The sequence below is a fragment of the Niabella aquatica genome, from assembly GCF_054779315.1.
Window position 1 is genome coordinate 1 of record NZ_BAAGYM010000025.1, and the last position, 57671, is coordinate 57671.

Here is a 57671-nt window from a genome sequence, read left to right on the forward strand (position 1 = left end):
GTTTGATTTCCTGGAGCCGGGCAAATTATATGAGGCCACTATCTATGCCGATGCTAAAGATGCGGATTATAAAACCAACCCCCAGGCGTATACCATTCGAAAAGCTGTGGTGACCAACAAATCGAAACTTACTCAGACGTCAGCTCCCGGCGGTGGTTATGCCATAAGTATGGTTCCTGTTACAGATAAAACGCAAGCAAAAAGGTTGCAGAAACTATAAAGATCTAAGTTTAATACAAGAGTTATCAATTCCCGATATGCCTTATGTGTCGGGAATTTTTTTTGGAATTGTTATTCGTTAAAAAGAATGAAATAAATGCAGGACTTTGTAAAAAGCGCTTGCAGCCGTGAGTGTTTTACGAGCATTGACAAAGTAGAACAACAGAATTGGGCATATTTGAAGAATTTTCATATCGAAATCTGGGGTGACTTCAAATTCTGGGATGGCTAGCGGGACGGCATAAATAACTCAACAGATGAAGGCATACTTTGGATGATATTAAATATAGTTTCATCCTATATGTATGCAAATAGTACTATATCATGCAGTTGATTATTTCATTTATCTGCACATGCTCCAATAGAATGGTTTCGTTTTGTTGAAACCTTGCCCGCCTGATCTTAATGGTGTTTGAAATACTGGATTTCTTTTTCATGCTTCTTTGCCGCTTCCAGTGAATCAAAAGTTCCCAGATTTTTTCTTTTTTTTGTCTTTTTGTCAGGATGCCTGGAATAAATTCGGTATTTACCAGATTTAAGTTTACGTATCATAGTCTTGTACTTTAAAACATCATTGCCAATGGCAGGATTAATTTGAACAATAAGTATTAAGAAAAAACTATACCACTGATTTTTAAATAAAATGTGAAAACAGGATGGCTATAAAGGCTAAGCATGCCCGTAACAGTCCTGCAGGTTACAGTTTTTAAATTTTAATTCGGTTTTTATAGCACAGGGATTGGTCTGGCTATCTACTGTATAAATAAGGAGAACACAAGCTAATGTATTCAAAATAAGATCATTTCGGTACTAATAGTTCGAGTTACATAATTACTCAATTGGATATCAAAAATTTTCAAAAACGCGTGCCCAATATTACTCGATAAAAAAAATAATTTTAATTTTTCACCAAATGGTGATAAATTTGGTGCCAAATGGTATTTTTATCACCTGCAATATCTTTTTTTACTATTATCAGTTGTAATATGGAATAGGCGAAAGAGGTTATCGCAAGGAAAAAAATATGCCAGTAGATTTAGATACCCTATGATAAATTAGAACCTATGAAACGTATAGAAAACTTTCACGCAGCCGGATAGCTCCATGTGAAAGTTTTCTTTCTTTAAGTGATCATACATGTCTTTTCCATTGTTTTTTTGACGGAACTAATTGTATCAATGGGCGCATGTAGATATGTCGGAAAAAGTGATATTATACTTGACGGATTGAGGGTACTACAACTTATAAGAAACAAATATTCTTCAGGCTTTAAAAAGCAAAAATATTCGCATTGGTATAAGATCCGGCATAAAATTGTAGCAGAATTTGGGTGCGGGTCGCCGACCACTTGTATCAGGTTGATATAAGAAAGGTTTAGGAAGAAAGGAAATGTATCAACGCCGGATATAGATTTCTACATTCGGGGTTGCTTCTATAATTACTAGGTCAGGAATGTTCCTATTGATCTTTTGTCTAAACCAGCTACTTGTGTAAAGGCTTTATTAATTTGGTCAAACGAGTAATTGTGCTGTTGTAAGGCCTCTCTGAACTCCTCATCAAGTGCAGTAATCATGTTTTCTATCTGCTCGAAGGTCTGCAATACCGTAATAGTGAACCGAATACCCGAATGATTTTTTGATACGGCGGGGAATACGCCGAGGTTGACCAAAAAACCTCTTTTCATCATCCGTTCCATAATTTCATAGGCTAGCTCTTCTTTAGAGGTTCCTATAAAAAATATCGCAGAGTCATAATTTGATATAACCGGTAGTGAGGTTTGACTAAACAGTGAATTGGCATATTGGATGCGTTGCTTCAGTTCATCCTGCAATTGGTAAATTTCATCAGTAAGATGGATTTTGGCCGATGCCACTGCTGCGCCAAGCGTTGCAGGCTGAAGGGGGCCGGATGAGTTAAAGGGAGCCCCACAGGTTCTTACTTTTCCTGCCAGTTCTTTATCAGGGAATACTAAAATGCCACCACCTGTAGCAAATGCTTTTGCCATAGAGGATGCAATGATCATTCTTTCATGAATGGGCCTGTTACCAATTACATACCCCTTCCCATTTTTTCCCAAGACGCTCATACTATGCGCGTCGTCTATGTAAGCATGAAATGAAGCGTAAGTTTCTAAAAAACTAAAAATTTCTTCGGTCGGGCATCTGTCTCCAAACATCGAGTAAATACCATCAGCAAAATACCACACTTTATCATGGCTTGCCTGTAACGCTTTAATTCTCTCTTCAAGCAAATCCATCCGGTTATGTCTTAGCACCTCAAAATGAACAGGCCAGTTGCCCCGGAAAACATTGATACCGCTGAGTACAGAGTTATGCAACTGCTGATCTGCAATAACGGCGTCTCCCACTTCTAATAAGGTAGGTATGGCCGATAAATGCGCTAATGTAGTGGTGGGGGCAATGATTGCTGGTGCATCAAAAATTTCACACATTAATTCTTCCAGTTCCTCGTAGAGTTTTATAGAAACATAAGCCCGCGACTCTGAAAATTGAGCGCCATACTTTTGAACAGCATCTATTGCAGCTTCTTTCAGCCGTGCATCATGTTCTAAGCCCAAATAGCTGCAAGAGGTGAAATTGTATAGCTTAGAACCGTTAATACCGATTTTGTTATCGGTAGTTAATGTGCCATCCTGGATCAAATGCAGTAAGCCTCTTTTTACTCCTTTTGAAATAGTTTCATAAACGTTATTTATAAATTTTTGATGATTCATATTGCTGTTCATCGTTTTAGTTGAAGTAATAGCGATGTTAAGATACAAATATTTTCCACCAATCGGTGTTTTTCAATCAACTTCTTATAGATTAATTAGTTATTAGTAAAATTTATAATGAAATCAATAATACATGCAGCACTGAATAAAAAACATAGCTGAAACCCCGTTTTTGAAGCTTCAAAACGGGGTTTAATCGTGTTTTATGAAGTATTTTTATAAGGGCGTATCAGCGTATTTGTAAGTAAAACTCAGGTATCTTTCTAATGCCTTAAACATCCTTTCTTTACCCTCCTTTGTAGACATATCTATTCCGCACATGGTACTGCCATTTCCTTTAACATGCAGCACTATATAATAGATAGCTGAAACGAGAATGGCTATTGAAGCCCTGTAATCGACCTCGGTATCCTTAAAAATTTTATCAGCTTTCTGAAATACTTTCTCTCCAAGCTCTTCTCTTTCGTCTGTAAGGGCACGAATGGTTTTATTTTTTTCGCTTATGCCCCATAAAACCAATTTTTGCATTTCGGAGGATTGGGAAAAATATTGAAAGTCTGCTTTAAGCAACTCAAACATGAAATCTTTGGTGATTTCAGGTAGTTCTTTATTATTGTTGTTCTCCAATTTCTGCTTTTCAATTTGCCAAAAATCTACCTGTCGCAGATACGCCTTTATTAATCCATCTAACCCGCCAAAATACACATATATTGCTTTTTTGTCAACCCCGGCTATTTCAGCCACCTTGTTAATCCGAACATTCTGGAAGCCTTCCTTTTTAAGGATTTTGCCTATCGCTTTGATCAGTTTATCTTTTGTTCTTTCCTTATTATAGGTGGTTGGAACATTACGGGTCTTTTTTTTAGTTATTTTCAATGTATAATAGGTTTAATAGTTGCATTTTAATGGCTTGCCAAAGCTCTGTAGCCTGGCTTTCATCACTTATACTTAATTTTAGTTGGACACATTTATGAAAAAATACGTTCCAAATTTACTTAATCAATAAACAAAATGAAATAAAGCAGTATCATTTATATATAAACTAAGCAGAACTTTGGTTAAACTCATGGGTAGTATAAGTCTGGTATTTGCAGTATTTATAATTATTTTAATTAAAAATATTTTTTTATGGGTTAACAAGGATCTGACCAGTTTTCATAATGTTAAGTTTTTAATAGAGCAGGAATCACCCTTTGCATTTATTTTTCTTCATCCATTTTATTTCTTTTTTGCTTCAGCTAAGTATTTGCCTGAACCGCTGGCAGCAATTTGTTCTTTGGTCGGAAATTCTTTTTCATCACCATCAACAGTAATACGCGCATAAACGTGATTGATCTCCTTCTTAACGCTTATCGGTGGTCGCACATTCGAATCCATTTCGAATCCTCTCAAAAAGTGTAAAAAAAATGGCACGATTGCATGGATAACAACAGATCATGAGCAATTGGGCGAGTACAAATTACATACCCGGAACACCGCGTGGCATTTTTACTTTTCAGGCTATGCCAACATCAAAAATCTATTTTTCATATTAAGTACTTTCTATCTACAGTATTATCATTAAATTAGCAGAATCATAACTACATAAAAATCAATGAAATAAAAATATAGTCCAATATAAAAGTACATCATATGCGACAGTAATAACCTGTTGGACCAATTCATTTTTTGGAAATATAGTCGTTTTATTTAAACGCTTACAATCGACAACAAACGTTAAAAACGGTTATTTTTCGTCAATCGGCGCGTTGGCAGCAATGGTAAAAACGACCGCCCCGCAAAAGAAAGTGACAGATGACAGAAGAAGAAGCAGCAAACATTAACGAAACCTACTTTAGGTTGCTTGAACAGCAAAAATTTGAAAAGGACGACCTGGACTATTCAATACTTGAGAGGTATAAATACAGCTTGCAAAAATTGGCTAAAATAGGAAACTCAGTTATAACTGTTTTTGACTTTTGCCAAAAACGACACGTTTTTAATTCATTCAACATTGGAGAAATGTTAGGCTATAGCCTGCAGGAAGTTCAAACAACCGGGGAACATTTTTTGGATTCAAAAATTCACCCGACCGATTTTACAATGTTGATGAAAAACGGAATAAGTTTGCTGAAATTCTTCCAGAATATTCCAACCGATGAAAAGGCAAACTATAAACTCATTAGTGAGTTTCGTGTTTTAAATGCCGCCAACAATTATGTTCGTGTTATTGAGCAACAGCAGGTTTTGGAATTGGACAACAAAGGCAATCTTTGGTTGGCACTAAGTATTTTGGACATTTCACCCAATCAAAAGAACCTGGACGAATCCATTGTATGTGAATTATTAAATTTCAGAATAGGAAAAATCATCCCATTTATTGAATCGGAAAAAGGCATAGCCATTGCTCTTACCAAAAGAGAAACAGAAGTATTGAAATTAGTGAAAGAGGGTTTTTTAAGCAAGGAAATTTCGGATAAACTAGCCATCAGCTTACACACGGTAAATACCTACCGGCAAAGAGTTTTAGAAAAATTAGGCGTAAACAATTCTATGGAAGCGGTTATGTTGGCTTCAAAATTAGGGTTGGTATAGCTGCCGCATACTGATAAATCAGTATTGCCAGCGATTGAGATAAATAGAACTTTTGTAAAGTTTATTATATCAAATTTATGTGGCGAAGCATTTTTGTAATCATACTCTTATTTATAACGACACGCATATTTGCCCAACAACCCACGCAAACTATTCGGGGGACTATTATTGACGAAGCATCTAATGTACCATTGGCGTATGCTTCAATTGGTTTGGAAAATACCGCAACCGGAACTGTTACGGATAGTTTGGGAAATTTTACGCTTAAAAATGTTGCCGTTGGGCGATACAATATTATTGCATCGTTTATGGGTTACGAACCTGTTGTGCTGAAAGAAATTCAGGTAACATCAGCTAAAGAGGTAGTGTTGAATATTACAATGAAAGAAAGCACAGGCACATTGGGAGAAGTTGTGATTAAATCAAAAGTGAACAAGGAACAACCGCTTAACTCAATGGCTACCGTAAGTGCAAAAATGTTGAGTGTGGAAGAAGCTGAACGTTACGCAGGTGGTTTTGACGACCCTGCAAGATTGGTTTCCGCTTTTGCAGGTGTATCAAGCAATGTAGGCAACAATGCGATTGTGGTAAGGGGAAACAGCCCGCAATCTTTACAATGGAAATTAGAAGGCGTTGAAATTTCAAATCCCAATCACTTTGCCGATTTATCTGCTTTTGGCGGTGGCGGGCTTACCGCATTAAGCACACAGCTTTTAGCTAACTCCGATTTTTTTTCAGGAGCAATGCCTGCCGAATACAATAATGCCCTATCGGGTGTTTTTGATATTTTTATGAGAAACGGAAACAATCAAAAACACGAACATACTTTTCAATTGGGTGCAATAGGCATTGATGTCGCTTCGGAAGGTCCTATTTCAAAGAAAAGCAGATCTTCATATATTTTCAACTACCGCTACTCTACATTAGGTTTACTTGCACCTATCTTGCCTGAAAATGCGGCAGGAACAACCTATCAGGATTTGTCATTCAAACTAAATTTCCCCACAAAAAGGTCAGGAACGTTTTCTGTATGGGGAATGGGTTTGCTTGACCATTCTGACGCAAAGGCGAAGGATAATATCAGCAAATGGAAGTATGATTTGGACAGAGAAAATGAAGATGCAAAACAGTTTATGGGAGCAGCAGGAATCAGCCACAAAATTTTACTGAATGACAAACAATATCTGAAAACCACCTTCGCCACAACAGCAAACGGAATTGATAAGTACAGCGAAAGATTGGACAGTGCTTTTAATCCTTTTCCAAAAAACGAGATAAGCAACAAATACTATAATTTTGTTGCAACATCATTTCTCAACACCAAATTCAGTGCGAAGCACACCAACAAATCGGGTTTTGTAGTCACAAATATGAGCTACAATATGTCACTGAAAAATGTAACAACAGGCACAGCATTGCAGACCCTTGTTGACGAGAGAGGTAACAGCACATTAGGTTCGGCTTACAGCAATTCTTTGGTGCATATTAACGATAAAATAAGCATAAACGTTGGGCTGACAGGACAATGGTTTTCCTATAATAATGCTTGGTCAATAGAGCCGAGAGCGGGCATAAAATATAGATTTGCCACTACACAAACACTTAGTCTTGCGTATGGTTTGCACAGTCGTTTGGAACGATTAAACTATTACTTTATCAAAGACAATCTGAACCAATATATTAATAAAGATTTAGGGTTTACCAAAGCACATCATTTGGTGTTGGGCTACGACATCAGCACATCGGAATTTACCCACCTGAAAATTGAAGCGTATTACCAGCATTTATTTGACGTGCCTGTAATAGCAGGCAGTTCGTTTTCTTTAATCAATCAACAAAACGATTGGTTTTTTGACGGTAAACTTCAAAACTCAGGTAAAGGAAGAAATTACGGATTGGACATTACCTTTGAGAAATACCTGTCCAAAGGCTATTACTATATGGCAACAGTATCGTTGTTCAATTCTCAATATCAGGGAGGCGACAATGTATGGCGAGACACACGCTACAATCGCGATTTTGCTGCAAACTTTTTAATTGGTAAAGAGTGGTTGTTGGGTAAAAAGCAAAATCAAATTTTAAGTTTAAATACACGTTGTAGTTTTCAAGGAGGCGACCATTATTCGCCAATAAACACCACTCAATCACTTGCCGATCAAGACGTGGTTTTTGACGAAACAAAAGCCTTTTCACAACAATATCCGCCTGCATTTACAAGCCATTTTACGGCAAGCTACAAAATCAACAAAAAGAAAACAGCCCACGAATTTGCACTCAAAATCATCAACCTGACACAGTATAAGGAGTATTTAGGATTTCGCTACAACTACCAGGATCAAACGGTGGACACCAACCGTGAAGCGACTTTTATACCAAACATAAGCTATAAAATTGAGTTTTAGCATTTCCCGACAGACAGAACCACATGCTGCCAACAAGGGTTCGGCGTAATGAGGTCGGGCATTCTTCATATGAAAATTTGTGCTAAATTTGAACTGCGTGCTTTGTATCAAGTTGTGCTGAAAAGCCCCACTACGACAAGCCAAGAACCGTTGCCCTATTAAACAAACAGCCATCCTCAATGAACCAAACGGCAATTTCAATTATAGTAAATCGAAAAACAGACATTGAATGCATTAAAACTTCTTTAGTAAATTCTAAAATCGAGTTTCCAATATATTTCTTTGAGTATGAAAGCTATTTTCAAATAGAGTTCACAAGCGACTAAAGAATGGGAATTAGATACTAAAATACTTGACTGTTTTCCTGATTGTGAATTTGTAGCCGAACTTGAGAACGAACGAAAAAAAATTAGAGTACAAATAACAAGACGACAAGACGATTATCAAGATTATGTAGTGTAAGTGCCCCATATTTCAAACAGCTATTAATTGAGCTTTATGGATAACCTAGAAATGAGCAGCAAAGGTAATTGAGCTTCACATCTCCAATGCGGGTGCGGGTACCATCTGGTTGTCTCCGTTTCCGGACTAATAAAAAAGGTAGTCAGACGGTAAAATTGCTACCTATCTAACTACCTAATTTTACAAAATATTGATAATCAATATTAAAAGTCGGGGAGACAGGACGACAGCTATTCGCTAAAACCCGTGCCAGTATTAAGTTTCAGAAATCAGATTTAAAATACTCACTGATTTACTCACCTAACTTGTCCCTTTCTTTCAAAAAAACTTTAGTCGGGAAGACAGGATTCGAAACGCTTCCCTATTAATCTATTTTTCAATCACTTGTAAAATCTCAAATATCAATACTCACCGAATGACTCACACCACAGTGCAGAAAAAGAACTTATGCTAAGTTAAGAAAATTAATCAAAAGTTCCCGAGACTGGATTCTCAATCTACGGGCTATAAACCAGTTCTATGTAATATGCGTCAGGACTGCGTTTCAGCCGATTTTAATTACTTATTAGCGCTTATTTCCTGTCAATACAAATGTAAGTATTTTGTGCAACAAATTGAAAGAATGTGTCAGCCTATTTTAGACAAGACATGAATGAATTTCTGTTTTGAAAACACATCTGCAAATTCGCCCTCCTTTACCATTAAAGATAGTAGCGTTGTTTTGCCTGTTATTTTAATGAGCCGTTCTAATCAATCTTAGACAGGAAACAGTATAGAACAGGTACGACTAAGGCAACCAGACAGAGTTATTGTCAACCCATACGCTAATGTAGCAGATAATAATGTTTTGAGCGCGAATATCAATGCATCATTACGTTTGAAATTGTATACTTTTCTCTAAAACTACAATGCGGCACCTAGAGTTTAACAGTCAAAAATTTTGAGGTAAATATTTTTAATTTTACCCTTTAGTCATATCTTAGGACATCACTTTGATGTTAGAGATCATAAATTCTATTTACCTTAACAACTAAAACTATTATGGATATTATCGCTATTATCATGAACGCTGCAGCTCTTGCATATATGCTATTTTTACAAAGCTACGTTAAGGAAAAGGGTAAAAATATGGCAACAAAACAGGATATCGAAGTAATCACAACCAAAGTTGAAGCAGTCAAGTATGAATTTTCCTCGAAGAGTAAATTCGTCCTGAAGCAAAGAGAGGTTTACGAGAAAATCCTTTCAAGCATGGCAGCACTGAACACAGGCTCTAAAGTAACGATCGAAGAAAACGCTAAGTTTAAGCAAGCTTATTTTGTGGCCTGGGCATGGTTGGATGATGAAAGTTTGAGCTTGTTGAATAATTTTCTTAATACATTTTTGCGTATTTCTACACTCAGCGTTACCGACCCTACCTTTCAAACTGAGAAAGATACTTTGAATGAAATGTTTAAAACTGTATTTGCAGTGTTTCGTAAAAAGATATACCCTGATACTACAGTTTCGCATTCTGAGTTTGTTTCTTTCAATCTCATTTAAAAAAATCTTTAAACTATATTCTGTTAAGCCAATGCCGAGTCCGAGAATTTTTGTCTTGTATCCAAGATGATAAAGAGCCGTAGACTGTAATTGGGCAATAAGCACAAAGGCATACAAAGTGCGGAAGTCCAAGAAAATACTTATTCTACATTTTCTAGGCTATAAAATTTCTGAAAAGTTCCCGTTAATCTCAGTTTCTTGCAAAATCTATGGGCAAGACCGGATTCGACAAACCTGAATTTTAAATGATTTAAAAGTTTTGTTGGTCAACAATAAGTCATAACTATATTTAACTGGATGAAATAGCTAACAGAAAAGTCAATTCATTTGGAACAGTTCATTTATATTACTAAGTTGCCATTATTATGATAGAACAAACCACTATTCAAAAAGATTTATCTGGAGATTGGAGAACCATTTACCCAAAAATTGTGGAGGATACTTACGAACTATTTTGGGAAGTAAATGAAATAATTGAAACTCAACCCAGAAACCAACCGACCTACAGAGGGCAATGCATTAATATACAAAGCACATGTTATCTCTCTTGAAGCATTCCCCTTCGATTTTGACTTTAATAATGACGAACTACTTTGGGGATATCTTGACAACCGACCTGTGTTAAGAACATTTGCGGCAATTGGTATTGAATACATGAAAGAAAGACAATATCAAAAAGCAATTAATAAATTTGAACAGTTGATGAAACTCAATTCCAGGGACAATCAGGGCGTTCGTTATTTAATTCCTGAATGTTTCCTATTCCTCAAAAAGTATGATCAGCTTTTAAAGTTCCTGTTAACTTTGGAGGATGATAGTGCATTAGAGTATTTATTTGCAAAAGTAGTAGCTTATTATAAAGTTGAAGACTTCGAAAATGCAAAGCTGGCGCTTAAAGAAGCAAAGTTAAAACATCCTTTTGTGACCGAAGAGTTGATTAAAAATAAACATGAATTCCCTGCTGACGAGTTTGATCGGCCATTAAATGGTGTACCTATGGGTAGCAGACAAGAAGCATTCCTTTATTGGGAAAGGACGACGGAACTCTGGAGTAAAGATGAGGATTTGTTACAGTTTATCAGTAGGAACTAAAGTGACAGGGGCTATAATTAAATCAATAATCTAATGATTAAAAAAAGGTATACACTAAGTTCAAATGATGTCGACAGCCAAGGATGTCGAATGATGAAAAGCGCATTGGATAGTATGCCTCCACAGGTTAATGGTCATGGTAAGCCACGATTAGAGTTAGATTATGTCAGAACTTTTCCTCTTTTTGAGGTGATCATGAATGGAAAAGTACTTCAAGGATCGGACGAGCATTACTATCTTATGGCAGATATGATCTACTTTGATAAACAGGAAATAGTGGGTGCTTAATGATGGAACAAAGTTAGTAATAGGAAATACTGAAAAGCGTAAGGAATTTAAATACTCAACTAATAAAGATGATACGTATTTATTTGGATTGGGGTGTCATCAGTAATTTAAAGCGAGATGAATTTTCCGAAATAAGGAACTTTATCATTGAACACCGAGACCGACTGCAATTCCCCTATACTCCTGCCCATTTCAAAGATCTGATGAAAAGTTATAGTTTGGAGAACGATAGCTTTTATAAGGATTTAAATTTATTAGGGCAGATATCAGAACACCATCTGCTAAGATGGGGCACCGAAGGGATCGAAGTGTTTCGCGTAACACCAGAAGAGTATTTTCAGGACGAGAAGGATAATGAGGACGCCTTTATAAATATAGATCTCGAAAAAATACTGGATGAATTAAATGATGAAGAATTAGGTCTGGGAAATTTTGGAGGTTTAATTAAATCACTCTATAAACTTACTCCCTCAGGAATAAGAGTAAACGCCGAAAACGAGGATTTACTCCAGAAAATGTTTCCCGGGATCAATGACAATTCATCGATGTGGGATCTGATGAAGAAGGTAATGCCCTTTTCCAAAAATCTGCTTTCTGACAAGGATTATTATAAAGATTTCAGAAAAACGATCAGTGAGAAAGGATTTAAATTGGAATCAAACGCCGGCAATTGGGAGGTCGAAGAAGTCATTGGAAATATCAATCAATTTTTGACAGACCGTAAAACGAACCTAACCTTTAAGGAATTTGTAGATACCTGTTTTAAACATAAAAAAGAGCCCGCTTCAAGATACGAGTATTATACCACAGCTTATCTGTTGCTGGATATGATGGGTTATAAGTCTGATAAATTGCCTAAATCTACGGACAATATGATGAATATACAGACTGACGCCGATCATTCTTTTTATTCTGCATACTGCGACTACTTTGTTGTACTGGATAAGAAGCTCGATACTAAAAGTAAGGTCCTTTTTAAAGAGTTTAATATTCCAACGGTTATTCTATCACCTGATGAACTTATTCAAGTAATAAGCTCCAAAATGCACCTTACCTATAATATAAATAGCTTTATGGAAGATGCGTATCACTTAATAAAGAAGGAAAATCAGGTTGAAAAATATTTAAAAGATGATGGTGCAGCAGTGAACACCTATGCTTATCAATTACCTGTATTCTACTTTAACTTCTTTAATTATGCCGTTATTTATGACTACAGTGAACAAAATTCCATCATTCTCGAATTCAAAAAAGTATTTAAAAACTACTCATCATTCGTTTACTATTCGGAATCAGAAAGGTTACTTGATCGTATTTGTAATTTTTTCGGGTATGAAGATGATGAAGATTTTAAATTAAAAAAAGAGGATTTTGTATACGGGAAAGGTGAGGCCACCTTTGACTGGGAATTTGGTTATGGGGTTATTCAAGTTTCAAATGATCTTCAGACTCAAAGGCCCCTATTAAAGTATGTAATAAAAATCAGTGGTCAGTAAGCAAGATATTCCACGTAAACTATCATTAACGACCGTTCCTAAACTATCTCCTTAAACGAAGGGAATATGACTGAACATAGATTGAGCTCGAAAGTACTATAACCTTCAAAAATTTGATCGTCTTATTAAGCAGAGGTTATTCAGGTCCTCCCCCTTTCGGGTATTGAGAACAGCGTATATGATCTAAGAAATGTAGGGTGTAGCTCAATCTGTTTTAACGCTGCTACTTACTGAATCTCAAATTATCGAAACTTAGAAAAGCATTTGAGTCAGCAGATCCCTAAATCGTGAAACATAAGCTAAAGGATGTAATCAGAATATCTGTTTACTAGAAAAGCTCCACTGGCACCGTGTGTTCAGTAATAACATTTGTGAAAATATCACAAATAAGGTATCTTTGGTTATGTTTATAGAATTTCAGATAGGCAATTTCCGATCCTTCAGAGACCTTCAAAAATTCAGCCTCCAGGCCTCTCCTCTACGTTCCAATGATAATGGTCTTAACGAAGATCATGTCTTTGAAAGTGCAGGAATTAGGCTGCTTCGATCGAAGGCCGTAGTTGGCGCCAACGGAAGTGGAAAATCGAATCTGGCTAAGGCGATTGGCATATTCGTTAACATGATAAGTAATTCAGTTAGTCACGAAGGGATGGCGGGATTGATCTGGCAAAACCGTTACCAGTTAATTACTGACTGGGAAGAAGAACCTGTTTTCTTTGAGTTAACCTTTATTCATCAGGATAAGCCTTTCCGTTATGGATTTCAAATACTAAAAAATAAGGTAATCTATGAGTGGCTTTTTGAAGCCACATTGAACGGAGGCGAGTATTTCACCAGAGAAGGGCAAAACCTGACCGTCAGTGAGAGTCGCTTTATTGCCTCTAAACTGTTTTACAATCAGGTTGAAACCGATCCCAGCGAGCTATTCCGGGAAGATGCGCTTTTTCTTACCGCAGCAGCACTGAGTGGCAATAAATTTAGCAGTGGCATCAGGCAGACATTGCTTTCTATGATGATTATCGATGGTGTAAATGACCAAAAGGGTATCAATTACGCTTTACAAATTATTGAAGGTCGTTCGAGTTGGCAAAAAGAAGGCATCAAAGAACTATTAAGATCTGCAGATACGGGAGTCGAAGACCTGAAAATCCAGGAATTTAAAGTGTATTCGGGAAAGCATATAAAAGATATAGAAAACAAACCGGTCGATGACAAATCCATTGTAAGAGGTTTATTCTCCCGTCATTCCGTATACAATCATGACGGCCAAATCACTAATACCATCTTTGTCCCATTCGGTACCTGGGAGTCTGAAGGAACAGAGAAACTCTTTGGTCTTGGTGCGCTGATGCTGGAGTCACTTAACTCAGGCACGCCTGTGATCATTGATGAACTTGACGCCCGCATGCACCCGAACCTTACTTTAAAAATTGTGGAACTTTATAATAATGAAGAAACTAACCCACACAATAGTCAACTCATATTTATCACCCACGACACGGGCTTACTACGCAGAGGCAAGTTAAGGCGTGATCAGATTGCACTCGTAGATAAAGACAAATATGGCATGAGCACTATAAGGACACTGATTGAATACAAGGGTGTAAGAAAAGATGCTTCGTATGAGAAAGAGTACCTGCAAGGGAGTTATAATGCCGTTCCTTTCCTGGATGACTTCGATGATCTTATCACTCATAAACTTCATGAAGATGAGTGATTTTAGAAGACCGAGTAAAACTGAACGAAATCTACATTATCTCAGATCTATAGGACTGGGCATCCAGCAAAATCCCTACCTGGAAGACAGATTTCAGAAAGCCAAGTTATTCCTTATCATTTGTGAGGGATTAAATACAGAACCTGAGTACTTCCGAAGCTTCCGGGTACCAGGAAAAACGGTGATAATAGAAGGAGGGCGGGGATCTAAGTCAGCCCTTGTAGACTATGCCATTTTACTTCGATCCCATCCGGAGTATCAGGATCGGGAAATATGGTGTGTTTATGATTTCGATATCAAAGCAGATGAAGCCGCTACTCAAAGAGAAGACTTTAATCAATCCATTGTGAAGGCTAATCAATATGGCTTAAGGGTTGCCTGGTCCAATGATGCTTTTGAACTTTGGTTTCTGCTGCACTATCAAAAGATAGATACGGCACTGAACCGAAACAATATTTATGAAATACTAAAAGAAAAGTGGGGGCTTACCAGTTTTAGAAAGCAATCCAAGCAAGCAGGTTTTTGTAAAACAATTTATGAACTACTAGGGGGTCATGATAGCAAGGAGCAGAGACTCGCCGTACGACGTGCTAAAGAACTTCATGAAAGCTATCAGTCCCGCTCGGACTTTTATCTTCATTGTCCTTGCACGACCGTTTACCAGCTTGTTGAGGAGTTGAATAAGTATGTTAAATAATAAGAAAATCTATAGAAAAACATTTCACCACAAATAAAGTTATTTCCGTGTATCAACCAAAAGATTGGCAAAGCATCATTAAAGCTCCAAGTTGGGTGGAAGCTCTTCAAGCTTCCAAGAGCAAGTTCCAAGCAGCATTTGAGCAACAAAGTATCATGCAGCCTCACATTAACGCTCTCAATAAAATTTTCGAAAAAATTAAGTTAACTACACCCCTTCATGATGCCATCCAGAGCAATAGACTCGCGAGTGAAATGATCGCCCCGCTTCATAAGTTAGGGATCATTAACGCAGCACAACCCAGTCTTCACAAAGCCATCACTCAAATGAACTTCAGTGCTGCATTGAATTCTGAAAATTTAATTCTGCCTCAATTAACGAACCTGCAGAGTATTTTTGAAAATATAGCCGGTAAGATATCCAGGCACTACACCGCTAAGCAAAGTTCCTCTTTCGATGTAAACTTAAGCGAGTTTTTCCAGCGCAGCCGGGAACTTTCGATGTTGCTTCCAGATGCACCGATAAAGAATATCCAAGAAAAGATAGACATTATTCTGGAACAGGTAAAAGCTCCCGCCCCGAAGGCGAACCTGAGAAAAAAAATGTGGCAATTAATTGAAATACTTGTTATACTGATGTCCATTCATCAATACATTGCTTCTTTTACCGATCAAACGGCTGAAAAGGTAACAAAGACTTTGACTGAAGTGGAGCAAAAACAAGAGTTACTGGAGGAGTATTTAATCTACATTCAACAGGAGGTAAATAAAACGACACAGAAGATACAGATAAAGCGCAGCTGTGAACTAAAACTCAAGCCCAAGAAAAAAACGTTAATAATTGCTACTCTTCAACCAGGCACTGAAGTCGTGGTAATGTACAGCAGTAAACAATGGGCCTATATCAAATATGATAGTGAAGAGGGTTACCCGCAAGCGGGTTGGATTTTAAAGAAGTACCTGTAACGTTAACAGCAGAGTTGCCCAGAGGAGCCGATTGCAACTGAATTGGCCCTGTAACACCAAATTACTATGAAAAAGTATGGGAGCCAAAACTGGTTACAAACAAAGTTGTTCATTAGATTGGAGTATTTAATTTATCACTTTAATCAATTTCTCCGAAGATGGAAAATGTAGCATATGCAGAACAATACGTGCTCACGCATGGGGCAATCTACGGGAGCGACATAAATATAAGTATTGAGGAGATGCTCGAAGGTTTACCCATGTATGCGACTCTTGAGATGGCATCGGGTTGGTTTCATATGCTTAGTACGAGCCTGACAGCGAATAAAAAAGCCTTCCACGCAAACACTTTAGTAAATTTAATGTTTCGAGTTCTACAAGAAGATCAGCTTGCTATTGTCGCCTATATGCAAAGGTATAGCGTGTTTGACAATTCGGCATTTCTCCTGACAACACCCGATGCCTGCTTAAAGCTTATTCAGTATGTTCTCAAAGAAAATAATCAAAAGCGAGATAGCTTTTCCATGTCAGATTGGAGCAGATTTTTTCATTCGCTACTTTTATGTAACCGCTTATCAGTGGTGGAAGAACAACCATTATTTGACCATGGTGTAAAAGGCACCCCTGAAGAATTTTTGAATGTGGTAATGCCATCCAAAATGATAGGCTTTAAAAGGCATATAGAAAGATCCTACAAGGTTGCTTTTATAAAAATTTACTACTTCTTCGAGTTCTGCATTAATGACCCGGAGTATGTTCAATATATCCAAAAATTCTTCGACTATTATAACTTGAAGCACTATTCCGTTTACATTTATTACATCTTGGATATATACCTTAATGTGATTGGAAATGAGCAGACAAGTAATAAAATTGTCATTCCCAAAAGCGCTTCTTTTGTTACTCGCATATTAGACACTTTTTGCGCCAATGACCGGGAAGTCAGGGCAATAGAGGATCACCGTCACCTGCGCCAATTTCCACTTTACAAATTTAAGCCCGGAGAATACTTATTCTTAAATCCGGATTTTTTCATTGACAAACTTTATAATGGTTTCCTATTTGATTTTGTAAGCGTAATGAAAGAACTGAGAGCACCAGAATTTAATTTTGGTATTCTTAAAAGGGATATGGGCAACCGGTTTTCTGAAACTTTGCTCTTTTACGCAGTCATGAAATGCTTTAAAGATTGTAGTGATACAAGCCTCAGCGGAACGGAATTAAAAGTTTATTTAAAGGAAGGGGAACCAGACTTCTACCTGCGTAAAGATAAATGTATCTTTTTATTTGAATTTAAAGATACAACCATCCGAAGCGATGTTAAAGTCAGTGGCGATGCCCAGCGAATTAAGCAGGAACTGGTTGAAAAGTTTGAGACAACCTCGAAGGGACAAAGTAAAGCGATACATCAACTACTCCATAGTATCCAGACAATAAAGCAAGGTAAATTCAATTTCGATCCTATTGAACCTGATGAGATGAAAATTTATCCTATATTGGTTTACACTGACATGGCACTGGAAACAGAAGGTGTTAATTATTTTTTAGATGGTAAGTTCCAGCATTTAATTAAACAGCGACCTAACTTTTCCGGGGTACAGGCGCTCACCTTATTCAATCTGGATACGCTGATCCTTTATCAAGATTATTTTCAAAAGGGCAAATTGGACCTGGGCGATTGTCTAGACGCTTATATTACATATACGGGGCAGAATAATTTGGGGAATCAAATGATGTCGTTTGATGAGTATATCTTGTATTATATACCTCGAAAAGGGTTACCGCTCATTACCGTTCCACAAGTACTGAACGATATAATGGAAAAGTATAAAGATATCAATAAAGGCAAGGAGTGATGTGAGGTACGGGGCGATTGATGAATAAGAAATTTCCTTCAGTAGCTAATAGGGCCGTTTTACTAGATTTTAAATCGGATCTGTGGCATTTGCAGGGTTGTGGTGGACAGGTTGGTGAACCCGGGCGGCATCGAAGCAAGCGGAATTTTTCCTGCCGATACTGGGAAGAATAGACGTTATTTATTGTTAATTATTAACCGATTATATAAAATTTGGACTACTTTTATCAGTACTATACAATTTAAATTCTAAAGTTGGTCTATTAATATATAAATTTTTTATATTATTTTCACATAAGTAGCTAATTCAATTAGTTATCTTAATTCAAATGTTAATCGGGAAATGAAATAGATAAATTTAAAACTAACTTAGCTTTCGATGTTTGTTACTAATTATGGCAGCTTTAACGGTAGTTCTTGGGAGAATATGTTTCAAGTAATTCTTAAAAGAAAATATATGAGCGTTGGCTACCAAAGAGTAATGGCATCGCCAGGTGATTTTGGTATAGAAGGCTATACAAAAGATGGGCATGCATTTCAGTGCTTTTGTCCTGAAATTAATGAAGAGAACAAAAAACTTTATGAGCGACAACGGCAAAAGATTACAGACGATATCAACAAGCTTAAAACTAATCAAAAAGAACTTTTAGAAATTTTTGGAGGTACAAAATTAAAATGTTGGATTCTAATTACTCCGAGAATGGGGCATCACGATCTCCTAACTCACTGCAACACGAAAAGAGACCTAGTAAAGTCGTGGGATCTCCCATTTATAGACAATGCCACATTCCAGATACTGGTTCATGAGTGTGATGACTATGCTCCTGAGATTGGAGAATATTTTGATCAAACTGGTAAAAAATTAGCAATCACTCCAAATTTAGAAGATTCAAATGATGAAAAAATCATTCAATGGAAAGATACAAAAATTGACTTAGTACAAAAAGCACTAGAAAAAAATGAGATACGAATTAGGTCCTCTGGAAAAAATGAAAATATTGATAAACATACCAATGCTTTAACAGATGAAACAGCTAGACTCTATTTAAATGGAGAATCGATTTTAAGAATATGGCGAAGCACACAACCTGACAATCATCAGCGATTTATCGAATTATTAGCAAGCGTTGAAGACGAACTAAAAGAACGATGCATTCTACGAGTTATTCAGCCTAACTTGTTTGTAAACGAAGTAAGGGACTATATTGAAAATAGAATCAGAGCTGCATTTCCTCACTTGGATGAATCAACAATCATTCGATTAAAGAATTATTGTATTTCATTTTGGATTATTACTTGTCCATTATATTTTGAACTAACAGCAGATGCCAACTGAAATCATAAAGGGCGGATTTAGAACAAGAGACCTCCCATTGAATGCTGATTATCGGCCAATGTATAAAATTGGTTTAATTGTATTGATATTGGATAAAGTATGTAGAGCAGGTAAATCTTCGCTTAACAAGCTTCATTTTTTTATTTGGGCTCTAAAATCCCAAAAAAATATGGCGTTTATAAGAATGGCGTTTATTAATAACGATCTCTCCAAAATAGTTTCATGGGGCGTTGAGCCTGCCCTTAACAAGGCCTTAAACTATGCAGTAGGTGAAGGTCTAATCCAATTACACGATGACAAATACGTGCTGACGGAAATAGGCTTGGCATTGGAAAAAAAAATAAAAATGGATAAGGATCTTTTTGTTCGTGAAAAAAACTTTCTCAACTATATTGGAAAGCAAAAAGTAACAGAGGAGTTCATTAATAAATTAACAGACGGGCTTAATAAATAGTATGATTCAGATTGAAGCAATAAAAGTAGTAATACATACAAATACGGGAGCATTTGGAAGAATGATTGAATTCAAGAAAGGATTGAATATTATCAGAGCCAACAATACTTCTGGTAAAAGTTCATTGTTCGGTGCATTACTCTATGGATTTGGATTTGAAGAAATATTAGGTAGTAGGAATGAGAAAGCATTACAATCAGTCTTTAAATCGATTGTAAAAGAACTAATAAATAATAATGGACAGATTTCAGAAAAAGAGAATTTCGTTATACAGTCCGAAATTTATCTTCAGTTTTCCAATGGCAAAGAAACTATTACCACAAAGCGATTTGTTGTAAATGAAAAGATAAAGCCGCAAGCTGTTGAAGTTTTTTTTGGCACTCTTATTACCACTCCGGGAGTGGAACTACGAAGACAGCCAATGTATATTCATGATAAGGGTGGGGCGTCAAACGAAGATGTGGGCTTTCATAGATTTTTAGAAGAATTTATTGGGGCTGAGTTACCAGAAATTATTAATCAAGACGGAAAAAGGGTTAAACTCTTTCTTCCGCTAATTTCTGCAGCCCATTTTATTGAGCAAAAAGCTGGTTGGTCAGACTTTTATGCGAATATCCCTTATTATGAAATACGGGATGCTAGCGCAAAGGTCTTTGAGTACATTCTCAATTTTGATGTATTTGAAACGGCAGCGAAAAGACAGGAAATTCAAAATAAACTTAAAGAAATAAATGATGATTGGAACCGAGCTGTGAATAATATTAATAGTTCTGCTAAGCGAGGAGGCAGTGAAGTTATTGGAATTCCAAATGCTCCTGAGATTTTATCGCAAGACACAAAACCCTACTTGAGGTTTACCAGGGGTGACAAATCCTTGTTGTTAACTGAATTGATTACTACTCTAAATGAAGACTTGAAAGAAGCCAAAGAGCAACTGCATGTGCCTATTAATAACAATATTGAACGAATTGAGAACGAGCTTGACAAGCTAAAAATTAATACCGAACGCTATGAGTTAGTGTATGAAAATTTAAGTTCAGAAGTAAGCCAAGATAGAGAACGACTCAGACAATATCTCGCTCAGTTAAATAATGTAGAAGAAGACTTAAGGAAAAATAAGGACGCTGAAAAGTTGCAAAAAATTGGCCTCGACTCTAACATCAAAATCAGCAATAGCATATGCCCTACGTGTAACCAAAGAATTAATGACACCCTTTTAACGGAACATCTGCATTTCGTTCCGATGAGAATTGATGAAAATATCAGTTACCTACATGCCCAGCGTAAAATGATTGCGGCATTTGTAAGCAATTTAAAGACAAATATTTCCCAAAAGGACATTAAAATAGAGGGTCTTGAGAAAGCTATTCAAGGTAATCGGCAAAGAATAAGATCTTTAAAAAAAACATTAGTAAGTGATGATCGTCTGCCGTCAGAAGAAGTAATTGAAAGGAAAGTTATTTTGGAAAGGGAATTGAGTTTTTTATATAGACTAAGAGAAGAGTTCGAGCTGCTTTTATCTGATCTTTATAGAATTGGGCAGGAGTATCAAAAGGCTAAATCCTTATTGATTAATGTATCAAATTCCTATTTATCTTCTAGCGATGCATATAAATTGAAAGAATTCGAGGAATACTTTAAATCCCTCCTACAAAAATTTGGATTCACTTCAAAGCCAGTAAACACCATAAAAATTTCCCCCGAAAAATATTTACCCGTTTACGAAATCAGAATGGCTAATGATCTTATTAAGCAAGTGGACATTAGATTTGAATCCTCTGCCAGCGATTTTATTAGAGCACAATGGGCTTATTACACTACATTAATAAACACATCTATTGAGTGTTCCGGCAATCACTTTCTAATTTTGATTTTTGACGAGCCACAGCAACAGTCAGCAGCTACGGAGAACTTCAGGGTATTTTTGAGTGAATTAGAGCAATATAGAAATCAGCAAGTAATTGTCTTAGCATCCTTTCAAAATTCTGACGAAGATTTCAAAGAAGCTACACAGGATTTAGCATTTACTAACATCATCGATTTGGCCTCGCAGGAAAATTTATTTATTCAACGGGAACTTAAAAATAACGACACCGTTCTATAATTACATTTAGTCATTTTAGAACTCAAGACCCATCAAATTTCTTTATTTTCTTACTATCACTGCGGCCAACCCTGGCGTATTCATAATCCTGTCCGTTTCATCCTCCACAATGGCTTTAACTTCTCGTTTAACACGGAGAAAAGCTTCCCGGATAGCTTTTTTATCTACCTGCTCCTGCGGCACGGGTTCGTACGCGGCTTCTTCCTTTTTGAGCGCATTAAAATCATGCCGTACCTGTGAATGAAACATCTTCTGCTGGATACGCTGGCCGGGGTTATCTGCTACCATACCAACTACCTCACCAGCAGAAAGCCCTGATATGGTTGATTGAGGAATAGCATAATCCAATTGTTTGGATTTGTTGAGGGATGTATCGCTACTGTTAATGGTAAGGCTTTGCCTGTCCTGCATGATCTTTCCGAATCTTTCAGAAAGAGATTTGGCGCTATTTCCCGTAACCTGACCGGAAATAATATTACCCACCATTGATAAAATAACATTGGCCTGCTTTTCACCATAATGCAAAATGAGTTGGCTCGCATCCTGTATTACTAAGGTTACATTCACCAGGTAACTTCTGCAAACTGATAAAAACTTGTCAGCGCTATGCCAGCTTATATTGGCAAATTCCTCTAACAAAATACCGCAAGGCTGCTCTTCCTGCTCCTTCAGCAGTTTTTGCAGGGTATTCAGGTATAAAGAGATTACCGCACAGTAAATATTTGACACCTGTGGATTATTGGCAAGACAAATGATTTGGGGCGCTTTGGGGTCATTAATCGCCATTGTAAAATCATTACCGGAAAGTACATAATAGAGCTTTTCACTGGCAAGCGTTCCCAGGCTGATTGCGGCCCCGGAAATTTGCCCAATGAGCTGCTTGCCTGCATCTTCCTCGTAGGCCCTGACAAAGGGCGTGGCAATCACTTCCAGCGTAGGTTCAGCCAACAGGATAGTAAAGAGTTTGTTCAGCGGTATTTGGGCCAATTCGATAACATGGGGTAACGTGCAGTACTTCCCATCCTGGTAAATACGCAAAAACCAAATAAGAGCTGTAATAAAACTGATACTCGATTCCACCCAAAAATCGCCCTGCTTGTCGATCCATTCCTGGTTTAACCCTAAGAGAATGGCGCGTGAAGCAGATGCCGCATCTGTAATAGAATGGATTGAATCCGGCAACAAGGGGTTGCACCGTTCCTGTATGTCCTCGAAGTTCAGGATATGGAACTCGGGAGCAACTTTATAACGGTGTTTGTTTCGCAGAAAATGGTTGTAGGCAACCTTTGTTAAATCGGGATACTTGAAGTCATGGATGAACAGCGCATAACCCTTAGCAATCTGTTGCTTTAGTATCTCTTTTGCTACAAGTGTTTTTCCACTTCCAGGCAGGCCCATCAGCAAAACGCCACCTCTAAATCCGTTAATAATGTTGATCCATCCGGAACGCTCTTTATCTTTTAATTTATACCGCGTGGGTATATTAACGGAATATTTGTTTTCCAGTTTCCTTTCTTCCTGGGGGAAGGTTTCGTTGACCGTATTAAACACATCTCCGCTGAGTTTTTTTTTAATAATACGGAACAGCAGCGTACCACCTGTTAAAAAGAAAATAAATCCCAAAGTTGTTACTGCCATATAGGATAAGGCAATAGCGATGCTACTGGCCTGCATCCAGAATAGTAAGCCACTGATAAAATAGAGTGTAAGACCGGTTACCAGGTAGGCAATCGCCAGCCGGTAATTAAACTCCTCGCCCTTCTTTGCTTTCACGCCTAAGAGTGATAAAGCCAGGAAGCCTAATGCAATAAATTTCACCTTATGGAAATTCACAAATAACCCCGTCCGATGAATATTGTCCAATATTGTATTACTAATGGCATGTACCCATCCTTTTTCCTGGAAGAAAACATAACAGCTATCATAAAAATGCAACAATAATATTGCCACGCTGATCAGCCGGGTCATGTCCATGATCTTTTTCAACCCCATTTCATTTTCATTCGTCCTCATTGTCATACTCCACTGTTTTTAAAATGAATGATTATAGTTCCCATTGCTTATTAAAACCTTTCTTCTTTTTGCGTTGTTCTTCGGTAAGCATCTCTTTGTTAATTGCCCAGCTTTCGCCGCTATCCGGCTCTACGACCTGCTCAATAATTTTAGCAGCTCCTTTGCTCAATTCTTCGGTAGCCGGTTCCCTTTCCTGGCTCTTCGTCTTATCCTGCTCTTTGCCGGTTCCCTGTTGTTTGGTTTGTACACTGCTTTTCTGTTTTGTTATGGGTTGCTGCTTCCCGGTACTTTCCTTTCCGGTTTGCTGCTGTTCCTGGATATCGTCTTTTTGATAGGCCACAGACTGCTGTTTCTGTTGCTCCTTCTCCGGCTGATGCGGAACCATTTCCAATCGCTCCATCATTTTTTTTGCTGCATATTCCTTGCCTACATCACTACCATTAAATACTGTTTTCTTTTCATGATCTATATAGGTCATGCCAAATATTCGACCTTGCTCGTTGCGCCGAACAACCAGGTCTATACGCTCCCTCTTTAATAGCTTCGCCAGTTCTGCTAATGACCTGGGGCCGGATTGCATTGACCATTCCACTGCCGTTTTGATGTGCTTTTTATCCGGCAGTCGTTTGTGTTCATTCGCCTTACATTTTTCCTCAATATAGTCCAGCGTGGGTTTGCTGTGAAAAGCGCTGGCTTTGATCGGTTTTGTCAGGGCTTTACCTTCCTTATCAATTACTACATAAGTCAAGCCCCGGTTTTTATAAATCCTGCCGTCTTCAGCGCCCCGATCTGCCTTTACATTGTATAATCTTAAAACTGCATTCAGTTCATTAAGCGAAGTGTATTTATAGCGGTCAATGACATGATCCAATACATTGGTAATGCTGCGCATGGTGGCAGATTTTCCGGCCTGTATTTTTTCCGGCGTAACCACTAGTTTTTTTTCGTCCTCCCGTCGTTGTTCTTTCTTATCGGCAGGAATAAACCCATACTGTTTTTCCATCTCCTTGCGCACCGGTTCCGAAATATTCTTTGCAATAAAATGGGTGGAGATGCGTTTGCCATCTTCTTTTATCAATGGAGCCAGCAAATGGATGTGCGGATGACCGGCATCCTCGTGCTGATATACCAAATATGGCTGATCTCCAAAGCCGATCTTATTCATATATTCATCGGCAAGGTGAACTAAAAATGGTTTATCCAACCGGTCTTTCTCTGACGGGTGAAAGTTCAGCGATATATGGATTAGCTTTGTTTCTGCCCGCTCATTTAACGACATTAAATTTTTAAACCGATCTTCTTTATCATAAAAATTCAGCTCCTTTGGCAGCTTAAAAAAGTTATGAGCGTGAAGCAATTCGGCAGCTCCTTTCTGCACTTTTTTTTCATGATAATTAAGCGCCCTCATAAGGTTCGTTGGAAATGTTATTTGAGGGCGCATTGCAGGCGGATTTGATTCATGGAAACACGGATTTCTTCTATTTTTTTAAGCAGGTTTTGCCTGCCGGATTCTGTCAGCTCCGCCCATATTTTTATCTCCGGGATATGATCCAAAGTATGCAGTTTGTGAACGGTTTGATTGAAATTATTTCCGATGGCTGAAAGCTCCCTGGAGAGCTGGTTTAAGGCTGACAAAATTTCAGCGGATGCTTCGTCTTTATAGAGAATAACCACCGGCTTTTGCAGAAGTACTTTGCGCACATACTGGCTGAGTTTGGTGCAGGTCGTTTGCTTATATAATTTATATACGGCGGTATATTCATCCGGCTTTACCCGGATCGTAATCCACCTTTTTGGGTTTATTTTTTCTTCATTCATCACAATTTCATTTACACGCCTGCCTGTCGGCAGACAGGGTTTCAAAATTTTCCGCACGAGTTCCAAGTGCGGAAACCATAAAAATCCCTCTGTCCTTTTTTCCCTGGAACGACTTCGGATTGAAAGGGCAAGGTCCAAAAGTGCAACTTTTGGTACACCTTGCCATCCCCGAGCCGGCGATGGGGATTGCCCGCCCGCAAGTACCCAAAGGGTGCAGCAGGCGGATTGAAAGTCATGCCGGTCTTCAATGACCGGCATACCTTTTTGTGGCGATCAGGCCGCTGGCCTGGGGCTGGTACCAAAATGTTGGTGCCAGTCGTTCAGGTCTTTGTATCCTGCATACAAATGGCGTTCATCGCTGAACAGGGCGGGATCGGCAGCAAGGGCAAGCGTAGTATATTTAGTGCCGGTTGTGTCGTTATCCAAATACAAATACACACGTTCATAAGCCTGCATTATTGGCAGTTGCTGTTCAAAAAAAGAGGTACTGTTCAGCACTAAGAAATCACACTGTGGAACCTCCTGGTTCAGGTGGAGGGTCTGGTAAGAAAGAAAGTCAAAAAAGCCCTCAAAAACGGACAGATTTTCTGTTTCGCTTTTGATCCAGGTGGAGCCTTTTGGATGGCATCCCCCTTTGAAGTACGGAGAGCGTAATTCATAACCTCCGTAATCATTTTTAAAGCCTAAAGCATAGTAATTTTTTTCCCTGTTTTTATACCGCACTTCCCGCAGGTATTTATCGGCTATTTCGGTTACTATGCGGCGGCATTGATAATAGCGGATCAGTGCAGCGGAGCTTACCGTATGGACGGATTGGATTTCTATTGCAGGCGTTTCCGATGGTAGTACTTCTGGAATATACTTTGGCAGATCGCTGGCCCGCTCCAATCGTCTGAGGGCTTCTGAAATAGAAACGTTTTCATACAGCAAAATAAAATCCAGCAGGTTGCCGCCTTTGCCTTCGCCAAAGTCGTACCATTGATTACGTCGGCGGTTGACTTTAAAAGACGGTGTTTTTTCGATTCGTAATGGGGAATAATACCAATAGTTTTCGCCTCTCACTTTTGCGGGCTCAAAACCGGCCACAGACAGGTAAGCTACCATGTCTATGGCGTTTGCTTCTTTGATTGTCATAACTCACATTTTCAGGTTCACAAATTCAATGACAATGCAAAACTATGTGCAACGCTTTATACGAAACTCAACCGTGTCGTATAATGGCACGGTTGAATAGAAAAGTCATGACCTTCCTCTTTCTAGGGAAAGCTGCCGGTGGTCACTGACTAAAGCTAAAGTCAAACCTTAGTATATTTACTACTTATGTTAGTGCCAACAGCACTATATCCAAAAGAAACAATAATTACCAAGCATAATGAAGGAAAGAATCGCAGTCGAAACATTGACATTAGGTGAAATTGCTGACATCTTTCAGCAGTCTTTTGAGATCACTAATCCAAAATTCAATCGGATTCTTGAAAAAGAATTAAAGCGTCAAAAAAAATTTAAAATCACAAAACATAAGTGGATAAAATCCTATGAAGAATTTAAAGGTGCAAAGATCAATTTCTATTGCGAAAAAATCCCATTTCAAGAAAGACCGTTCGTGTCCATTGGAATGCCTTACAGAACTACAAAAGGGTTGATTTTGGTCACGGTTGATATTTCCAATGGTGGTATTCCGACAACCGGATTTATGGCGAACACAAGCTGGAATAAGTGGGTAAGGATTTACACAGCACATTTTTGTGAGAGATTTGCCGAACGTATTTTGAATTCCGAGAAGGCAACTTTCCAAGTAGGGTCGGAAGCAATTATGTATTCCGACATATTAGGTCCTGTCCGGGTTACCGACACTGTAGCTGACAACTTGGAAGAAATAGAATTTCAATTTAAAGAAGGACAGGCATACTGCTACCGTGATAATAAAAACAAAATTACCTACTTTAGGACAGTTTACTCAAACGATATGCTAAAGCGTGAACGACTTGATTTCAAAAATGAATGGGAACAGCCACTTGCTGAACTATATGAGTTGTTTAAATGGGAATAACAAATAGTGAACAGATAGAAAGTTTCTTCCCGTGTACATCATGAAATGACGTAGCAATCGCCTATAATCTTTCAAAAATCATTGCATCATTTTCAGCGGAAGTCCAGGATTTTTTTTTAACCGTTTTATCATTGAATTCATTGAAAACCCATCTGGGCGAACTGATTGTAATTGTAATCTGATTTTGATTATTCAAGTTATATTCTGTCAAAACATATACCGCAGAAAATTTTGACTTATCAAGTTTTTTTTCCAGTATTTTATTGATGTACTCTATTGCTTTTCTTGCATCCGAAAACTCTCTATTTTTAGGGAACTCTACATCAAAACTGCCCTCATACCTAAAATCAGGCTTATAGATAAAAAGTGTACTTTCCTTCAAAAGCATAGAATCCTCAAAACTCTTATATTGTTCTATTGATGAAAATACCTTTTTATAATAATTATATTTCATTGGAAAACGTGAAGAAAGTGCGTCAAGGATACCGATATCAAAGACATTCTGACTCCCATCCGTATTAATATTATTGAACTTAGGACTAATAGACCAACGGTCAACTATCTTATTATTTTCAGTAACAATAAGCGAAAAGTTGTCATTTTCCATAATATTCCTGGCACGTTCGCCATATCTCACAGTTTTGATCAGCGAATCAATAACCGTTTTATCAGTGATAAAAAAATTGTATCTCTGATAGGTTCTGTTTTCGTCATACGGAGAATCCATACCTATCAGCTTTACAGTATCATTAAGAAACTGCTGGTCAAATAAAAGATGGTCCTGACAAAAAGAAATTAATCTAACGCCCAGCAAAAGCAATAGGATACAAAATAATCTCGGCATTGAGTACATTGTTATCTTATGAAATAATCTCAAATATATAGCATATTCTGTTGAAAGATTCATAGTCCAATCTTCTTGCTATTTGGTATAAATCATTTAAAAAGGCTGGTACAATATAACCAGGAATTTGTAATTACAGGAAATAAAGACGTATTGTTATAACTAGAAATAAGAGCAGTATCGGCAAAAAAAATCACCGTGTCATATAACGGCACGGTCAAATCGCCACAATCTAAAAGCGACTATATATTTTTGTAATCGTAAGAACGACTCGTATGATTAAAAAAAGGTGAAGTATGTTAAGTGAAAAAGAAGTCGCGCTGCTCTATGAAACAATTATGAGCGCACCGGGTATGAATGACGCGGTAAAATTAGATCTACGCATTCCTCGAAAAAACGTTTTACTGTTGGTGAAAGTAATTGAGAAAGGTTTGCAAATCAAACCAGGTGATTCGCTGGATGGGTTGGTGCGGGCGTCAGGCGAAGGCAGCATTGAATCGCTTCAGCAAATCAGCATGGAGTTATTACAAAAAGCCGGGCTGTCTGATATGGCTGGCAAACTGCACACACTGCAACCGCCCGGAAAAGAAAAATAACAACCGGAGGTTACCTTTTGGCATTGAGCATTTTTCTTTTGTGAACTTTTCTTTGTGGTGTTTGACAAAAGAAAAGTTTAGCCGGGTTAGCGTTTTATGAGCTTCCATAACCCGTTAAAGAGCATAAACAGTACGGCACAAAATCCAACAAGCAACGTCCATACAGCTCTAAACAGGTTAGCAATAAAAAAGAACAGGCCCTTAACCAACTGCCCGCCCTGATCGCGGGCGGATTTATTGGATGCCGGCAGATAGTAGCCCCTTGAATGATCTTCTTTAAATTCCCAAAAGTTCACACCCCAATTTACGAAAAAATCACGCAAGGGAAAAAGAAAAAGCGGTCATTTTTCACTAAAAAGATTATAAAAATGCCACTTTCTCCTATAATAATGGGTGTCTAATCCAAACCTGAATGAGGCGGATCGACAGGCTCTATCCATTCTGGATGATCCCAGATGTAAGCAAATACCTGCTCGATTTCCTTGTCAGAAAGATAATCCAGCAACAGGGCGGTACGGTATTCCGGATGTAGCACAACGGTACGGCTGGGGTGATACCCGGTAGCCACCTTACAGCAGGAATGCGCTGCCCGGATACATAGATGCAAAGTACTGTGCTCTGATTGTTTTTCACCCAGCAATAAAGTTTCTATTAGCGGGATTCCGCCGGGTATGGATTTATTGACTCCCGGCCTTTCAAAGGATACGCGGGCAAGTCGGTTATAGTAAAAAGCGCCTTCGTACTCCGCAAATTGCCGTGCAAAGAACACTTGCGTGAGCGGGCCTTTTAGATCCTCTGTATTATATAAAAGCGGTTGCACGCTAAAACTAAATTTCTTTTCATAGTAATTATTTTGAATAGTTAAAAAATGAGCTGCGTCCTCGGTTTGCTTGAAATAATATGCTACTGCTGTTTCTCAAACAGCAGGGCATAACGATAGCTGCCTTTTCTGTGCGCTCTTCGTTTAAGTGTAACCATTATTTTTTCCAGCAGATCGGGATCAGTATTGATACAATTATTTAAAATGTGTTGTCTTAACTGATCCGGGTTATCGCTAACAAAGTTGAAATGGCCATTACTTGTAAAATGCGCGATTTCAATGTCCAGTTTTAAGGGTAAATCGTGGCCTTCAAAAAACAGCCGGCTATAAGCTCAACAGGTAATATCAATTCTTTTCTAAGGCCTTTTCGCTTATAGATATATCGCTGGTAGGCGGATGAATACCGTATAATAACTATCTCTTCTTTTGTGGTTATGGGCAACCAATCAGAAATTTTTATAACTGTGTATTTTGTGTTTGCTTTTAGTTGTGTATTCATTATAAAAGTTTTTAAAATTGATCAATTAGTAAGCAGGCTATAAGCAGCTATAATTTTTTTGCTCATCTCTTCTGCCTCCTGAATGCGGTGCTGGTTACGGTCGGGATGCCATTCAGAAATAAGTTTGCGGAATGTCTTTTTTATTGCTACCTGGGAGGCCCCGGGTATAACGCCTAAAACCTGATAGGGCGTTTCTCCTTTTACTTGTAATATTTCGGTGGCTTCTTTACTTCCCATCCGTTCGTAAAAGGCCTTACGCCACCGGGCGGCGTTTCCAAAGCCGCCCGATGTATCATATCTTTTGTAACCGTCTAAAAATCCTTTTGCCATTGTTTTAATCTTTTATAAAGTTCACTTCATAGGGTTGTTCAAAATCAGGCAGACCCAACGCTGCAAGATGTTTGCAATGCCTGTAACGTCTCCATGCCATACAGGAGCAGCCCCAATGTTTTTTTTTCTTGTGTTGAGAGATAACATAAATGCGGTCGGATGTTTCACTTTGGATTTGAAACCTAAATTGCCATTGATCGGTATCGGGCAATAGAAGGTCATGCGGTATATGAATTACGGGTAACATAGTTGTATATTTTATTTTTTAATAAATAGGGCGACGTCTACCGCTCTTTGTTATTGATGTGCGGGTAAACCGTCCGCACCCGGTTTGGATTATAAAGATTGAAGCAGGTACTTTGCCATATTCACCGCATGTGGTGTTAAATGCCGTTGCCATGCTCCCTCTGACCGGCACCAGCGAAAGCCGTTTCCCTTTAGCTTTTTGCGCACTTCTTCGGATGGAATGTCTGGAAAGAAAACCTGTACCCGGTTGGCTTCAGCATTCTGTACCACCTTAACGCCGTTGATTTCTATTTCGGAGGTGGGCTTTGCCGCCATCTTCTCCAGCAACGCAATACGTTTTTTGATCCGGGTAATATTGGCATTATTGTTTTGCAGCCTATACCCGGTATATCCTGTATATCCCAATACGGTGGGGTTGTTTATCTTCTCCCATAATTCAGGGGTGGCATGGGTCAGCTTTAAAAAGGCTTCCCGGTCTTTCTTCCGGATACATTTATTAGCAGCTTTCATAAACTCCTGACTGGCCTGTAATGCCGCCAGTTTTTCCCTTAGCTTATCCAATGCCTGCGGATCGTCTGAAAAGATGGCGTTATTATCTGCGATGGTTTCGGCTTTTTGTTCATAATGTTGGGCCTTGTCCATTGCTTCAAATGCTTTACCGTAAGTGTTATGTATCTTATTGCGATAATTACGATCTCTTTTTTCGGAATGGTGGCCTACCAGTATAGGCTGGCCGAAAGGAATAGCGGATGCCATTTTCTTTGCCTGATTATACAGGCTATCACTTGTTTGTTTGTTTTTTTCTGCCTGCTCTTTGGCAAAGTCTATCCTGTTTTGCTTGCGCTCTTCAAAATTGTGTTTCATAAATAAAAGCTTTAAAAAGTGAAGGAAATAACCAGGTGCGTGTAGCGGCACCCGGTCTGTTGCTACTCTTGTTCAATGGCTTTGCTTCGGGAACGGGTGTTAATGGTTTCGCTGCCATATTTGGCGCGTATCTGCTCCAATGGTGCGCCGTTGCCTCTTGTCTTAAAAGCTTCATTGCGGTAATACCATGCTACCTTTTTGGAAGCGAAATAAAACCCGGCATCTTTCAGGGTACCTTTTACGGGTCTGGTGTCTCCTGTTACCCAAATCCAGTTACCAACAATTTCGATGATGATACCAGGCAGGTTGATGATCTTTTCTATTACCTCCCTGTATTCTTCAGACAGCTTTATTTCCGCGTCTGCTTCATCATCTGACAAACCGGCTCCCTTTGCCAGCTTCGCGCAGGCAAATGCATATTCTGTGTTAATGGCCTGCATGGTGGTGGTATCGCCTCCCCGGTCGGGGTGATTTTCCAAAGCCAGTTTTTTATATAGCTTCTTTACTTCTTCTATCGTGGTACATCCATTAAAGAATTTCATAAAAACCGCTCCTTTATTTATCCTCCCGGAGCGGAATGGAGTTTTTAGTTAAAAGGGTAAATCGTCTTTTTCGGATTGAGTTTCCGGTGCAGATTCATTAGTGTTTGCGGTTGTTGTCCTGGCTTTACCGTGCAACTGGATTTGCTGGATATGCAAGGTTAAACGGGCTTTGGGGTTACCGTCTGCGCCCTGCCATGCATTTACACCTACACGGCCGGCGGCTTCAACCAACATGCCTTTTTGCAGGTGGGTGGCAATGCCTGTTCCCATCCAATAAGCGCAGTCGTAATAATTGGTTATCTGCTTTACTTCGTCTGATCCCTTTACTTTAAAGCGATCGTTTTGGGCAATAGTGAAATTGACTACTTGGCGACCATTTTCTAATGTTGCGATTGTTGCGTTTGCGGTTAAACGTCCGATAATTGTTTGCATAATTGATAATTTTAAAAAGTGATAAAATGATAAATGATTAAAAAAGCGTGAGGCTTTGCGTATCCGTTTTATTAGTGTAGTGTTCATGGCTGTGCTTCCTAACAAGGTGATACAACGTGATATCTTCGTTTAAGTAGATCGCCCAGGCACTTACTAATGATTTGGAACGGTTGCATTTCCTGCGGCGCTGGATCTGCCATGAAAGCCGCATTAACTTTGATTTGTGTTGTTGTTGCATACGGGTTGTTTTTATTTGTTTTCTGATACTCGGCCTATGGCCTCGTCGTCAACCTCGTAGCTACGTGTTCTTATAACAGGACTTGGGAAACAGCAAGGTTTTTGGAAGATTTTTACTACCTCCGTAATAACCCGCCGGAGGCACCAGTATGAGGTGGAGAAAAATTTTACAAAACCCGTGGCCAGCAAAAGAAGTGACAGCGATCCTTCTTTTGTGCAGACCTTGCTTTTACTGAGGACTGTTAGGGAAATTCGCGACAGAAGGTCGCAAGGCAGTAGGCTTAGCTATTAGTGGGTAGGACCGGAAATACTTCCCGGTGAAAAAAAAGAATTAATAAAGAAAAAGAAGATAAATGCAGTGAAGTATAAGAGTTGGGATATTTATTACCTTAGTTCTGTTCTCAACAACAGAACGTCTTATAATTTACAGGCTACAATTACCGATTGCTCGGGCGAAAAAAAAGTATGTCTGTTACGAACGTTTGCCAGTGACCAATTGGAGGATTTTCTGAAGAATATTAAATGAACGTAACCCATACTGATTACTTCAAATGTAGAAAGTCACTATTGTTTCGCCCCCGATAACTGAGAAGCTTTATACAAATATTGTTTGCTAAAAGTCTGGTGCTGTTTATATTTACGCAAATCTTGGCCCTATGCGCTTGTTTTTTAACTTCCTTTTGTGCGGAACAACTCTTTTTTGGGGATCATACTTAAAAGCCCAAAGTAGTACAGATTATAAGAACTTGGCTTATAAAATTACAGCGAACGATTCCCTTATGCTTGATATTTTTCTTCCCCAAAATACAGTTTCAAAGGTACCGGTTGTCGTTATCATACATGGAGGAGCATGGGTAGAAGGGAGTAGGGAACTGGAAAGTATTTACTATATGCGGCGGCTCAAAGATCAACTGATTAAAAATGGTATTGCAGCCATTAGCGTTGATTATACTCTGGTAAATAAATCAAAACATTTTCCTGTTCCCATTGCAGATTGTAAGGATGCCATCCGGTGGATAAAAGCTAATGCGGCCAATTACAACCTGGATACTACCCGTATCGGTCTATGGGGCGGTTCTGCAGGTGCGCATTTAGCTTTGCTGGCGGCTTATACACCCGACAGCATGTGGCCGGGCAGCAAGGAGCTATCGAGATATTCAGCAAGTGTAAATTATGTGGTGGATAATTTCGGGCCGACCGACTTAAACCAGTTGCTTCAAACTAATGCCAGTAAATTTAAACTGTTTCTTGCCCGAATATTTGTCAAAAAACTATTACCCATCAGGGAGCAACTCATCTTTGCCATGACAGGTACCTCCATTGATACTGAGAAGCGAAAGGTGATTACCACCTTAGCGCCCTATGCTCCATTGGCATATATCCAATCTATGAACAGAATACCCACCATTATATTCCACGGCACTAAAGACAAAGTAGTCCCTTTAAAACAATCCAAACAACTGCACAAACAACTTAATTCCGCAAACGTTTCCAATAAGCTAATCATCGTAAAGAAAGGAGACCATGGATTCAATAATATTTCTACTGTAAGTATTGACGCCTTGGTAGAGCAAGTAATCGAGTATATACAATCTCAAAACCGACAGTGAGATCACACTTTAATCATTCAGTCTCTAATTTAATACAGCCAATGGTCAGGCCGGGTTATTAACGGTTGATAGATATTTGCCGGTAAAAGAACCCAGCATTTAAAAAACATAGCCGATCAACATAACGCGATTTGTTTTCATAACGATTTGTTTAAAGTGAATAAAATAATTTTGGTACGAAGGTGGGGTACGAAGAAGAGATAAAAGAATAATATTTGTGTATCTCCGGAAAATACACGTGTAAAAACGGCTATTTAGAGGAAATAAAAAAAACGCACATTCTCTTTAAGCAATTATTTAAACTATGTAAAAGGGATAACGGAACGAATGCGAATGGAATACAATGCTAACCGGATATATTGATCTCCTGCAAAATCGTCTCTGAGACACACTTGCGATACGCTATGCAGTAAGACATAAGATGGGAGCTACAGTATTCATGCCGCTTCATTGGGATGAGGTAAAAAACGTATTAAGATGAGTGATTTTACTATTCACACTGCAATGGACATGATATACGAAATGCGTAATTTGTTTGCCCGAAATATTTTTAATACCAGCCTGATGAGACCCGGAAAACATCCATTTGAAATTGGGGAAAAATTTGTGCTCTTTTTGGTCACCACCCGTTTCCAAGTTCTCATGTCGATTGTTCTTAGAGACCGGCTACTGCTTATCCAACACTTTCCTGAATGTCAGATTGATACGGCCGCGCATAGGTATAGCAGATTTGGCAATCCGGTGTTCCCACTCTTTTTGCAGTTCCGCTTTCATAAGTAGTAAGGAGCCGTGCCCCAGCAGAATTGTATATTTTTTATTGTGATCCTCCTTGTGGCGAAAATCAAAGTACCTTTCCTGACCGATGCTCAGGGAAGCAATGGCCGTTTTTACACCAGGAACCGTATCCTTATCCGAGTGCCAGGCTACAGAATCACTACCGTCGCGGTAATAATTGAGCAGGACACCCTGAAAACGTTCGCCCGTAAAACGCTCTACCCGCTCTTTCAGACCGTACAACTCCGGTAGCCAGGCAAGTGCCTCACGTTTCCCTTCATCCCGCTTACGCAGGTTGCCATACCAGGCTGAGAGGCGAGGGGTAACCACTTCTCTGTCATATATCATTTCCCTATGCTGTTGCCACGGTACTGTTTCCAGTAATAACTTCAGTAACTCATTTCCTTCTTCCGGGCTTATGAAACCTGGCGTATAGTTTAATAAATCTATCGGTAAATGAAGCTGGTCGGTATCGTCGAATAATTTTTGCTGCATATCTAATTACTCGACAAATTTACTAAATATTTTAGTAACATGGCTTTGTATTTTTACTGAATTACCTACCCGCGATCTATTACTTGCAAATTCGTATTTGAATATCTCTTTATCGACTGCATATGCCAGTAGTCTACCAACAAATGATACCGTCAAAATAATAAAGTGAATATTGCTGCATACCGCTAATGCTGTAAGCTTCTTAACACTTCGGTGATCTTTTCTACCAGTTCCTTTTCGATGGGCTTTTTGACATTAGACTCCGGTGCAATGACGCGGAAGTTCCGCTCATCATCCTGCTCAAAAATTAATTCCTGCCCCTCTACATTTACATAGAATTTATAGTCATAGGCGAAGGTGACCAGTCTTCCATTCAGCAATAAGTTTTCATTTTTATAGGTCACGGGTAACTCAAAATAATGCTCCATGCTCTTCTTAATCTTAAAGTGCAAATTTACGAAAAGCGCTTGGTTCCACTGATTTTTATGCCTGGAGAGGAACAGCAAAGCAAGGAGCCTGGGGTCATCTGTCTTGCTTTAGAAAGAGTGGTCGCGCTTTTTTTGTTTAAACTCCCGAATGATCTTGATTATCACGGGTACTGTAACCAGAACAATAATGCCTATGACCACATAGTTTAGGTATGACTGTAAAAAGGGCATACTCCCAATTAAGTAACCGGCAATAGCAAAGCTAAGGCCCCATCCTACAGACCCTACAAGCACAAACAGAAAGAAATGATTGAATTTTTGTTTGATGATACCTGCAACGATCGGGTTAAAAGTGCGAATCAACGGGAGGAATAAGCCAACGGACAAGGCTAACCCGCCATATTTTTTATAAAAATTTTCTGCTTTTATTAAATATTGTTTCTTAAAAAATCTTGAATCGTCCTTACGGTATAAAAGCGGACCGGTTTTGTAACCGATCATGTAGCCCGTAATATTGCCCAGTAAGGAGGCTAAAACACCTAAGCTACATAGTGTAAAAAGGCTATGATCGAGCAGATCGGTAGCGATCAATACGCCTGCCATAAAAAGAAGTCCTCCACTGGGGAGAAAAAAACAGAAAAAAAGCCCTGTCTGCCCATAAATTGCCAGGAAAACGAGTAGCAAACCTCCATATTGAATTAAAGCCTCTGGATTAAACATCTTGATTTTGCGAAAAAGCCTACCTTGCGAAAGCTACTTAAAATTTCTTCTTTTGAGAAAAGAAATTTTCATTGGTAGCTTATCCTGGAGATAAAAAAATAGTAATTCAGGTGTTGGGCCGGGATGATCTAAAATAGGCAAAAAGGTTATTGGTAACGATAGGATAATGTCTGTGGACCCATACTCCTGTATTTAATTTTTTGACCTGTCATTCCACCCTTGCAGCATAACATCCTCCTTAGTAATTATCCTTTTATTGCGTGGCAAGTTGCCAGATTGGCTTGTTAATAGTAAGAAACCTTCAGAAAGGATATCACTAAAAATTAATAGCTGTACATTTACCGTGTAAATCAATGTAGTTATGTCAGTGGATGATCTTATCAATAAAGCACTCAAAGGAAGCGGTGGTATACTCGACACGTCCAATATGTTTGGCGTTATCGGCGATGTGCAAACCCAGGAACTGTTTATCATGAATTTGCAGGAGTTTTTTACTGAAAATCTATACTGTTTCAGCAAAGGCGAATCCACAGCAGCCCTGCTGGTGGGCGTGTATACTACAGAACAACAAGCCCGCGCATGTATTGAAAGTATCCGCGACCAGCAGCAACAAAGTCCGGGATTACTGGCTGGCCCCAACTGGCATATCCTTATGGGTAACCCTGGTGAGAACCGCCTTTTTGCTTTACCACTTAACGAATATTACGTCGGGTACCTGGCATTCTATCGATATAAAGTAAATGCAGGCAACCTATCATTTGGAATCTTCGATAGTGCGGAAGCAGCCGATAACGCAATAGACCTTATAAGATATTCCATAAGGGAAGAAGATTAGACTTATTTAATAGCCGGAGTGTGCATATTTGTAATGCTTGTCTAAAATAGATTGTATGCTCGTTACTGGCATCTTTAAATTGAAATGTATCCTTTACGGCAAAGTATCACAGCCAGGTGAAAATTGGTTTTGGCTTTATAGCGCTTGCGCAAGGATGCACATACTTTTTCAATAGAACTAAGGCTGGAAGGGTAAATACGCCTTTCCTTCAATTGATTGGATATCTCCTGTTGCGTTAGCCCCTTGCTTAAATACCTTATAATCTGTTCTTCCAATAGCATACCCAGTTAATAAATATTTCGTTGCAAAATGCGCCCAAATTTAGAGACAATTACTAATAGGATCGATAATAAAAGATGGATGCCGAAATGTACAGCCCGGATACCCCTTGAGATAAGCAGCAAAGTTTTTGAACAGTCGTTTGCTCAGGCTCTCTGGATAATAAATTTGGGTTCATTTTATACATAAAACAAAAAATTAAATCAATCCTTTTACAAGAATACGAATGATCTGTGCTATCTATTTGTATAGACGTTTATGGCTAAGAATTGGAATTGTAGGGCAGTAAGTATAAATCAAAAAAGTTATTTTATTGAAAATAAATGGTTTGCATACAAGTCAGCTGACCTAGCTTTTTGCTAAATATTTTAGTATTACATTTGTGCCGTGAGCGTTGCACAAAAAGATATGATGGCACAGTTACGGCAGGAGATCTTGCAGATGCAGGGGCAGAAACCTGCTACGGATCAATTGTTGGGCAGGGTGAAGCTAGGACCGGTGCTGCAAGCCTTTCCTCAACATGTCTTTCCCACCGGAGCAGTACATGAGTGCATTACAACCACGCCTGCTACTACAGCAGCCACTACCGGTTTTATTGCAGGCATCCTGAGCGGGCTCATGCAAGGTAGCGGTCCCTGTATCTGGATCAGTTCCGACCGGATGCTATTCCCTCCGGGCTTTAGCGCCTTTGGCCTGGAACCGGATCGCATTCTTTTCGTCCATGCAAAGAAAGAAAAAGACATTTGCTGGGCGATGGAGACCTGCCTGCAAATGGACGGGCTGTCGGCAGTAGTGAGTGAACTGCCTGGGCTGGATTTTACGATATCGCGCCGGTTACAACTCGCGGTTGAAAAAAGCGGTGTTACCGGCTTTGTACTGCGCACCAATCGTAACCTGCATCCCACCGCCTGCGTCAGCCGCTGGCAGATCCATGCAGCCAGCAGTTATCACCTGCAATCATTGCCCGGCGTTACGCTTCCCTCGTGGAACGTGGAACTCTTAAAGGTCCGTGGTGGCAGCACCGGCAGCTGGCAACTGGTATGGATGGATGGTTCTTTCCATTCTCTACCGGAAGCTGTCCCTATACCGGATCAAACACGCCTCAGAAAAATCAGTTAGCAGGATGAGCCGTTATGTTTCCATATGGTTTCCGCATTTAGTTACGGAAGGAATGATCCGCCGCCAGCCGGATTTAAAGGATACTCCTTTTGTCCTGGCGGCTCCTGATCATGGCCGGATGCGTATCACGGCCGTTTGCCCGTCTTTACAGTCCCAGGGTATTCATCCGGGTATGGCCGTAGCAGATGCCAGGGCATTGGTAGCCGGTCTGCAGGTGATCGATGATCCACCCGGTATGGCAGAAAAGCTGCTTACCGGTCTTGGTCATTGGTCGGTCCTTTTTACACCTTTCGTTACTATGGATGTACCAGACGGCTTGGTTTTAGACGCCAGTGGCTGCACCCACCTCTGGGGTAGCGAGCAAAACTACCTGGAAGATATTTTTAAACGTTTACAGGGCTTTGGTTATAACACCCATATCGCTATTGCCGGTACCATTGGCACTGCCTGGGCGCTGGCCCGGTATGACAAGCAGCCAATATCGATAGTGGCTCCCGGCAAAGAAAAAGAGGCGATCCGCTTACTATCCCCGGCGGCATTGCGGCTGGACGCTACCGTTATCGACAAGCTACAGAAACTGGGATTATATACAGTCGGTCATTTTATGGATATGGACCGTTCTATCCTGCGGCGCCGGTTTGGTACGGGTCTGCCGGAACGTATCGACCAGGCGCTGGGCCGGAAGCACGAACACCTGATACCTCTGCAACCTGTCGAACCATTCCATGAACGGTTGCCATGCCTGGAACCTGTGACAACACGCTACGGGATTGAAACGGCTTTACAAGCGTTACTGGAAACGCTTTGCAGGCAGCTGGCTAAAGAAGGTAAAGGGATCCGCAAAGCGATCTTTAAAGCCTGGCGTGTTGACCATAATATACAAACGATCCAGATCGGTACGCACTTGCCGTCCCAAAGTTCAGCGTACCTGTTTAAACTCTTCGAGTTAAAAATAGATACCATTGAACCGGCATTGGGCATTGAGCTTTTTACACTGGAAGCGCCTCAAACAGAAAAGATAAGAACGGCACAGGAGACGTTGTGGCACCATCGCAGCTTGAACGATAACCGGCTGGCAGCGCTGCTAGATCAGCTAACCGGTAAATTAGGGAGCGGTGTGGTGCATCGCTACTTGCCGGATGAACATTACTGGCCCGAGCGATCCTTTAAGGAAGCGGCCTCCCTTCATGAGCAACCGGCCACCCACTGGCCGGATCGTCCCCGTCCTGTTCGCCTGCTTCAACACCCTGAGCCCGTACAGGTAGCGGCACCGATCCCGGATTACCCGCCGATGCACTTCAGGCACAACGGGAAGTTACACACGATTAAAAAAGCTGATGGACCGGAACGGATCGAAACGGAATGGTGGATTGCTGAGGGTGAGCATCGGGATTATTACGTGGTGGAAGATGAAGCAGGGCAGCGGTTTTGGATCTTTAGATTAGGCCACTACGACGGAGCGAAAGCCCATCGCTGGTTCCTGCATGGCTATTTTGCATAAGTTGAAACAAGGATATGGAGTATACCGAATTACAAGTTACCTCAAACTTTAGTTTTCTGCGCGGCGGCTCCCATCCTGAAGAGCTGGTGGCGCAGGCGGCTGCATTGGGCTATACGGAAATTGCGATCACTGATCACAATACCCTTGCCGGTGTGGTACGCGCTCACACGGCTGCCAAAGCCAGCGGCATTCGTATGATCGTGGGCTGCTGCCTGGACCTGCAAGACGGGCCTTCGCTGCTGGCTTACCCTACCAATATCGATGCTTATGGGCGGCTGTCCCATTTACTCACCACCGGTAACCTGCGTACCGAAAAAGGCCGTTGTCTTCTTTATAAAAAGGATATTTATACTTACAAGGAAGGACTTTTATTTGCTGTAGTGCCCCCGGTAAAGTTGAACAGGAATTTTGATTATGATGATTATTTTAAAGCGAATTTAGGGGAATATACAAATCATCTAAAAGGGCAGATTTATCTTACTGCTACCCGTTCTTACCAGGGTGATGATATTAAAAAGCTCTACCGGCTGGCAGAACTATCCGACCAATATAAAGTTCCCTTGCTGGCTACCAACGACGTGCATTACCACGATACAGATCGCAGGCAGTTACAGGATATCCTTACCTGTACCCGCGAAAAGCGCACCATCTATAATGCCGGATACTTGTTATGCCAGAACGCCGAATGCTTTTTAAAACCGGAAAGGGAAATGCTGCGGTTGTTCCGGCTGTACCCCGATACTATAAAAAGTACACAGGAAATAGTTGGCGCGTGCACCTTCTCTCTCGACGAATTAAAATACGTGTATCCAACCGAGCTGACCACTGATGGCCGCACTCCCCAACAGCAGATTACTTATCTTGCCTGGAAGCGTGCCCATGAAGTTTATGGCGAAGTTTTACCCGAAAAGATCAGGGCATCTATTGAATATGAATTAAGGTTTATTGAAGAGATGAATTATGCCCCGTATTTTCTAACAGTATATGACGAGATTGAGTTTGCAAGAAACTCAAAGATCTTATGCCAGGGAAGAGGTTCTGCTGCCAATTCTACTATTTGTTATGTGCTGGGTATTACAGCGGTTGATCCGACGAAGTTCGACCTATTGTTTGAGCGGTTTGCTTCTTCAGCACGTAATGAGCCCCCGGATATAGATGTCGATTTTGAACATGAACGGCGTGAAGAAGTGATCCAGCACGTTTATAAAAAACATGGCAGAGATCATGCAGCTATTGTTGCCACGGTTACGATGGTTAAATATAAAAGAGCTGTAAGAGATGTGGCCAAAGCGATGGGTCTATCGCAGGACACCATTGATATCCTCGCAAATTGCAGCGGTATCCACGACGAAGGTGTGGATGAAAATCGCATAAGAGAGGCAGGGCTAAACCCAGCTGACCCGCACCTAAAGAAAGTATTAGAGCTGACCAGCCAGTATATCGGTTTTCCCCGCCAGTTAGGACAACACACGGGCGGATTTGTTATGACCCGGAACAAACTATCCGATCTTTGCCCGATCCTGAACGCGCGCATGAAAGACCGCACCAATATTGAATGGAATAAAGATGATATCGATACGCTCGGTATTTTAAAAGTGGATATTTTAGCGCTTGGCATGCTGACTTGTATTCGTAAATGCTTTGACCTGGCGAAGCAGCATTATAACCTCGATCTGACACTGGCTAATATCCCCCAAGACGATCCGAAGGTTTATGAGATGATCAGCATAGCTGATACGATAGGTGTATTCCAGATTGAGAGCCGCGCACAAATGTCGATGTTGCCGAGGCTGAAACCCCGGTGTTTTTATGACCTGGTGATTGAGGTAGCTATTGTGCGCCCCGGACCCATACAAGGCAACATGGTGCACCCTTATCTACGCCGAAGGAATGGGCAGGAGCCTGTAGAATATCCTTCAAAGGAATTAGAAGACATTTTAGGTAAAACCCTGGGTGTACCGCTGTTCCAGGAACAAGCGATGAAGATCGCTATTGTGGCTGCCGGTTTTACACCTGCCGAAGCTGACGAGCTGCGTAAAAGCATGGCTACTTTTAAAGCAAAAGGAGAGGTTTCTAAGCTTGAAAAAAAGCTGGTCGATGGTATGATTAGAAATGGTTATAAAGAAGAATATGCACGCAGGGTATTCCGACAGTTGGAGGGGTTTGGAAGTTACGGTTTTCCCGAAAGCCATGCAGCCAGTTTTGCGCTATTGGTTTATGTCTCTGCCTGGATCAAATGTTATTACCCTGATATCTTCGCAACAGGTATGCTCAATAGCCAGCCGATGGGCTTTTATGCACCAGCACAGTTGGTAAGGGATGCCGGGAAACATGGCGTTACTGTGCAGCCGGTCGATATCAACTTTTCATGCTGGGATAATACGCTGGAAGAAAAAGAAGGAAACTTCTATGCCCTGCGCTTAGGATTTCGACAGGTAAAGGGTTTGCGTGAAGAGGAAATGAACAAGCTGGTAGCCGCCCGTAAAAAGTCTTTTACCAATATTAATGAGCTTTTAGACGCGGGTATTTCTATCAGCACATTGGAAACACTGGCGGCAGCCGATGCATTTTGCTCTATCGGGCTGGACAGAAGAAAAACTTTATGGGAAATTACCGCACTGGCGGATCATCCGAAAGGTGTCTTTAAAGGCCAGCCGTCGGAGAGCCGTTTTGAAAAACAGATATTGCTTCCTGAAATGACAGCAGCGGAACATGTGGTACAGGATTACAGCAGCACTTCACTTTCGCTGAAGGCTCACCCGGTTCATTTTATAAGGAAGCAACTATACAGTAACCGTATTATCTCCACTGCCGACCTCAGTACATTGCCGGATGGTGCTTATGTAAAAGTAGCAGGGCTGGTACTGGTAAGGCAACGGCCTGGTACGGCATCCGGCATTTGTTTTATCACCATTGAAGATGAGACGGGCAGCGCGAATTTAGTGGTGTTCCAACACCTCTTTGAAAAGTATCGCAAAGAGATCCTGCAATCCAAATTGCTGGTAGTTTCCGGCAGGGTGCAGCGCGAAAGTGAGGTGATCCATGTGGTAGTCAAAAAATGTTTTAACGGATCGGCTTATTTACGCAGTTTGGTACCCTCCAACGGGGAAGATCCACAGGTACAGGCTCTTTGCAGGGCGGATGAAAAAGACGGCACGATGCATCCCAAAGAAGGCAGCAGAAGTACTGAAAAGAAAATGATCCAAAGCAGCTTATTTCCTTCGCGCGATTTTAAATAATCTACATGCAACAAAAATTATTCAACTATACAGAACAATTCTTTCTGCCACAGGAGCTATTAACCTATACTCCCGGATTTATAAGCTTTGAAGAAAGTAATAGTTTGCTCAGCCTTTTATTGAACACGGTTCCCTGGCAACAACATACCGTAATGATGTATGACAGGGAAGTGATTACGCCGCGCCTTTCTGCCTTCTATGGAGATAAAAGCAGGCGCGATGAAGGCAAGCGGGAAGCTTTGCCCTGGCTACCGGAACTGTATCAAATAAAAGAAAGGATAGCACAGTTTACGTGTGTCAGGGAGTACTACTGAATTATTACCGGGATGGAAATGATTCGGTGGCCTGGCATGCTGATAAGGATACGTTACCGGGTGTCAAAACGGACATCGCCTCTGTAAGCATCGGGCAGGAAAGAAATTTTGATTTTCGTAGCAAGGCAGATCACAAACGACAGTATTCTATCAAGCTGGAACATGGATCACTGCTGTTAATGAAAGCTGACCTCCAGAAACATTGGGAGCATCGCATTGCGAAGTCTTCTATGCCGATGAAGGCCAGAATCAATATGACGTTTAGAAAGGTATTGTAGCACTATGCCAAAAAGCAGTGAGGAAAAAATGCCTCAACATTCAGAGGTGCTATCCATATCTTAACAGGCACCGGAGGATTTGTATTGCCAAATGCTTTTTTTACAGGATCTAACAAATATTGCTATTTTCTGTTTTGGCACGCTTATTTATTACGGTTATTAATGACAAAATCCATTAAGCGGCCCCGTGCATTATATATAACAGGTGGTATTCTACTTCTTCTTATCATTATACGCCTGATGCTGCCTTCTATTGTACTTAGATATGCCAATACGCAGTTGTCGGAAATGAAAGGATACTACGGGCATGTAAAAGACATCGACATCGCCTTATATCGTGGGGCCTACCAGCTAGATAGCATTTATATAAACAAAGTTGACTCTGTTACCGGCAAACAAATTGAGTTTTTCAGCGCCAGAACTATTGACCTTTCGGTTGAATGGAGCGCGCTATTTGACGGTCGGATTGTTGGAGAACTGGTGTTTCTCTCACCGAAGCTGATCTTCACCAAGGATAAGGCTGAAATCGGCCAGGTAGCAAAAGATACCAATGATTTCCGTAAAATATTAAAAGATTTTATGCCTCTTAAAGTGAACCGCTTCGAGATACAAAAGGGCAGCATACATTATGTCGATAATACCAAATCTCCGAAAGTGGATATTTTTCTGGAGAATACATATGTGCTGGCACAAAACCTGAAAAATACATCTGACAGCAATACCTTATTACCCTCACCTATACAAGCAAGTGCCGATGTGTATGATGGCAAATTTACACTGGACATGAAAGTGAATGCTTTGGAAAAGCAGCCTACTTTCGATTTAACAGCAGAGCTCAAAAGTACAAAACTGGTCAAGGTGAACGACTTCTTTAAAGCTTATGGAAAATTTGATGTGAGTAAAGGCAGCATGGGCTTATATACCGAATTTGCGGCAAAGGATGGTAAATTTAAAGGTTACGTCAAACCGATCATTAAAGATTTGCAGGTGCTGGGCACGGAAGATAAAAAGGACAACCTCGGTCAAAAGATCAAAGAAGGGGCCATTGAGGTAGCTGGCAAGATCTTAAAAAATCCGAAGAAAGAACAGGTAGCAACGAAAGTGCCTATCGAAGGGAGCTTTTCAAATACTTCTGTGGACACCCCGGAAGCTATCTGGGAGATATTGAGAAATGCCTTTATTGAGGCGCTCATGCCTTCTGTCGATAACGAGATCAATATACAGTCTGCTGAAACGGTAGATGGTGAGGAAGATAAGCCCGGATTTTTTAAACGACTGTTTACGTCAAAGAAAAAACGTGAAGAACAGGCTAAAGAAAAAAACCGGGAAAAGCCCGTTGAAAAACAGACCAACGGTCTTAAGAAATACAGTAGCGTCAATCAAAATAAATAATTATGGAAGCAGTAAAAAACGTCAATAAAGGTAAGCGATTATCGTTTAAAGGAATATGGGCGGTTATTAAAGATACCTTTAAGGGATTTTCAGATCATAAGGTTACCAAGTTAAGTGGATCGCTCGCGTACTACACTGTTTTTTCTATGGGCCCGCTTTTAGTGATGATCATTTCCCTTTGTGGATTATTCCTGGAAAGGGAAGCGATAGAAGGCGAAGTATTTAGTGTTCTGGAAGGTTTTGTAGGCAAGGATACAGCCATTCAGCTCCAGCAAATTATCAAGAATGCTTCTCTTACCGGAAAAAGTACTATGGCTGCTATTATCGGTGGTGTAACGCTTCTAATTGGGGCTACTACAGTTTTTGGAGAAATTCAGGACTCTATCAACACTATCTGGGGGCTAAAGGCAAAGCCTAAGAAAGGATGGCTGAAAATGTTACAAAACAGGTTCCTTTCATTTTCCGTTATTATCAGTCTTGGATTTTTATTATTGGTATCGCTGGCTGTAACCGGAGTTATAGAAGGTATAAGCAAAGGACTACAGGCCAGGTACCCAGATGTAACAGTAATATTGTTCTATATTCTCAACTTAGTGCTTACTTTGATTATCAGCGGCGTCATATTTGCCGTAATATTCAAGGTGCTTCCTGATGCCAAAATAAAATGGCGCGATGTATTTGCCGGTGCGTTGATAACAGCCATCCTGTTCATGATCGGTAAGTTCGGTATCTCACTATACATATCCCAAACGCAGGTAGGCAGTACTTACGGTGCTGCCGGGTCCTTGGTGATTTTAATTGTCTGGGTATATTATTCATCGATCATTCTTTACCTGGGCGCTGAATTTACGAAAGCGTATGCCGTAGCGTATGGCGACGATATACATCCCAGTGATTATGCGGTCACCACCAAAGAAGTGGAAGTGGAAACCGGCAGGAAAACCATTCAGGAGAAAGAAAAAGAATAAAGTTATGCCTTCAACTGTTATACGATCCATCCATTACAACGAAGCGAAAGAATTGCTGATAGTTGAGTTCGTTTCGGGCCTGGTTTATCATTATATGCGAGTGCCTCCTTCTGTTTACAATGCTTTTAAGAACTCGAAAATGAAAGGCGTTTATTTTAACGAGCACATCAAGGATCAATTTTCTTTCAAACGGATCCATACCGATCCCAACTTATTTAGCCTTCAGGGGATTGTTTAAAAGGCAAATTTTTTTATTTATAGTACATGCCAGTTAAAATTTGTCGGTTATATGAAAAAGCGCAGCTACAAAATTACCTTCGATTTAAAGGAAGGTTATGCTCCTGAAAGCAAGGTGCATACTTTACCGGAAGCCACTGAAATAGTGGCTTCATGGATGTCGCGGAGACTTAAAGAGCGTTTGCCCGTGGTCAGCTGTTTCCTGCAAGATGGTCAGCTTATATTTCCTTCCGTTGGACCTCATGCAAACCAATACCCTGTAACAGTGACACCAAGCGTTGTTTTAACGGGTGAGCTATCAACGATGGAAGATATAAAAAGAACGGACCAGGAAATAAAAGACACGCTTCGCAGTCTTGCTTTATATATAAAACAGGAGCTCGGCCAGGAATCTGTTTATATCGTCTTCAGGGATGAGAACTTTTGTATATAAATTAAACCGACCAGTTCGTGACTGGTACGGACTTTACTTCATTTTAAGCCATATGATATGAGTTTATCTCAATATAAAGGTAAAAGATCTTCAAACAAGACACCTGAACCGTTCGGCGGCAAGTCCAGTGGCAAGGAATTGCGCTTTGTTGTTCAGAAACATGCTGCTTCGCATCTTCATTACGACTTTCGTCTGGAAATGGATGGTGTTCTGAAAAGTTGGGCCGTGCCTAAGGGGCCTTCCACCGATCCCGACGTTAAGCGCCTGGCCATGATGGTGGAAGATCATCCTTATGATTACCGGAACTTTGAGGGAGTCATACCTAAAGGACAGTATGGCGGCGGTACTGTGATCATGTGGGATGAGGGTCCTTACGAGCCGGTTGAAGCTGTTGCAGGTGATATAAAGAGACAGGAAAAACAACTATTACAACAGCTATACAGCGGGAAGCTTAAGTTCGTTCTTCATGGTAAAAAACTGAAGGGGACATATGCCCTGGTAAAGGCGCATGGACGTGGCGAAAACGGATGGTTGCTGATGAAGCTGGAAGATAAATATGCCAGTTCTGCTGATATAACCCTGAAGGATAAATCTGTTCTTTCCAAAAAGACCATCGCGCAAATGACCCAGTCGCCGGATAAAGTTTACGGTCAAAAAGCGGCGAAAAAGGCTTCAGCGAAAAAAGTAACAGAAGCAAAAAAGCCGGCAACCGCAAAGGAAATTAGCCAACCTGTGAAAAAAAGGAAAAAAACGCCTGGGAAAAAAGCAGGGAAAAATAGTCGTACGGATATTAGTTTATTGATAGAAAAAGGGCAAAAGCAATCCTTCTTTGATCGTATCAAAGCACCGATGCTGGCCACACTGGTAGATAAGCCGTTCGATGCGGAGGGATGGTTGTACGAGATCAAATGGGATGGTTACCGCGCAGTTGCCTTTATGAACAATGGTACTGTAGCGTTAAAATCCCGCAATAACAAATCTTTTAGCGAAAAGTTTTATCCTATCCATGATACCCTCAGCAGCAGAAATTTAAACGCGGTAATTGATGGTGAGGTAGTCGTAGTCGGCGATAACGGACATGCTGATTTCGGTGCGCTGCAAAACTGGAGAAGTGAGGCTGACGGAACACTTCTTTATTATGTCTTTGATATTCTCTGGTATGATGGCTATGATGTTACGCAACTACCACTCACAGAACGACGCGTAATCCTTAAAGAGATTATAGAAGAAGACGATTTTATAAAGATCAGCCAGGATTTTGCAACTTCAGGGATAAAATTCCTGGAAGCAGCCAGGCAAATGGGGCTTGAAGGTATTATGGCTAAACATGGTGATAGCATCTATCAAATAGGAAACCGCACAAAAGATTGGTTGAAAATAAAGGCCAGTAAACGCCAGGAAGTAGTAATCGGCGGTTTTACCCAAAATGCAGGATCCACTAAACCGTTCAGCTCCCTGCTGGTGGGTGTTTTTGATCAAAAGCGGAAACTGGTATATACCGGCAAGATCGGTACAGGCTTCAGTATTGCCAGGCAAAAAGAAATGATGGAGCAATTCAAGCCATTAATCACGGATAAACCGCCCTTCACAGAAATACCCGATGTGAACAAGCCAAGCCGGTTCCGGCCCAACCCTCCCAAAGCCGTGGCTACCTGGCTTAAGCCGCAACTTATTTGCGAAGCAAGTTATGCTGAGATCACCGGTGATGGGGTGATGCGGCATCCTTCTTTTGAAGGCATGCGGGAAGACAAAAAAGCAAAAGCTGTGAAGCTGGAAAAAGAAGCGCCGGTGGAGAAAATCCTTGCAGAAACGGACACTACCCCCATAGCGATCAGCGCACCGGTTAAAGGCAGCCGCAGGACGTTGCTCAACCCGTCTGAAGAAACTCAGGTGAAGAAAATAAACGGTCATGAATTAAAGTTTACCAATCTAAGCAAAGTGTTCTGGCCGGACATTAAAGGTGCCAAGCGTGATATGCTCAACTACTATTATCAGGTTGCGCCCATTATGTTGCCTTATCTAAAGGACAGGCCCATGTCTTTGAACCGCTATCCTAATGGCATTAACGGGAAAAATTTTTATCAGAAAGACTTTACAGGGAAGATCCCGGACTGGATCCATACTTACCTGTACCACAGCGGTAGTGATAACCGCGACAGGAACTATATCGTATGTAAAAAAGAAGCCGACCTGCTTTATATGGCCAACCTGGCCAGCATTGAAATGAACCCCTGGAGCAGTAAAGAACAAACACCTGATAGGCCGGACTGGTGTGTTATCGACCTGGACCCGGATAAAAATTCTTTTAACCAGGTAATAGCGTGCGCGCAGGTGACACACCAGTTGCTGGATGCGCTAAGTGTTCCTTCTTATTGTAAAACATCCGGATCAACAGGCCTGCATATCTATATTCCGCTTGGAGGAAAATATGATTATGAAAGCTCTAAAGAGTTTGCAAGGGTGATCGCTACGATGGTGCAGCGGGAGCTACCCAAGTTTACCAGCATTGAACGGCTGACAGCAAAAAGAAGGGGGAAGATGTATATAGACTTTTTACAAAACCGGCCGCAGGCTACATTAGCCGCTCCTTATTCAGTACGGCCTAAGCCCGGCGCCATGGTTTCTATGCCACTGCATTGGGATGAAGTGAAGAAAGGACTTAAAATGAGCGATTTTACTATTTACAATGCTATGGACCGGATAAGGGAAACGGGTGATTTGTTTGCTCCTGTTATTAAAAAGGGCATTAACCTGAAAAAGGTAAGCAAGGCGCTGGAACGCCTGTAAGAAGCATCAGAGAGCCTGAACACAGTGTCGACAAGCTAGCTAAAAGAAAATTAAAAATGTATATGGCATGATATTTAAGATACAGTATTGAATAAAAGTGAATGATGAAAAGAACCTTAACCCTGATAACCTGCCTGTTTCTGCTGACGGTTACAGCCTGCGCCCAGTCAGAAAAATCTTCGAATATTCCAATGAACGCTGATCTCCCGGATGAAACGGAGGAAATCGCCCTCATAGACAAAGGTATGTTCCAGGTAGAAACAGCGGTCCTTGTTAACCATTACCAAGATGATGCTTCTTCTGTATTAGGACAGTTACTGGTGCGTTATGGATTGAGTGATAAAGTAGAGTTGCGGGCTATCCTGGAGGACGGAAAAAACCGGGACGCCTACTTTAAGAATACCGTTCAGGCTACGCTGCCGCTTGGAGTAGGTACTAAGATATCCTTATTAAAAGACCACACCTGGTTACCGGATATGACATTCATAGGCTATTTAAGCCTGCCTTTTACCTCGCGCTCTTCCCTGGAACAGCAACATTGGTCACCTATCCTGCTGATGGCCTTTGAAAACAAATTTTCAGAAAAATGGAAGCTCGAATACAACGGCGGTGGTCAGCAGGAAGTTTTCTCCGATAATTGGGTATGGCTCGCCAATGGTTCACTGCACTATAAAATATCCAATCCTTTGGAATTGTTCCTGGAATATTTTGCTCAGTATCCAACGGGGCAACAGGGACATAATAATATAGGCGGCGGCCTGACTTACGAACTTGGCCATAATACACAGATCTACCTGTCGGGAGGTTCCAGTGTCGGGTATCAAGAACCCAACCAGTTTGCTGCAGCGGGAATTGCTTTCAGGATACATTAAAGGTCATTTACCGCCGCCAGTTCTAGAGGATTTAAAATTAAATGAGCAGATTTCTGGTAACCGGTAAAGTACAGAACCTGGTCCTTAAAGTGTAAAGCAGCGATTTTGTAGTTCGGAAATTGCTCACCAGGCGTTTGCAAAAAAAGCTTTCCATGCAACATCAGGTGCATGAAAAGCTTGTCACTTTTACCGAAATCCATACATCGTTGCTTACTGATTCTAGCAACTGTTTTTAGTTTCTTTTTGCTTAGCGCGTCCTTTAGGCTCTTTGTAAGGTTGCGGGTAAAATCTGGAGGTCCGGTAATCCGGGCATTTTAACTTTTATTGCTGGTTAAGTATTCTTCTACTTTGTTGCGATCATTTCCAACGGCCTTAATCGCTTCCAACACCTGCTCCCTGCTCACGCCATGCTTTTTTACGATATAATCTACTTCGTAATCTTCACCGGCAGCTACCTGGTTACGATCCCTTGCATCATTTATTGTTTTGTCGTCTGCCATAATACTAAAATTTAAAGGTTAAATAATATTTTCTATTCAGCAAAGACTATGCAAGAGACGCTTCTAACTGTGAAAACTTTGTAATAATTCACTGTTTTTATGAGCAATGGCGGTGTCCAGCACCGGTGCAAAGAGGTCTCCCTTCTTTTCCAGCCGCTTTATAATCATGTCTTTATTGAATCTGTACCGGTCCAGCGTCAACTTCACTTCCCGCCATTCGAGCGGTGTACTGACCAGGGGTTCATGATAGGGCCGGATAGCGTATGGAGCGGCTAAAGTATCCGCGTAATCATTCTGATTGGCGTCAATATACACCTGATCTCCCCGCTGGTTGACAGACTCACTTCGTGTTGAAATATCTTTAACCAATACATGGATCTCATCAGCCAGGTGATTGGCAATTGTTCTTGTCTGCTTAAAGTTCAGCCCGGCACAGGGAATATAAATGTGCATGCCGGTTTTACCGGAGGTCTTTATAAAGGAGGTAAGCTTACTTCCTGTGAGCACTTCTTTTGCAGCGAGCGCCACTTCAACCGCTCTGTTAAATCCTTTATCTTCCGATCCCTTTCTTTTGGCATCCACGGTCGGATCCAGGTCAAGCCATATATAATCCGGTTCATCAGGATGCTGCACGCGGGAAGCCCAGGGATTTATATCCACACAGCCCACATCTACCATAAAGAGCAAAGTCTCCCGGTTATTGCAAACCAGGTAATCAATATAGCTTCTCTTGCCTGCCTTAGCTGCTTTTCTTTTGTCTGTAAATATGTCCGCACAATCCGGCTGGCGATTTTCCATATCCTTGATAAAAGTCGTCGGTCCACCTGCTTTGGATAGCTTTAGGTTCAGCGACTGCGGGCGACCTTTAATATGGGGCAGTATATAGTCCGCCACCTGGTTATAGTATAAGACTAGGTCTCCTTTGGCGGTACCGGACCAAAGCTCTCGGTCCACATCATGCAATTGAATGGTACAATGATCTAATTCAAAGTCAGTCGGTTCTTTACCTCGAAAGAGTTCATCCACTTTTCTCCAATTACTATCCGCGTTTAAATATTTTATCTTCTTTCGTTGAGCAGGCTTTGTTTTCTTCGGTGCTTCCTCTTTTTCTACCTGCTGCTCCACCACTTCAGCTGCCTTGGGAATTTCACGAACGACATCCTTCGCTTTCTTATCTTTTCTAAAGCCCAGGAAAGTAGCCGGTTTACGGATCCTGCCGGTTTGGGTCCAGGTGGCGAATTCAAAGTTGGCTACCAGCTGAGGTTTTACATAGTGCGTTACGGCTCCTTTGGTATCCAGCACTGCGTTTACAAAGGGTGATTTATTGATCTCGATAGCTTTAAGTTGCTTTAAGATACTCGGCATCTCTTTTTCTTTATACCCACCGCCACTTCTGCCGATCCAGTTTAACTGCCCGTTTTCGTAAGCGCCAAATAACAGACTTTTAAAGGAACGGCCATTTGCTGATTCTGCCCATCCGCCGATCACGAACTCCTGTCTTTTACGGGTGGGTATCTTCAGCCAGTCGTTTGCCCTGTTGTTCTCTATATACCTGCTGTCTTTTTGCTTGGCTACAACGCCTTCCAGGTTCTGCTCCAAAGCATCTTTATATAGCGCTTTTCCATCTTCAAAGCTTTCGCTGAAGCGCAGTTCCGGACGATCCCCGATCAATACTTTCAACAGTTCTTTTCTTTCGGTAAGAGGCTGATCCTTTAAATTTTTTCCGTCCATCCACAGCAGGTCGAATACACAGTAACTGATCGGTGTGTTATGGCCGTTATACTTTTGAATTGCATCAAAGTCCGGCTTGCCTTTTTCATTAAAGACAACGATTTCCCCATCAATAACGGCGTCATGCTTCAGGCTTTTCAGCGCCTTTTCTATAGGAGGATATTTCTTCGTGTAATCCAGGCCACTGCGGGAAGTGAGGAGAACTTTCCCCTTTTGGAGGTAAGATATAATCCGGTAGCCATCCCACTTGATCTCATAAAGGTAATCTTCCAGGTCCGGTACTTCGCGAACCAGGGTACAGAGCATCGGCGACACTTTTGCAGGCATCGGATCTTTAGTACGCTTTACCATACGTCATCTTTGGATACCTTGAGGGTTTCTATCACATACTGGCCCACTTCATCTGCAGCACCGGCAGTCTTGACGCGCGCTCTTACAGCAGCCTCCCAGTCCGAAATAGCCTCCTTTCTGGTGGTGCCATAACCCAATATACCTTGCTGCGGATCGGGCCCCAGCAGGCAGCAATAACCCTGCCCGTCATGCCAAAGAACAGGACGCAGGTCTTTTACCGCTTTGGAGAGTCCTTCCTCTTCAAAGTCGATATCTATCTGCAGGGGAAGTGGAATATCCATTTGTTTCATAAAAATTTCATTTTAGAATTTGCGCTCAACGATTAAATAACCGGAACAACAAGCATACCAACCCGGCGGTAATGGAGAAAATAACGATATGATTGACTTAGTTCTTCTGAGCCATTTTTAAACAGATTTTCAAAACCGGCAGATTTGTGGATAAAACTATTGCGAGAGAACGAGACAATGGCAGAAGCACCGTAAAAAAGGTGATCCAAAGCAGCTTATTCTAAAACAGCAATCTGCATAAATACATTTATCAAAAATGTAGTAGAAGGAAATGATGTTATAAAAGCCCGAACGAAAACGAGAAGGCTTATAACAACTTTATCGGACGAATGCAAATGCAGGTATTAGATAGAAGCCAAAATGATTAGGTTTAAATATGGACCATGGGATTTCAGATATCGCGGTTTATTAACACATTGATTGGCAGTCTACAACCTGCAAATCCGGTATTCAAATTAAAATTTCGGATTCCTTACCTTTACACCACCAAATTATCTGGCTTGTCATGAAATACGTTTCTCTCTTTGTCTTAATCCTATCTCTCAACATCTCTGCTTCTTCTCAGGAAGAATTGGTTTTTAATGACTCCACCTACATCATTGGAATTATAAATAAAAAAGTCGAAGCAAAGGTCAGCGGCAGCTATTACCTTACTAAGACATTATACTCCGGAACCAATGTGCTTGTCTCCGGTCGCGTTACCGGACCCGGCGGGGGTTATGAAGTAATTTACATGGATAAGAAATATATTATCCCGCCGGATGGATTGAACACTAACTATAAAGATTTGTATCGGTTGCTGTCAAACGCTGAAGGTAAGGAGCTCAATCTGCTCGATTCCGTTGCCAATGCCATGTCAGGGATTGCCAGTCAATATGAGATAAAAAAAGCATTAGAATACGTAGATAAGCTGCGGCCCAGAGGACTTGCGATTATTGATTACAGGGCTTATGACGAAAGTGAATATACCGGTGGCACCGGCTTCAGAGTTAAAGTATTGAACCTTTCCAAAAAAACCATTAAGTACGTCACCTTTAATATCACCGGAAGAAATGCTGTAGATGATGCGGTTAGCACGAAAACCCGCAGAGGTATAGGCCCCATCAAGCCGGATGAAACCGGAAGTTATGAATTCGAATATGTGTGGTTTACCGATATAGTGGAGTACATAAAGATCAACAGTATCACCCTTCAATATCTGGATGGTACCAGTAAGGTTGTAACCGGTGTTGATAAAATTGTATTACCTGACAGGATTGTTGATGTCCTGCAGAGCAATGATTAGTACTCGCTTAATTATACTGTCATAAAGCTCACTGCTCATTCCAATGACTTTTTTCCGAATATATCAGAACCACCAAATTAAGTACCTTTAAAAGATTTTAATACGAACGCCATATGCAGGATCAGCCAATTCCCAACTACCAATTTCTTTCCAATCAACCACTTGGGGAAGACCTCTTTAAAAATAAATCCCAGGAAAAAATAGCAGGGATAATCAGCAATAAAATTATCAATGAAGCCAACTTTAAAATTGTGGGAATAGACGGAACCTGGGGTTCCGGTAAAAGCAACCTGGTGCGGTTAATTCAAAAGAATTTAGAAGAAACCCATCAATTCTTTATATACGATGTATGGGGGCATCAGGAAGACGAACAAAGGAAGGCTATCCTGGTAGAATTTACTGAGTTTATTACCAACAAAAAGCACAACTTGGTGTCTAATAAAGGGAACTGGAGAGCCAAGCTGGATCAATTACTGGCAAATTCCAAGATAACCAAAACAGAAAATATCCCTTATTTAAGCGTCGGTTTTATTTTTTCTCTGCTTTCCATCATTTATATCCCCATTGTTAATGTATTCAAGGACGGAATGTCTGATTATTTTGGAATAGAGAAATGGTACTGGAAATTGCTGCTGGTGGCATTTCCCATCCTAATTGTTATTGGTATCTACATTTACAATCTTTTCCGTAACTGGTTTAATAAAAAGGGCTTCTGCAAGAGCTTTCGGCTTTCTGCGGAGGATACTTTCCAGGTGTATACCAATAAACAGAAGGAAGAAACCAAAATAGAAACCATTTCGGAGCAGCAACCTACAGTTAGAGATTTTCAAAAATGGATGGAGGAAATTGATAAAGATCTTAATAAAAAGGTCGTAATTGTTTTTGACAATTTCGACCGACTCCCAAGAAAACACATTTTAAATATCTGGTCATCTATTCATATCTTTTTTGCAGAAAAGCCCTACTCTAACATTAAAGTAATCCTGCCTTTCGACAGGGAGCATGTGCAAAATGCATTTAAGGAATTAAATAATGGTAATAACAGCACTTTTGCGGACGACTATATCAATAAGACTTTTGATGTGGTGTTTAGGGTGAGTCTTCCAATAATGTCTGACTGGAAACAATTCTTCGAGAACCAGTGGAAAATTGCCTTTCAAAATTTTAATGCTGTTGAATTAAAACTTGTTATACAGGTTTACGAATTTTTACATCGTAGAATCACACCAAGGGAAATTATATCCTTTATCAACGAGGTCTTAACCGTTAAACTTTTGAACCATGATTATAAGGAGCGCTACATTTCCATCTTCGTTTTACTAAAAGACGACATTTTAAATGAGCCGCTAAAAGCGATCACTGACCTGGATTATTTAAAAGGTTTAAAGTCTGTTTATGGAAACGATCCGGATTATGCGAAACAACTTACCGCTATCGTTTATCACCTTGATGTTGAAAATGCGTTGGAGTTAATCTACACACAGGAATTAAAGGACGCTTTAAATAAAGGTGATACGATAAAGTTTAATCAAATCTGCGGTTCGGATTTTGGCGATGCGATCTTTACATCTGCTATTTCTGATATTGAAATTCTTGAAAACCCTATTACCACCCTTTCCAAAATCGATGACAATTCAAAGGTATCAGCCATACTTGTTAAACAAGCCTGGAAAAGGTTTTATGACATGGCGATAGCAAGTAATCAACAACCTGATGTTCTTGACATTGAGGAGTGGCAGCTTATACTTGTCAACAACTACGCTGATGATGAGTTTTTAAAACGACTATTATCACAATATGCAGATAAGATAGAAGATACTACCGTAAGTAATTACATTGCCCTAATAGATAAAATAGTACAAAGTTGCGGCAAAGAAAGAGTACACCCTCTTTTGAAGACAAAGGCGATCAGCGCTGCAAACCAGGTAAAAATAATAGGTGATAATGATAATGAGTATCAATTCTACCAGTTGACTACGAGCGATGCAGCGATGGATGCCTACCT

Annotated in this window: 55 protein-coding genes (1 of these 55 running past the window's edge); 32 read left to right on the forward strand and 23 right to left on the reverse strand. The window is 40.4% G+C overall.

The window, feature by feature from the left end; translation table 11 throughout:
• Window positions 1-220, forward strand: a 220-nt coding sequence (locus tag ACYVBM_RS17060; RefSeq protein ID WP_460686904.1) for a glycoside hydrolase family 97 C-terminal domain-containing protein, incomplete at its 5' end; no start/stop codon positions are given.
• A 1440-nt stretch (window positions 221-1660) separates the two neighbouring features.
• On the opposite strand, the gene ACYVBM_RS17065 is transcribed toward ACYVBM_RS17060, so the two are convergent.
• Together ACYVBM_RS17065 and ACYVBM_RS17070 are read right to left on the reverse strand one after the other, a co-directional pair.
• Window positions 1661-2953: an aminotransferase class I/II-fold pyridoxal phosphate-dependent enzyme gene (locus tag ACYVBM_RS17065; RefSeq protein WP_460686905.1), complete on the reverse strand. Its 1293-nt coding sequence runs from the start codon at window positions 2951-2953 to the stop codon at window positions 1661-1663.
• 216 nt (window positions 2954-3169) lie between these two features.
• A complete protein-coding gene (locus ACYVBM_RS17070; RefSeq protein ID WP_460686906.1) occupies window positions 3170-3829 on the reverse strand; it encodes a TetR/AcrR family transcriptional regulator in 660 nt (219 codons plus the stop codon).
• Between the two features lie 190 nt (window positions 3830-4019).
• Between ACYVBM_RS17070 and ACYVBM_RS17075 the strand changes: the two genes are divergently transcribed.
• The 14 genes from ACYVBM_RS17075 (at window position 4020) to ACYVBM_RS17140 (ending at window position 21937) form a co-directional block, all read left to right on the forward strand.
• Window positions 4020-4277 (forward strand): hypothetical protein, encoded by a 258-nt coding sequence (locus tag ACYVBM_RS17075; protein WP_460686907.1) that lies wholly within the window; start codon window positions 4020-4022, stop codon window positions 4275-4277.
• Window positions 4278-4747: 470 nt separating this feature from the next.
• Complete coding sequence (locus ACYVBM_RS17080) at window positions 4748-5527, forward strand: response regulator transcription factor (RefSeq protein WP_460686908.1); 780 nt, start codon at window positions 4748-4750, stop codon at window positions 5525-5527.
• 77 nt (window positions 5528-5604) lie between these two features.
• Complete coding sequence (locus ACYVBM_RS17085; protein WP_460686909.1) at window positions 5605-7929, forward strand: TonB-dependent receptor; 2325 nt, start codon at window positions 5605-5607, stop codon at window positions 7927-7929.
• Between the two features lie 1503 nt (window positions 7930-9432).
• Window positions 9433-9933 carry a hypothetical protein gene (locus ACYVBM_RS17090; RefSeq protein ID WP_460686910.1) on the forward strand — a complete coding sequence of 167 codons (501 nt, stop codon included), beginning with the start codon at window positions 9433-9435 and terminating at the stop codon, window positions 9931-9933.
• 474 nt (window positions 9934-10407) lie between these two features.
• Complete coding sequence (locus ACYVBM_RS17095) at window positions 10408-11025, forward strand: tetratricopeptide repeat protein (protein ID WP_460686911.1); 618 nt, start codon at window positions 10408-10410, stop codon at window positions 11023-11025.
• Between the two features lie 90 nt (window positions 11026-11115).
• Complete coding sequence (locus tag ACYVBM_RS17100) at window positions 11116-11313, forward strand: hypothetical protein (protein WP_460686912.1); 198 nt, start codon at window positions 11116-11118, stop codon at window positions 11311-11313.
• Window positions 11314-11531: 218 nt separating this feature from the next.
• Window positions 11532-12809, forward strand: coding sequence for a hypothetical protein (locus tag ACYVBM_RS17105; RefSeq protein ID WP_460686913.1), 1278 nt, complete (start codon window positions 11532-11534; stop codon window positions 12807-12809).
• A 403-nt stretch (window positions 12810-13212) separates the two neighbouring features.
• Window positions 13213-14526 carry an AAA family ATPase gene (locus ACYVBM_RS17110; protein WP_460686914.1) on the forward strand — a complete coding sequence of 438 codons (1314 nt, stop codon included), beginning with the start codon at window positions 13213-13215 and terminating at the stop codon, window positions 14524-14526.
• A complete protein-coding gene (locus tag ACYVBM_RS17115) occupies window positions 14519-15223 on the forward strand; it encodes an RloB family protein (RefSeq protein WP_460686915.1) in 705 nt (234 codons plus the stop codon). Before ACYVBM_RS17110 ends, ACYVBM_RS17115 begins: the two co-directional genes overlap by 8 nt.
• A 47-nt stretch (window positions 15224-15270) precedes the next feature.
• A complete protein-coding gene (locus ACYVBM_RS17120; protein ID WP_460686916.1) occupies window positions 15271-16188 on the forward strand; it encodes a hypothetical protein in 918 nt (305 codons plus the stop codon).
• Between the two features lie 158 nt (window positions 16189-16346).
• Window positions 16347-18044 (forward strand): hypothetical protein, encoded by a 1698-nt coding sequence (locus tag ACYVBM_RS17125; RefSeq protein ID WP_460686917.1) that lies wholly within the window; start codon window positions 16347-16349, stop codon window positions 18042-18044.
• A 456-nt stretch (window positions 18045-18500) separates the two neighbouring features.
• On the forward strand, window positions 18501-19379 hold the full coding sequence (locus ACYVBM_RS17130) for a hypothetical protein (RefSeq protein ID WP_460686918.1): 879 nt from the start codon (window positions 18501-18503) through the stop codon (window positions 19377-19379).
• Window positions 19369-19833 carry a hypothetical protein gene (locus ACYVBM_RS17135; RefSeq protein ID WP_460686919.1) on the forward strand — a complete coding sequence of 155 codons (465 nt, stop codon included), beginning with the start codon at window positions 19369-19371 and terminating at the stop codon, window positions 19831-19833. The genes ACYVBM_RS17130 and ACYVBM_RS17135 overlap by 11 nt, the downstream gene beginning before the upstream one ends.
• 1 nt (window position 19834) lies before the next feature.
• Window positions 19835-21937 carry an AAA family ATPase gene (locus ACYVBM_RS17140; RefSeq protein ID WP_460686920.1) on the forward strand — a complete coding sequence of 701 codons (2103 nt, stop codon included), beginning with the start codon at window positions 19835-19837 and terminating at the stop codon, window positions 21935-21937.
• Window positions 21938-21979: 42 nt separating this feature from the next.
• Here the strand turns inward: ACYVBM_RS17140 and ACYVBM_RS17145 are convergent, their stop codons facing one another.
• From ACYVBM_RS17145 to ACYVBM_RS17160, 4 genes are all read right to left on the reverse strand, one after another.
• Window positions 21980-23956, reverse strand: a complete 1977-nt coding sequence (locus ACYVBM_RS17145; protein ID WP_460686921.1) for a YWFCY domain-containing protein — start codon at window positions 23954-23956, stop codon at window positions 21980-21982.
• A gap of 25 nt (window positions 23957-23981) precedes the next feature.
• Window positions 23982-25391, reverse strand: coding sequence for a relaxase/mobilization nuclease domain-containing protein (locus tag ACYVBM_RS17150; RefSeq protein WP_460686922.1), 1410 nt, complete (start codon window positions 25389-25391; stop codon window positions 23982-23984).
• Window positions 25376-25768 carry a plasmid mobilization protein gene (locus ACYVBM_RS17155; protein ID WP_460686923.1) on the reverse strand — a complete coding sequence of 131 codons (393 nt, stop codon included), beginning with the start codon at window positions 25766-25768 and terminating at the stop codon, window positions 25376-25378. Before ACYVBM_RS17155 ends, ACYVBM_RS17150 begins: the two co-directional genes overlap by 16 nt.
• A gap of 273 nt (window positions 25769-26041) precedes the next feature.
• Entirely contained in the window at window positions 26042-26902 is an 861-nt protein-coding gene (locus ACYVBM_RS17160) for a toprim domain-containing protein (protein WP_460686924.1), read from the reverse strand.
• Between the two features lie 238 nt (window positions 26903-27140).
• Between ACYVBM_RS17160 and ACYVBM_RS17165 the strand changes: the two genes are divergently transcribed.
• The gene (locus ACYVBM_RS17165; RefSeq protein ID WP_460686925.1) at window positions 27141-27818 is read left to right on the forward strand and encodes a hypothetical protein; all 678 of its coding nucleotides are present in this window, start codon (window positions 27141-27143) and stop codon (window positions 27816-27818) included.
• A 61-nt stretch (window positions 27819-27879) separates the two neighbouring features.
• Here ACYVBM_RS17165 and ACYVBM_RS17170 read toward each other — a convergent pair whose 3' ends face one another.
• The gene (locus ACYVBM_RS17170) at window positions 27880-28662 is read right to left on the reverse strand and encodes a hypothetical protein (RefSeq protein ID WP_460686926.1); all 783 of its coding nucleotides are present in this window, start codon (window positions 28660-28662) and stop codon (window positions 27880-27882) included.
• Window positions 28663-28958: 296 nt separating this feature from the next.
• Between ACYVBM_RS17170 and ACYVBM_RS17175 the strand changes: the two genes are divergently transcribed.
• Window positions 28959-29258: a hypothetical protein gene (locus ACYVBM_RS17175; protein WP_460686927.1), complete on the forward strand. Its 300-nt coding sequence runs from the start codon at window positions 28959-28961 to the stop codon at window positions 29256-29258.
• 86 nt (window positions 29259-29344) lie between these two features.
• On the opposite strand, the gene ACYVBM_RS17180 is transcribed toward ACYVBM_RS17175, so the two are convergent.
• The 9 genes from ACYVBM_RS17180 to ACYVBM_RS17220 all read right to left on the reverse strand — a co-directional run bounded on the left by ACYVBM_RS17180 (window position 29345) and on the right by ACYVBM_RS17220 (window position 33229).
• On the reverse strand, window positions 29345-29554 hold the full coding sequence (locus tag ACYVBM_RS17180) for a hypothetical protein (protein ID WP_460686928.1): 210 nt from the start codon (window positions 29552-29554) through the stop codon (window positions 29345-29347).
• 101 nt (window positions 29555-29655) lie between these two features.
• Window positions 29656-30078 carry a hypothetical protein gene (locus ACYVBM_RS17185; RefSeq protein WP_460686929.1) on the reverse strand — a complete coding sequence of 141 codons (423 nt, stop codon included), beginning with the start codon at window positions 30076-30078 and terminating at the stop codon, window positions 29656-29658.
• 289 nt (window positions 30079-30367) lie between these two features.
• The gene (locus tag ACYVBM_RS17190) at window positions 30368-30577 is read right to left on the reverse strand and encodes a hypothetical protein (RefSeq protein WP_460686930.1); all 210 of its coding nucleotides are present in this window, start codon (window positions 30575-30577) and stop codon (window positions 30368-30370) included.
• 21 nt (window positions 30578-30598) lie between these two features.
• Entirely contained in the window at window positions 30599-30907 is a 309-nt protein-coding gene (locus tag ACYVBM_RS17195; protein ID WP_460686931.1) for a J domain-containing protein, read from the reverse strand.
• A gap of 4 nt (window positions 30908-30911) precedes the next feature.
• Window positions 30912-31154, reverse strand: coding sequence for a hypothetical protein (locus ACYVBM_RS17200; RefSeq protein WP_460686932.1), 243 nt, complete (start codon window positions 31152-31154; stop codon window positions 30912-30914).
• A gap of 89 nt (window positions 31155-31243) precedes the next feature.
• The gene (locus ACYVBM_RS17205; RefSeq protein WP_460686933.1) at window positions 31244-32017 is read right to left on the reverse strand and encodes a DUF3560 domain-containing protein; all 774 of its coding nucleotides are present in this window, start codon (window positions 32015-32017) and stop codon (window positions 31244-31246) included.
• Between the two features lie 62 nt (window positions 32018-32079).
• Complete coding sequence (locus tag ACYVBM_RS17210; RefSeq protein WP_460686934.1) at window positions 32080-32559, reverse strand: hypothetical protein; 480 nt, start codon at window positions 32557-32559, stop codon at window positions 32080-32082.
• 48 nt (window positions 32560-32607) lie between these two features.
• Entirely contained in the window at window positions 32608-32991 is a 384-nt protein-coding gene (locus ACYVBM_RS17215) for a single-stranded DNA-binding protein (RefSeq protein ID WP_460686935.1), read from the reverse strand.
• A gap of 37 nt (window positions 32992-33028) precedes the next feature.
• A complete protein-coding gene (locus ACYVBM_RS17220; RefSeq protein ID WP_460686936.1) occupies window positions 33029-33229 on the reverse strand; it encodes a hypothetical protein in 201 nt (66 codons plus the stop codon).
• A gap of 655 nt (window positions 33230-33884) precedes the next feature.
• Here ACYVBM_RS17220 and ACYVBM_RS17225 point away from each other — a divergent pair.
• Window positions 33885-34838 carry an alpha/beta hydrolase fold domain-containing protein gene (locus ACYVBM_RS17225; protein ID WP_460686937.1) on the forward strand — a complete coding sequence of 318 codons (954 nt, stop codon included), beginning with the start codon at window positions 33885-33887 and terminating at the stop codon, window positions 34836-34838.
• Between the two features lie 666 nt (window positions 34839-35504).
• On the opposite strand, the gene ACYVBM_RS17230 is transcribed toward ACYVBM_RS17225, so the two are convergent.
• The 3 genes from ACYVBM_RS17230 to ACYVBM_RS17240 all read right to left on the reverse strand — a co-directional run bounded on the left by ACYVBM_RS17230 (window position 35505) and on the right by ACYVBM_RS17240 (window position 37255).
• Complete coding sequence (locus tag ACYVBM_RS17230; protein ID WP_460686938.1) at window positions 35505-36107, reverse strand: alpha-ketoglutarate-dependent dioxygenase AlkB family protein; 603 nt, start codon at window positions 36105-36107, stop codon at window positions 35505-35507.
• A gap of 185 nt (window positions 36108-36292) precedes the next feature.
• Entirely contained in the window at window positions 36293-36535 is a 243-nt protein-coding gene (locus ACYVBM_RS17235) for a hypothetical protein (protein ID WP_460686939.1), read from the reverse strand.
• Between the two features lie 108 nt (window positions 36536-36643).
• Window positions 36644-37255: a DedA family protein gene (locus ACYVBM_RS17240; protein ID WP_460686940.1), complete on the reverse strand. Its 612-nt coding sequence runs from the start codon at window positions 37253-37255 to the stop codon at window positions 36644-36646.
• A gap of 361 nt (window positions 37256-37616) precedes the next feature.
• Here ACYVBM_RS17240 and ACYVBM_RS17245 point away from each other — a divergent pair, with 361 nt between their 5' ends.
• From ACYVBM_RS17245 to ACYVBM_RS17300, 12 genes are all read left to right on the forward strand, one after another.
• Window positions 37617-38090, forward strand: coding sequence for a hypothetical protein (locus ACYVBM_RS17245; RefSeq protein WP_460686941.1), 474 nt, complete (start codon window positions 37617-37619; stop codon window positions 38088-38090).
• Between the two features lie 666 nt (window positions 38091-38756).
• Entirely contained in the window at window positions 38757-39488 is a 732-nt protein-coding gene (locus ACYVBM_RS17250) for an ImuA family protein (protein ID WP_460686942.1), read from the forward strand.
• 4 nt (window positions 39489-39492) lie between these two features.
• Entirely contained in the window at window positions 39493-40989 is a 1497-nt protein-coding gene (locus tag ACYVBM_RS17255) for a Y-family DNA polymerase (RefSeq protein ID WP_460686943.1), read from the forward strand.
• Window positions 40990-41003: 14 nt separating this feature from the next.
• Window positions 41004-44228 (forward strand): error-prone DNA polymerase, encoded by a 3225-nt coding sequence (locus ACYVBM_RS17260; protein ID WP_460686944.1) that lies wholly within the window; start codon window positions 41004-41006, stop codon window positions 44226-44228.
• Between the two features lie 5 nt (window positions 44229-44233).
• Window positions 44234-44542: an alpha-ketoglutarate-dependent dioxygenase AlkB family protein gene (locus ACYVBM_RS17265; protein WP_460686945.1), complete on the forward strand. Its 309-nt coding sequence runs from the start codon at window positions 44234-44236 to the stop codon at window positions 44540-44542.
• Window positions 44521-44820 (forward strand): alpha-ketoglutarate-dependent dioxygenase AlkB, encoded by a 300-nt coding sequence (locus ACYVBM_RS17270; RefSeq protein ID WP_460686946.1) that lies wholly within the window; start codon window positions 44521-44523, stop codon window positions 44818-44820. Before ACYVBM_RS17265 ends, ACYVBM_RS17270 begins: the two co-directional genes overlap by 22 nt.
• 162 nt (window positions 44821-44982) lie before the next feature.
• Window positions 44983-46212: a DUF748 domain-containing protein gene (locus ACYVBM_RS17275; protein ID WP_460686947.1), complete on the forward strand. Its 1230-nt coding sequence runs from the start codon at window positions 44983-44985 to the stop codon at window positions 46210-46212.
• Between the two features lie 2 nt (window positions 46213-46214).
• Complete coding sequence (locus tag ACYVBM_RS17280) at window positions 46215-47180, forward strand: YihY/virulence factor BrkB family protein (RefSeq protein WP_460686948.1); 966 nt, start codon at window positions 46215-46217, stop codon at window positions 47178-47180.
• Window positions 47181-47184: 4 nt separating this feature from the next.
• Complete coding sequence (locus ACYVBM_RS17285; protein WP_460686949.1) at window positions 47185-47418, forward strand: KTSC domain-containing protein; 234 nt, start codon at window positions 47185-47187, stop codon at window positions 47416-47418.
• Between the two features lie 51 nt (window positions 47419-47469).
• Window positions 47470-47850 (forward strand): hypothetical protein, encoded by a 381-nt coding sequence (locus tag ACYVBM_RS17290; protein ID WP_460686950.1) that lies wholly within the window; start codon window positions 47470-47472, stop codon window positions 47848-47850.
• Between the two features lie 57 nt (window positions 47851-47907).
• Window positions 47908-50637, forward strand: coding sequence for a DNA ligase D (gene ligD, locus ACYVBM_RS17295; protein WP_460686951.1), 2730 nt, complete (start codon window positions 47908-47910; stop codon window positions 50635-50637).
• Between the two features lie 101 nt (window positions 50638-50738).
• The gene (locus tag ACYVBM_RS17300) at window positions 50739-51509 is read left to right on the forward strand and encodes a transporter (RefSeq protein ID WP_460686952.1); all 771 of its coding nucleotides are present in this window, start codon (window positions 50739-50741) and stop codon (window positions 51507-51509) included.
• Here the strand turns inward: ACYVBM_RS17300 and ACYVBM_RS17305 are convergent.
• The 4 genes from ACYVBM_RS17305 to ACYVBM_RS17320 form a co-directional block, all read right to left on the reverse strand.
• Window positions 51506-51814: a DNA-formamidopyrimidine glycosylase family protein gene (locus ACYVBM_RS17305; RefSeq protein ID WP_460686971.1), complete on the reverse strand. Its 309-nt coding sequence runs from the start codon at window positions 51812-51814 to the stop codon at window positions 51506-51508. The two genes, ACYVBM_RS17300 and ACYVBM_RS17305, sit on opposite strands and share 4 nt — an antisense overlap.
• A gap of 9 nt (window positions 51815-51823) precedes the next feature.
• Window positions 51824-52009, reverse strand: coding sequence for a DUF3606 domain-containing protein (locus ACYVBM_RS17310; protein ID WP_460686953.1), 186 nt, complete (start codon window positions 52007-52009; stop codon window positions 51824-51826).
• Window positions 52010-52072: 63 nt separating this feature from the next.
• Window positions 52073-54091: a DNA ligase D gene (ligD, locus tag ACYVBM_RS17315; protein WP_460686954.1), complete on the reverse strand. Its 2019-nt coding sequence runs from the start codon at window positions 54089-54091 to the stop codon at window positions 52073-52075.
• Window positions 54085-54381, reverse strand: a complete 297-nt coding sequence (locus tag ACYVBM_RS17320; protein WP_460686955.1) for a hypothetical protein — start codon at window positions 54379-54381, stop codon at window positions 54085-54087. Before ACYVBM_RS17320 ends, ligD (ACYVBM_RS17315) begins: the two co-directional genes overlap by 7 nt.
• Window positions 54382-54886: 505 nt before the next feature.
• Between ACYVBM_RS17320 and ACYVBM_RS17325 the strand changes: the two genes are divergently transcribed.
• Entirely contained in the window at window positions 54887-55666 is a 780-nt protein-coding gene (locus ACYVBM_RS17325) for a hypothetical protein (RefSeq protein WP_460686956.1), read from the forward strand.
• Window positions 55667-55779: 113 nt separating this feature from the next.
• Window positions 55780-57671, forward strand: the 5' portion of a protein-coding gene (locus tag ACYVBM_RS17330; protein WP_460686957.1) for a P-loop NTPase fold protein. The gene runs 1297 nt beyond the window's last position; only the first 1892 of its 3189 coding nucleotides appear in the window; its start codon is at window positions 55780-55782; the stop codon falls past the right edge of the window.

Bases quoted from the DNA above. Each gene is read 5' to 3' on its own strand.
- ACYVBM_RS17300 (WP_460686952.1), top strand. From the start codon at position 50,739: ATGATGAAAAGAACCTTAACCCTGATAACCTGCCTGTTTCTGCTGACG.
- ACYVBM_RS17100 (WP_460686912.1), top strand. From the start codon at position 11,116: ATGATGAAAAGCGCATTGGATAGTATGCCTCCACAGGTTAATGGTCAT.
- ACYVBM_RS17240 (WP_460686940.1), bottom strand. From the start codon at position 37,255: ATGTTTAATCCAGAGGCTTTAATTCAATATGGAGGTTTGCTACTCGTT.
- ACYVBM_RS17080 (WP_460686908.1), top strand. From the start codon at position 4,748: ATGACAGAAGAAGAAGCAGCAAACATTAACGAAACCTACTTTAGGTTG.
- ligD (WP_460686954.1), bottom strand. From the start codon at position 54,091: ATGGTAAAGCGTACTAAAGATCCGATGCCTGCAAAAGTGTCGCCGATG.
- ACYVBM_RS17155 (WP_460686923.1), bottom strand. From the start codon at position 25,768: ATGAATGAAGAAAAAATAAACCCAAAAAGGTGGATTACGATCCGGGTA.
- ACYVBM_RS17245 (WP_460686941.1), top strand. From the start codon at position 37,617: ATGTCAGTGGATGATCTTATCAATAAAGCACTCAAAGGAAGCGGTGGT.
- ACYVBM_RS17215 (WP_460686935.1), bottom strand. From the start codon at position 32,991: ATGCAAACAATTATCGGACGTTTAACCGCAAACGCAACAATCGCAACA.
- ACYVBM_RS17225 (WP_460686937.1), top strand. From the start codon at position 33,885: ATGCGCTTGTTTTTTAACTTCCTTTTGTGCGGAACAACTCTTTTTTGG.
- ACYVBM_RS17160 (WP_460686924.1), bottom strand. From the start codon at position 26,902: ATGACAATCAAAGAAGCAAACGCCATAGACATGGTAGCTTACCTGTCT.
- ACYVBM_RS17140 (WP_460686920.1), top strand. From the start codon at position 19,835: ATGATTCAGATTGAAGCAATAAAAGTAGTAATACATACAAATACGGGA.
- ACYVBM_RS17170 (WP_460686926.1), bottom strand. From the start codon at position 28,662: ATGCCGAGATTATTTTGTATCCTATTGCTTTTGCTGGGCGTTAGATTA.
- ACYVBM_RS17115 (WP_460686915.1), top strand. From the start codon at position 14,519: ATGAGTGATTTTAGAAGACCGAGTAAAACTGAACGAAATCTACATTAT.
- ACYVBM_RS17255 (WP_460686943.1), top strand. From the start codon at position 39,493: ATGAGCCGTTATGTTTCCATATGGTTTCCGCATTTAGTTACGGAAGGA.
- ACYVBM_RS17165 (WP_460686925.1), top strand. From the start codon at position 27,141: ATGAAGGAAAGAATCGCAGTCGAAACATTGACATTAGGTGAAATTGCT.
- ACYVBM_RS17175 (WP_460686927.1), top strand. From the start codon at position 28,959: ATGTTAAGTGAAAAAGAAGTCGCGCTGCTCTATGAAACAATTATGAGC.
- ACYVBM_RS17145 (WP_460686921.1), bottom strand. From the start codon at position 23,956: ATGACAATGAGGACGAATGAAAATGAAATGGGGTTGAAAAAGATCATG.
- ACYVBM_RS17065 (WP_460686905.1), bottom strand. From the start codon at position 2,953: ATGAATCATCAAAAATTTATAAATAACGTTTATGAAACTATTTCAAAA.
- ACYVBM_RS17190 (WP_460686930.1), bottom strand. From the start codon at position 30,577: ATGAATACACAACTAAAAGCAAACACAAAATACACAGTTATAAAAATT.
- ACYVBM_RS17230 (WP_460686938.1), bottom strand. From the start codon at position 36,107: ATGCAGCAAAAATTATTCGACGATACCGACCAGCTTCATTTACCGATA.
- ACYVBM_RS17290 (WP_460686950.1), top strand. From the start codon at position 47,470: ATGAAAAAGCGCAGCTACAAAATTACCTTCGATTTAAAGGAAGGTTAT.
- ACYVBM_RS17325 (WP_460686956.1), top strand. From the start codon at position 54,887: ATGAAATACGTTTCTCTCTTTGTCTTAATCCTATCTCTCAACATCTCT.
- ACYVBM_RS17075 (WP_460686907.1), top strand. From the start codon at position 4,020: ATGGGTAGTATAAGTCTGGTATTTGCAGTATTTATAATTATTTTAATT.
- ACYVBM_RS17125 (WP_460686917.1), top strand. From the start codon at position 16,347: ATGGAAAATGTAGCATATGCAGAACAATACGTGCTCACGCATGGGGCA.
- ACYVBM_RS17130 (WP_460686918.1), top strand. From the start codon at position 18,501: ATGAGCGTTGGCTACCAAAGAGTAATGGCATCGCCAGGTGATTTTGGT.
- ACYVBM_RS17265 (WP_460686945.1), top strand. From the start codon at position 44,234: ATGCAACAAAAATTATTCAACTATACAGAACAATTCTTTCTGCCACAG.
- ACYVBM_RS17150 (WP_460686922.1), bottom strand. From the start codon at position 25,391: ATGCGCCCTCAAATAACATTTCCAACGAACCTTATGAGGGCGCTTAAT.
- ACYVBM_RS17220 (WP_460686936.1), bottom strand. From the start codon at position 33,229: ATGCAACAACAACACAAATCAAAGTTAATGCGGCTTTCATGGCAGATC.
- ACYVBM_RS17200 (WP_460686932.1), bottom strand. From the start codon at position 31,154: ATGTTACCCGTAATTCATATACCGCATGACCTTCTATTGCCCGATACC.
- ACYVBM_RS17210 (WP_460686934.1), bottom strand. From the start codon at position 32,559: ATGAAATTCTTTAATGGATGTACCACGATAGAAGAAGTAAAGAAGCTA.
- ACYVBM_RS17110 (WP_460686914.1), top strand. From the start codon at position 13,213: ATGTTTATAGAATTTCAGATAGGCAATTTCCGATCCTTCAGAGACCTT.
- ACYVBM_RS17320 (WP_460686955.1), bottom strand. From the start codon at position 54,381: ATGAAACAAATGGATATTCCACTTCCCCTGCAGATAGATATCGACTTT.
- ACYVBM_RS17260 (WP_460686944.1), top strand. From the start codon at position 41,004: ATGGAGTATACCGAATTACAAGTTACCTCAAACTTTAGTTTTCTGCGC.
- ACYVBM_RS17285 (WP_460686949.1), top strand. From the start codon at position 47,185: ATGCCTTCAACTGTTATACGATCCATCCATTACAACGAAGCGAAAGAA.
- ACYVBM_RS17205 (WP_460686933.1), bottom strand. From the start codon at position 32,017: ATGAAACACAATTTTGAAGAGCGCAAGCAAAACAGGATAGACTTTGCC.
- ACYVBM_RS17275 (WP_460686947.1), top strand. From the start codon at position 44,983: ATGACAAAATCCATTAAGCGGCCCCGTGCATTATATATAACAGGTGGT.
- ACYVBM_RS17085 (WP_460686909.1), top strand. From the start codon at position 5,605: ATGTGGCGAAGCATTTTTGTAATCATACTCTTATTTATAACGACACGC.
- ligD (WP_460686951.1), top strand. From the start codon at position 47,908: ATGAGTTTATCTCAATATAAAGGTAAAAGATCTTCAAACAAGACACCT.
- ACYVBM_RS17310 (WP_460686953.1), bottom strand. From the start codon at position 52,009: ATGGCAGACGACAAAACAATAAATGATGCAAGGGATCGTAACCAGGTA.
- ACYVBM_RS17135 (WP_460686919.1), top strand. From the start codon at position 19,369: ATGCCAACTGAAATCATAAAGGGCGGATTTAGAACAAGAGACCTCCCA.
- ACYVBM_RS17195 (WP_460686931.1), bottom strand. From the start codon at position 30,907: ATGGCAAAAGGATTTTTAGACGGTTACAAAAGATATGATACATCGGGC.
- ACYVBM_RS17280 (WP_460686948.1), top strand. From the start codon at position 46,215: ATGGAAGCAGTAAAAAACGTCAATAAAGGTAAGCGATTATCGTTTAAA.
- ACYVBM_RS17090 (WP_460686910.1), top strand. From the start codon at position 9,433: ATGGATATTATCGCTATTATCATGAACGCTGCAGCTCTTGCATATATG.
- ACYVBM_RS17235 (WP_460686939.1), bottom strand. From the start codon at position 36,535: ATGGAGCATTATTTTGAGTTACCCGTGACCTATAAAAATGAAAACTTA.